The following is a 57,671-nucleotide window of genomic DNA, read 5'->3' as shown; positions in this document are numbered from 1 at the left end:
ATTCCGGATGATGAATCTCTGCCATAAAACGCCCACGGCGTACTTCGCCAAAGGCTTTCACGCGAGCGCCTGGCTGTAAGCTATTTTTCATGCCGGCATTAAAATTGAAAAAACGTAATGCGAGTTTGGATGTGCCATCGGAGAGGTAAACCATCAGCATGGGGCGACGCCCAAATTGTACTTCTGCGCTCTGAACTACGCCCTCGATGGTAGCATATTGCTCGGGACGCAGATCAACAATAGGCGTAATTCGAGTACGATCTTCGTAACGTAGAGGGAGATGAAAGAGAAGATCTTGCAGATTGAAAATGCCCAACTTACTTAATTTTTCTGCAATTGCAGCGCCGACACCGGAGATGGCGGTGAGTGGAATGGCATCTAATAATTGGGCGTGCATTATTGGTTGATATTACGTTCAATGTGAATCAGTTCAGGCATTTGCTTGATTTTACGGATAATATTTGCCAAATGTTTATTATCTTTTACCGTTAATAAGACGATGATTTGATATAAACGCCCCTCTTGCTCTTCTGTCCAAATGCTTTGAATATTGCTGTCCATGGAGGAGATCGTGGACATCAAATGCGGTAAAGTGCCTTGCTGATTGATCATCTCAATGCGCAATTCTGTCTCAAATTCAATTTGAGTATCACTTTTCTCCCAATCCACAGGCATATAATGTTTAGGGTTGTCTTTACGATCTTTGAGATTTGAGCAAGCTTCATGATGAATCACTAAACCTTTACCCGGACTCGCATAAGCAATAATCGGATCCCCCGGGACCGGATGGCAACACTGTGCAAAAGTAGTCAATAAGCCACCATTGGCAGTAATTTCTAATGGCGTCGCATTATTATCCGGATTACCATCCGTATCAATTTCGATCGATTCTCCCAACAAACGATGGGCAATCACCGTGCTCATTTGATTGCCCAAACCGATTTCCATAAAGACATCGTTCAGGCTGGTGAGTTTAAGATCCGCTAATACCTGCTGAATAAATTCCGGGTTAAGTTCTTCCGGTTTTAACGGATTTAAAGCGTGTGCCAATTGACGCTTGCCCGACTCAATTGCTTCATCACGGCGTAAATCTTTTAAGGCATGGCGGATACTGGAACGGGCTTTAGCGGTAACGACAAAATTTAACCAAGCCACATTTGGGCGTGCATTTGGTGAGGTTAAAATATCAATGGTCTGTCCAGACTCTAAAGGTTGGGATAATGGATACGGCTTGCGATCCACGTTTGCAGCTACACAATTTTTACCTATATCCGTGTGTACTGCGTAGGCAAAATCGACCGGTGTTGCGCCTTTCGGCAATTCAACAATGCGTCCTTTCGGTGTAAAAACATAAATTTCTTTCGGGAAGAATTCGGATTTTACACTTTCAATAAATTCAAACGAGTTTCCCGCACTTTGTTGCAGTTCCACCAAACTTTGCAGCCAACGTTGTGCACGAATTTGCGCTGGCGTACTGTCATTTCTTCCGCCTTGTTTATACGCCCAATGTGCTGCCACGCCCATTTCTGCCATTTGATCCATTTCTTCCGTGCGAATCTGCACTTCAACAGGCACACCATGTGGACCGATCATCGATGTATGTAAAGACTGATAGCCATTGGCTTTTGGCACAGCTATATAATCTTTAACCCGTCCCGGGCGTGGTTTATAAAGGCTGTGCATTTGTCCCAATACGCGATAGCAGGTATCCACGTTTTCCACAACAGTGCGGAATGCATAAATATCCATAATGGAATGAAATTGCTGATCTTTTAAACGCATTTTTTGGTAGATGGCATAGAGATGTTTCTCACGTCCAAATACGCGCGCTTGAATGCCCACATCGTCTAATCGACCTTTAATTTCGGCAGAAATACGCTCAATCATATCTTTACGATTGCCGCGTGCGATTTGCACAACCTTTTGCAGCACGGCATAACGTTGCGGATGCATGGCTTCAAAGCCAAGATCTTCCAATTCATTTTTAATATGTTCAATGCCTAAACGATGAGCAAGCGGGGCGTAAATTTCAAGGGTTTCTTTGGCGATACGACGACGTTTATCAGGACGCAATGCGCTAAGTGTGCGCATATTATGGGTACGGTCGGCAAGTTTAATAAGAACGACACGAATGTCCTTGGTCATTGCCAAGATCATTTTGCGGAAGTTCGCCACTTCCGCTTCTTGACGTGTTCTGAATTTGAGTTTGTCTAATTTAGAGACGCCTTCCACGATTTCCGCGACACTGGTGCCGAATTCGGCTTTCAATTGTTCTTCGGTATAAGGCGTATCTTCAATGACATCATGTAATAAAGCGGCCATGACGGCTTCATGATCTAATCGCATTTCAGCAATGATAGAAGCCACAGCAACAGGATGGGTGATATAGGGCTCACCACTGGAGCGTGCTTGCCCTTCGTGCGCATCGCGAGCAATCACAAATGCACGTTTAACTAATTCAATTTGTTCAGGCGGTAAATACCCCTGAATAATATGATGTAAACCTTCGAATAGATACAAAACACACCCGCCCAATTAAAAAACGTGGTTAATTTTGACCGCACTTTATTCGGATAATAAAGAAACAGCGTTCACTTCGGCTTTTTCAAGAGCCAAATGTTCCTGACGTTCTTGAGCATCTAAAATATCATTATTAATCAAGCCTTTTTCAATTTCACGCAAAGCGATTACGGTTGGTTTGTCATTGTCTTCCGGCACCAACGGTTCACGCGCGTGTAGCTGTAATTGTCTTGCACGACGAGCGGCGGTTAAAATTAAATCGAAACGGTTACCAATTTTTTCTACTGCATCTTGCACGGTGACACGAGCCATAAATTACTCCAGTTTGCTAAATCTAATATAAATCTAAAGGGCGGACATGATACTAAAACATGTTTTATTTATCCAGTAATTGATCGATCAGGCCTTGATTTTCTCGTTGCTGATGTGCCAAGGTTAATCGCTCTGCACGCAAGATTGCCTGTAAGTCAGCCTGCGCCTGCTCAAAATTGTCATTTACAATGACATAATCATATTCATTATAATGAGAAATTTCACTGATGGCTTTTGCCATTCTATCAGCAATCACTTCCGCACTGTCTTGTCCTCTTCCGATTAAACGATTTTCCAACTCATTTAGAGATGGAGGCAAAATAAAAATGCTTTTTACGTGAGGAACTTTTTTACGGATTTGTTGTGCTCCTTGCCAATCAATATCGAGAAACACATCAATGCCTTTCGCTAAATTTTCTTCAATGGCAAACAAAGAGGTACCGTAATAATTGCCACCAAACACCTTGGCATATTCTAAGAATGCGTTTTGTTCGATTAAATTTTCAAACTCATTATGTGAAACAAAATAATAATGCACACCTTCTTGCTCACCCGGGCGGGGGGAGCGGGTCGTATGCGATACGGAAACCATCATTTTATGGCTGTTGACACGTTTCAATAATGCACTAATTAATGAAGATTTGCCGGCACCACTCGGTGCAGAAATAATGTATAAATTGCCTTGTAACATATTATTCTCTCATCGATAATTTAGCTTATTATGCCTCTAACCCAATAAAAAATCAGCAAAAGTGCGGTCGTTTTTGACAAAATTTTTGAGACGACAGTCTTGTGTGTTTTTGAGAGGCACATTCTCAAATTCAAGAAAGTATGTTATAATCCCCCTCAAAATTGGTAGAGAGAAATCAAACCTCCATGCCTATTTAACCTTTTTGTTTAACTTAAAAATATAAGGTGAAAACTTATGGCTATTAAAATTGGTATCAATGGTTTCGGTCGTATCGGCCGTATCGTATTCCGTGCAGCACAACATCGTGATGACATCGAAGTGGTCGGTATCAACGACTTGATCGACGTTGAATACATGGCTTACATGTTAAAATATGATTCAACTCATGGTCGCTTTGATGGCACTGTTGAAGTAAAAGACGGCAACCTTGTGGTCAACGGCAAAACTATCCGCGTGACTTCTGAACGTGATCCAGCAAATCTTAACTGGGGCGCTATCGGTGTTGATGTTGCTGTTGAAGCAACCGGTTTATTCTTAACCGATGAAACGGCTCGTAAACACATCACTGCCGGTGCGAAAAAAGTCGTTTTAACCGGCCCATCTAAAGACAGCACGCCAATGTTCGTACGTGGTGTAAACTTTGATGCATACAAAGGTCAAGACATCGTTTCTAACGCGTCTTGTACAACGAACTGTTTAGCGCCATTAGCCAAAGTGATCAACGATAAATTCGGTATCAAAGACGGTTTAATGACCACTGTTCACGCAACCACAGCAACACAAAAAACCGTTGATGGTCCATCTGCAAAAGATTGGCGCGGTGGTCGTGGTGCTTCCCAAAACATCATCCCATCTTCTACCGGTGCTGCAAAAGCAGTAGGTAAAGTTATTCCGGCATTAAACGGTAAATTAACCGGTATGGCATTCCGTGTGCCTACACCAAACGTGTCTGTTGTTGACTTAACCGTTAACCTTGAAAAACCGGCAACTTACGCAGAAATTTGTGCGGAATTAAAACGTGCTTCAGAAAACGAAATGAAAGGCGTTTTAGGCTATACTGAAGATGCTGTAGTTTCTACTGACTTCAATGGTTGTTCACTCACTTCTGTGTTTGACGCTGCTGCAGGTATCGCATTAACCGACACCTTCGTGAAACTTGTTTCTTGGTATGACAACGAAACCGGTTATTCACACAAAGTATTAGACTTAGTTGCGCACGTCCACAACTACAAAGGCTAATTTTTTACACTCAACATAAAAATAGCTCCCCAGTGGGAGCTATTTTTTATGAATAACGTTCAAGTGCGGTCGTTTTTCAGTGTATTTTACAATGCCAGCACTAACACGCCGGAAAAAATTAGCCCTGCTCCAACAAGCAATTTAATACTAAGCGGTTCACCTAAAAGAGTCACCCCTAATACAATCGCAATTACCACGCTTAATTTATCAATAGGTGCAACCCAAGAGGCTGGCGCAAGTTGTAAAGCTCGATAATATAAAAGCCAAGAAAGCCCGGTAGCAATGCCGGACAACACAAGAAAAATTACTGGTTTAGCGGCAATATGTTGAGGTAACTGCCATTCATTTCGTATTGAAATAATTGCTATTACAACAAATAAAATTACTACAGTACGAATAAATGTGGCTAAATTACTGTTTAATCCTTCAACACCTAACTTTCCTAAAATCGCGGTTAACCCTGCAAAAAATGCGGAGCCTATCGCAAACCAAATCCAATTCATTTCAATCCTCTCATTTTTTCTTAATATTTTACCTATAATATAGTGTCTTTCTTTATATGCCAATTTTTCCTAATGATTCTTGTTAGTTTCTTCTAGATATTCATAATGCAAGAAATTTATTGAGTTATAGGTAATTGATATATTCTCAAATTACTGATTCAACAATATTAACAGCCATACATAAAATTGAAGTGTGGTGAAATTTAGCAGTGAATTAAAAATAGGTGCCATAGGCATTCGACAAAAGTTTACAACCTGTAATACAATGAAGGAAAATCAATAAACTGCAGTGGATTAACCATCCCTTAAATTTGTAATAAAGCAAAGAGAACCTACAGCATTGGATAAAAAATACGTTCCCGTATGGGTTTAAATTTTCAACTCTATCAGCAACATTTTATTTTGGTCAGATTTTCATCCATTTACCTATAATATTGATATCTTAAAACCACAAGCAAAATAAATTTATGGCTAATAAAATTAATATCCAAATTACCTACGCGTTCCCCGATCATCATTACCTAAAAACCTTTAGCGTCGATGAGGGTACGATGGTACAAACAGCGATTGTGCAATCCGGTATTTTGCAACAATTCAATGACATTGATTTACGCACCAATAAAATTGGTATTTTTAGCCGACCTGTGAAATTAAACGATCAATTAAAAGAGGGGGATCGCATTGAAATTTATCGTCCGCTTTTAGCTGATCCAAAAGAAATTCGGCGCAAACGTGCAGAAGAACAGGCCAAGAAAAAATAGCACAACACAAAGAAGGAATGTATATGAGCAAATTCTGCTTACCCAAAAATATTACCCCAGAAATTTTCTTACGTGATTACTGGCAAAAAAAACCACTTTTAATTCGTGGCGGATTGCCAGAAATTGTAGGTCAATTAGAACCTGATGACATTTTAGAACTTGCCCAAACAGAAGAAGTTGTCGCTCGTTTAATCAAGCAACATAGCGAAGATAATTGGGAATTGTTCACCAGTCCTTTATCCGAAGAAGACTTTACAAACATGCCGGAAAAATGGTCTGTTTTAGTCCAAAACTTGGAACAATGGTCACCACAACTTGGTAGTTTATGGAATAAATTCGGTTTTATTCCACAATGGCAGCGTGATGATATTATGGTGTCCTTTGCGCCACAAGGCGGATCCGTTGGGAAACATTACGATGAATACGATGTTTTCCTTGTGCAGGCTTACGGGCATCGCCGCTGGCAATTAGGTAAATGGTGCGAACCAACAACTGAATTTAAATCGAATCAACCTATTCGTATTTTTGATGATATGGGTGAATTAATTTTAGATGAAGTAATGGAGCCGGGAGATGTGCTTTATGTACCTTCCCGACTTTCCCATTACGGTGTGGCTCAAGATGATTGCTTAACTGTTTCTTTCGGCTTACGTTACCCAAACACGAGCGAATTAATTGACAACTTAGAACGTAACCTTTGTCACCCAAATCTAGACGTGAGTGAGCTGAATATCCCATTCCGTTTAACACCCGAAGTCCAAAATACCGGTAAACTCGACACAGCAACAGTACAGGAATTAAAACGCCAATTCTTGCAACAACTGTCTCAATCCAAACAATTTGATCAACTGTTCCAACATGCTTTGGCAACCACAGTAAGTCAAAGACGTTATGAACTACTAGACGTTGGTGAATTTACTGATCTTGATGATGTCGCCGAAATCTTTGAGCTAGGTGGAAAACTGCAACAAGATAACAACTGTAAATTAGTTTATACCGAAAACCCGTTGCGTATTTACGCCAACGGCGAATGGCTTGATGAGTTAAATCAGGCTGAGGCTGAAATACTGAAAAAATTAGCCGATGGCGAAAACGTTGATTACGCTTTCTTAACTCAATTGATTGAAAAAGACGGAGAGCTTTCTCTTCATGCGCTCTTTGACAGCATTTGTAACTGGCTGGATGACGGCTGGGCACTATTGCACGAGCACTAAAAAACAAGAAAGAGAATGAGCGATAATATTTATTCTGTCAGTCAGCTGAACCAATCTGTACGCTTGATGTTAGAAAATCAACTTGGGCAGGTTTGGCTTACCGGGGAAATTTCTAATTTTACCCAGCCGGTTTCCGGTCATTGGTACTTGAGTTTAAAAGACGAAAATGCCCAAGTGCGTTGCGCCATGTTCCGCATGAAAAATCTGCGCGTGAGCTTTCGTCCAACCAATGGCATGCAAGTGTTGGTGCGTGCTTCCGTCAGTTTGTATGAGCCACGCGGTGATTATCAACTGATTATCGAAAGCATGCACCTCGCCGGCGATGGCTTACTTATGCAGCAGTTTGAAGCACTAAAAGTAAAGCTCGCAGCAGAAGGATTATTCGCTCAGAATCAAAAAAAAAACCTACCGCACTTTAGCAAGGCGGTTGGAATTGTTACCTCTCAAACCGGTGCGGCGCTGCAAGATATCTTACATATTTTACAGCGTCGTGACCCAAGTCTGAAAGTCATCATTTATCCAACGGCGGTACAAGGTAAAGATGCGGCAACTGAAATTACGCAGATGATTCAACTTGCTAATCAACGGCAAGAAGTCGATGTGCTCATTGTTGGACGCGGTGGTGGCTCCTTAGAGGATTTATGGTGTTTCAACGAAGAAAAAGTGGCGCGCGCCATTTTCCATTCCGCCATTCCCATCATCAGTGCAGTAGGGCATGAAACTGATGTGACTATCGCTGATTTCGTTGCCGATTTACGTGCCCCGACGCCTTCCGCTGCAGCAGAGCTCGTCAGTCGCAACCAAGCAGAATTGATACAACAATTACAATATCGTCAGCAACGGATTGAAATTGCTTTAGATCGAATCTTTGCCGAGAAGAAGCAACAATTACAACACCTCTCCTTGCGTTTACAGCATCGTCATCCGCAATCACAGCTCCGCATTCAACAACAATTCATCACACAATTACGCCATCGTTTACAACAAAGCTTGTACCATCGTTGGCAAAAAACGGCGGAAAATCTGACCGCACTTTCTGCACGATTATATAAAAATCCGTTGCCACTATGGATACAACAGCACGAACAGCGAGTGGCGCAACTCAAAGTGCGGTTAAATTCTGAAATGAATTTGAAGCTGGGACTTCAGCAAAAGCAGCTAGCTCATTTATGTGGAAAATTAGACAGTTTAAGTCCATTGAAAGTGTTGGCGCGCGGTTACTCCATCACGCAAAACGCCAAGTATGGCACGATTAAATCGATTAATGAGGTCAAGATTGGGGAGCAAATAAGAACACGTTTGACTGATGGTGAAATCATCAGCCAAATCAGCCAAATCGAAAAAAAATAATTTATTGCTTTTTATGTTTTTCTAAAGAGCGGTGCAAAATACTGACGTTTTTGCCTTTATCTTGGAAATACTTGCCCAATTGTTCGGCAACATAGACGGAACGATGTTTACCACCGGTACAGCCAATCGCAATAGTCAAATAACTGCGGTTATTCTGCTCCAACATCGGCAACCAAGTTTCAATATAAGAGCGGGTTAAATAGATAAATTGATGTACTTCATTATGCTTTTCGAGAAATTCTATCACTGGCTGATCCAAACCCGTCATTGGTCGTAGTGCATGATTCCAATGGGGATTAGGTAAAAAACGGACATCAAAAACATAATCCGCATCCAACGGAATGCCGTATTTAAAACCAAAGGATTCCACCACAATTTTCAATTCCGTATCGGAATGCCCGCGCAAAAATTCGCGTAAACGCTCCGCCAATTCATGTGTGGACAATGATCCTGTATCAATGATGATATTTGCCTGTTGAATCAGTGGATCAAGATGTTTACTTTCTTCATCGATAGCGGCTTCCAGAGAAAGATCGTGCGTGGATAAGGGGTGCAAACGGCGAGAATCGCTATAACGTCGAACCAACGTCGTTTTATCAGCATCCAAGAAGATGATTTTAACGTTATGTTCTTGTTGAATATGCGCAATCGTCTTTTCCAATACCGCCGGTGACGTTGGCAAATTACGAATATCCAAACTAATCGCAACAGCGTGTTGATTAACAGAAAGAATATTGATTAATTGCGGGACCAAATCTAATGGCAAATTATCTACACAATAGTACCCCATGTCTTCTAAAGCTCTTAATGCAACGGATTTTCCACCACCGGAACGACCGCTAATAATGATAATTTCCATAATTCCCCTTTCTTTATTCTTCAGAACCGGATTCCGGTGCTAATGAAGTAAAATCTTCCTCATCAACCTCTATTTCTTCCGCCTCACATTGATCATAATGTGAAAAAACGCCCCAAATTTCATCAGCACTTTTTGCCGCCCTCAGTTGTTTACACAAAGATTTGTCCACTAAATTCTCAGCCAATGTTGGCAAATACTGAACGTAATCACCGCACATATTTTCCGGGATCAATACTGCGAAAATTAAATCAACTTCACGTTTATCTGAGGCTTCATAATCAATAGGGCTTTCTAATTGAATAAATACACCTATGGGTTTGCCATTATTAGGTAGGCGCCCTTTTGGCATTGCAACACCACCACCTAAACCGGAATTACCTAATTTCTCACGAGCAAACAAACAATCAAAGCAGCATTGCTCGCCATTTTCCATGTGTAATTGTTCTTCTACGATACGCGCAATGGACTCAAAAACCCGTTTTTTGCTGGAAGAAATCATTCCTTGACGAATGGTTTCCGGCGTTAATAACTCAGTAAATTTCATAGGTTACAGCTGGAAATCGGCGCCTAAATAAACGTCTTTAACCAATTTGTTATTCATAATTTCAGTAGGTGTACCGGTTGCAATCATCTTGCCTGAACTTACAATGTAAGCCCGCTCGCACACATCTAAGGTTTCACGTACGTTATGGTCGGTAATTAACACACCAAGACCACGATCGCGTAAATCTTTAATAATTTTCTTAATATCAATCACGGAAATTGGATCGACGCCGGCAAAAGGCTCATCCAACAAAATGAATTTTGGGTTGGCGGCTAAAGCACGCGCGATTTCTACGCGGCGACGTTCACCACCGGATAAAGATTGCCCCAAACTATCGCGAATATGTCCGATGTTAAATTCTTCAATCAGCTCATCTGCTTTTTCTTGGCGTTGAAGTGCGGTCAAATCTTTACGTATTTCCAATACCGCCATCAAATTTTCATACACACTTAAACGGCGAAAAATAGAGGCCTCTTGCGGCAAGTAACCAACGCCTTTTTGCGCACGGTTATGCATCGGCAACAAACTAATATCCTCATCATCGATGCGAATCTTACCTTGATCATGATTCACTAATCCCACCACCATATAGAAGGTAGTGGTTTTACCGGCACCATTCGGGCCTAATAAGCCAACGATTTCACCTGAATGTACCGTTAAACTGACATCAGAAACCACTTGGCGGTTTTTATAGCTTTTCGCTAAATTTTCAGCGTACAGAATCGCCATTTTTTGTCCTATTTGCCATTGACACGATTTAATTGGGTGGGAATCAATACCGTTTTTACACGTGCACCGGAATTCGCATTTGCTTTCAGTTGCTGATTAGCTACATCATAGGTAATAACACTACCGTTAATTTTGCTATCCAATTGTTTTAATTCTGCATCACCGGTCAATGTTAAAAATTCGGTACCGAGGTCATAAACCACTTTATTGGCTTTACCATCAACCGGTTTGCCGTCATCCATAATTTGATGAAAGGTCACCGGATTGCCAAACGCTTCCACTTTATCTTTTTGTTTAGAATTCTCTTCCGGACGGGTAATAACCACTTTGCTTGCATTGACAACAATGGAACCCTGTGTAATCACCACGTTATCCGTGAAAGTAACGACACGATTATTCATATCCAAAGATTGATTATCGGACACGATGTTAATCGGTTGATTGGTATCTTCTTTTAACGCCAAGGCGGAAAAAGACATAAAAACCAATGTAGAAGCAAGCACAATTTTACTGCTTATTAATTTCATAATGTGTTTTTACCTGTTCTTTTAAAGTGGCCACTTGTTGTTGTAAGTTGCCTGTCAATTTTAAACCTGTTGAACTAAAGTCCTGTCCGTTTAATTTCACCATGTTATCGGAAGTAATATCTTGCGTAGTTAAATTTACTACCGCACTTTCGGTTTCAATACGTTGTAAACGAGATTGTGCAGAAAGGCTTTGTGCTACGACATTACCTTCCAAATATAACATGTTGTTCTTCGTTAAAGTGGCTTTATTCGCACTTAACGCCCAACTTTCCGTGTCAGCACTCTCCGTGCCGGCACGCTGAATTTCAAGATCCAATAAACGCACTTTTGGATTCATAAAATTCGTATGCCCATCCGAGGTGTAATACTCTACTTTATCGGATGTGGCCAAATACTGTTTTTTGCCAGTCGGTGCATATACCACCGTATTCATTTTCTGCCCGACATATTCCGGTGCGTCTGCGGTCTTAACAAGCGCATTCAGCCCGTCATCTTCTTGATTCAAGCTATAAAACCAAGCTAATAATCCCAATGCGATTACCGCCAACGCAATATTCCAACGAATATTCATAACTCTATTTTAAGCCATAACAATTAATAATAGGGCGCAATAATAGCACAACTTTATTGAAAAAATCTAAAAGTGCGGTCAGATTTCAGCACGTTTTAATGGGAACATTTTCGCCAAAAAGAAGTCCAAGGCCGGGCATAAAGAGTGCGTAATTCTATTTGACATTCACGTGGATTTCATAGACTATCGCAACTCATTTTTTATTCACTCAAGGCGCTCAAGCCTTCTCATAATTAAGGTTTTATGAACGACGCTTTAATCGAAGTTAAACACCTGACGTTTAAACGTGGCGAACGTGTGATTTATCGCGATCTCAACTTGCGTGTACCACGCGGTAAAATCACAGCCATTATGGGCCCTTCCGGCATTGGTAAAACCACGTTATTAAAACTGATTGGTGGACAACTCATCCCTGATGAAGGTGAAATCCTGTTTGACGGGCAAGATATTTGCAAACTGTCTAACAGCGAACTTTATGAAGTGCGTAAACGCATGGGCATGCTATTCCAATCCGGTGCGTTATTTACCGATATTTCCACCTTCGATAATGTAGCCTTCGCCATTCGCGAACACACGAATCTACCGCCCTCATTAATTCGTCAAATGGTATTAATGAAATTAGAAGCGGTGGGATTACGTGGGGCTGCCGATTTAATGCCGTCCGAACTTTCCGGAGGGATGGCTCGACGAGCCGCGCTTGCCCGCGCGATTGCATTAGATCCCGATTTAATCATGTTCGATGAACCGTTCACCGGACAAGACCCAATTAGCATGGGCGTCATTATTAGTTTAATCAAACGCTTGAATGAGGCTTTAAACCTTACCTCCATCGTCGTTTCTCATGATGTGCAGGAACTTTTAAGCATTGCCGATTACGCCTACATCATTGCGGATAAACATGTGATTGCTGAAGGGACATCTGCTCAATTACTGGCAAGCCAAGATCCTCAAGTCACCCAATTCCTGCAAGGGCATGCTGATGGTCCTGTGCATTTTCATTATCCGGCACCGAATTACCTTGAGGAGCTATTCGAATGTTAGGAAATTTGATTTCAACGCTTGGCCGTCACGCCATTGATTTTGGACGAGCCCTTGGACGTGCCGGTTTTTTACTGTTTGGCGCATTAATTGGAAAACCGCAAATCCGAAAACATTTTCCTTTGTTTATCAAACAATTACATGTACTTGGTGTACAGTCTTTATTAATCATCATGCTTTCCGGTTTATTTATCGGCATGGTGCTTGGTTTACAAGGGTATGTGGTTTTGGTGGATTTCTCAGCGGAAACCAGTTTAGGGCAATTGGTCGCCTTATCCTTGCTTCGAGAATTAGGCCCGGTTGTGACCGCACTTTTATTCGCCGGGCGCGCAGGCTCTGCATTAACTGCTGAAATTGGTTTAATGAAAGCCACGGAACAATTATCCAGCTTGGAAATGATGGCAGTTGATCCGTTACGTCGCGTCATTGCGCCACGTTTTTGGGCAGGAATTATTGCCATGCCGATTCTTTCTATCATTTTTATCGCCATCGGTATTTGGGGCGGTTCTTTAGTCGGTGTCGATTGGAAAGGCGTGGATGCCGGCAGTTTCTGGTCCGTGATGCAAAGTTCAGTGACGTGGAGTCATGATATTTTAAACGGCACGATTAAAAGTATATTTTTCGCCATCGCGGTCGTTTGGATTGCGTTATTTAACGGCTACGATTGTATTCCAACCTCCGAAGGCATCAGCAAAGCTACGACCAGAACGGTAGTGCATGCTTCATTAGTCGTCCTCGGTTTAGACTTTGTGCTGACCGCCATTATGTTCGGCGCAAATTAATCTCTGTTTGTAAGGAAATCTTATGCGACAAACTATTAAATATGAATTTTGGGTGGGTTTATTTTTACTGCTTGGTATTGGCTCACTGATTTTTTTAGGGTTAAAAGTAGCTAATGTGCAAGGCTTCAGCGAAACCAAATCGTATCGTGTATATGCGACTTTTGATAATATCGGTGGTCTTAAAGTCCGCGCACCACTTAAAGTAGGTGGTGTTGTTGTGGGGCGTGTCTCCGAAATTGAATTGGATCCGCAAAGCTATTTGCCCAAAGTAACTATTGCTATCAACCAAGAATACAATAAGATCCCAGAAACCAGCTCGTTATCCATTAAAACAGCCGGTTTATTGGGTGAGCAATATATTGCCCTCAGCATTGGCTTTGATGATGGCGAAATTGCAATGTTGAAAGACGGCGATAAAATCATCGATACGAAGTCTGCCATGGTATTAGAAGATTTGATTGGTCAATTCTTATATGGCGATAAAGAGAAAAAAGAAGCTACCGAAACCTCGGAAGCGACGAATAAATAACGTGATAGGAGAAACTCTCAATGTTGAAAAATGTAAAATACTGGTTAGCAAAAACATTAGTTATTTTCACCGCACTTTTTGCTGTACAACAAGCCATGGCTGAAGATACGCCCTATGATTTAACGCAGAAAGTATCCAATAAGTTGTTTAATGACATCAAAAGCAGTCAACACAAAATTAAACAAGATCCAAACTATTTAAAAACTATCGTGCGTCAAGATTTAATGCCTTACGTTCATGTGAAATATGCCGGCTCTAAAATTTTGGGACAAAACTATCAAACCGTTACGCAAGAACAACGAGATCGTTATTTCGCTGTATTGGACAAATACATTGAACAGGTTTATGCCCAAGTATTAACCATGTATAGCGATCAAAGTATCCAAATCGGCAAAATGAAAGAAGAATCCGGTAGCCTTGCGATTGTGAATGTCAAAGTGGCACAGCCGAATAATCAACCACCGTTAAATGTCGATTTCTATTGGTATAAAAACAGTAAAACAGGACAATGGCAGGTGTATGACATGACCGCAGGCGGTGCGAGCATGGTAAATACCAAGCAACAAGAATGGAGCCCGATCATTCGCAAACAAGGATTGGATGCTCTCAGTGCACAACTCCAAAAAGCTGCTGATACGCCAATTACACTGAGCAAATAAGCCATGCAACAGACACAAAGTTTACGTTGGGCATCGCAAGTAAATAATGATAGAATGACGCTCCAATTATCAGGAGAGTTATCTCGTAACACGTTGTTGCCACTATGGCAGCAACGTGCTTCTTTTTTATTGGGAAAACCATCGGCAGAACAAAATATCTATTGGGACTTAAGCCAGGTTACTCGCATAGATTCTGCTGGTTTTGCTGTATTGTGTGACTTTTTACAACACAACCAAACCCGATTGCTTAAAGGTCGTGTACAAGTTTTACAGTACCCACCTTCAGAATTACTGACATTGGCAGATCTTTTCGGCCTATCCGATTGGCTTGCTCAATTTATCCCACAAGATGGAAATATTTAATGGAAACTCAAGAAATCGAAAGAATTTTAAAAGAAGCGCTTAATCTTGACGAAGTCTATGTGCAAGGTGAAAACGCACATTATGGTGTCATTGCTGTCAGTGATCAATTTGCAGGGCTCTCCAAAGTCAAACAACAGCAAATGATTTATGCTCCGCTTTTAGAGCACATTTCCAGTAATGAAATTCACGCGCTTTCTATCCGCACTTATACCGTTGAAAAATGGAAACGCGAACGCTTACTTAACCAACCTGCCTAATTTCCACAGGATATTCTCATGCAAAAATTTCGTGTTTATGGACAATCATGTTTGAAAGGCACCGTTGATATTTCAGGTGCTAAAAATGCCGCATTACCTATTCTTTTTGCTGCAATTCTGGCTACCGAACCTGTTACATTAACCAATGTACCGGATCTTAAAGACATTGAAACAACACTAAAAATCTTACGCCAATTAGGTGTTGAGATTGAGCGTAGCGCACAAGGTGTCGTACGTTTAGATGCTTCCAAAATCAATCATTTCATTGCGCCATACGAATTGGTAAAAACCATGCGTGCCTCAATTTGGGCGTTAGCGCCATTAGTTGCACGTTTCAATCAAGGCCAAGTGTCTTTGCCGGGTGGCTGTTCCATTGGTGCTCGTCCGGTAGATTTGCATATCAGTGGCTTGGAACGTCTTGGCGCCAAAATTGTACTTGAAGACGGCTATGTAAAAGCCTATGTCGATAGCCGTCTAATCGGGACTCGTATCGTGATGGAAAAAGTCAGCGTAGGCGCCACCCTTTCCATCATGATTGCCGCGACCTTAGCTAAAGGAACAACCGTTATTGAAAATGCTGCACGTGAACCGGAAATTGCCGATACGGCAGAATTCCTAAATAAGATGGGGGCAAAAATTAGCGGTGCAGGTTCAGACGCTATTACTATCGAAGGTGTAGAACGCTTAACCGGTTGTGAGCACAGCGTTGTGCCGGATCGTATTGAAACCGGAACATTTTTAGTCGCTGCAGCAATTTCTGGTGGACGTATCGTTTGTAAAAACACTAAAGCCAACACCTTAGATGCTGTGATCGATAAATTACGTGAAGCCGGTGCCCAAATTGATGTCACTGAAGATACAATCACTCTAGATATGCTTGGAAACCGTCCAAAAGCAGTCAATATTCGCACCGCACCTTATCCTGGTTTCCCAACGGATATGCAAGCGCAGTTCACCTTATTGAACATGGTGGCAAACGGCACGAGTATCATCACTGAAACTATTTTTGAAAATCGTTTCATGCACATTCCAGAATTGATTCGTATGGGAGGAAAAGCTGAAATTGAAGGGAATACGGCGATTTGCCACGGTGTTGCTCACTTGTCCGGTGCTGAAGTCATGGCAACCGATTTACGCGCCTCCATTAGCCTTGTCCTTGCGGGATGTATTGCCACAGGTGAAACTATCGTCGATCGTATCTATCACATCGATCGTGGTTATGAGCGTATTGAGGAAAAACTGCGTGGCTTAGGCGCGCGAATTGAGCGTTTCTCAGAAGAAAGTGAAGAAGCATAATTTCAGAACCTAAAAAAAGAAAGGCTTAAGTCTTCAAACTTAAGCCTTTCTTTTTTACACGATAAATTATCGAGTAGAAAGTTGGAAAATCATCGATTCTGCTTGGCAGCAAAATTCAAAGGTGGCTTTCAATTTAACGCCATTTTCCACCGCACTTATTTCGCTGCGAATGGTACAAGGCTCACTTTCTGCCGCGCGTGCTTTTTCAGTCAAATAGGCTAATGCTTCTTTTGCCTGATCTTCCGTGGCATACACCTGTTCAAAATCAATAGTACAATCAGAACCATCAATGACGGTGCCGACATCAACACAGCAACATACTTTAGCTTCTTCAGCTTGCCATTTTAATGAACTCATATTCTCTCCTTTATAAAATCAGTTGATATTTTCAACTAGTTTAGCAATTATTAAAATACAACACAAAATTTGACCGCACTTTTCTAGTTTGACTGGTCTGAACACTTTATAAAAATCGAAAAGAACGTTGCTCCCTCTCCCTGCCTTTTTTAGAATGACCAGCTTTTAAATAACAACCAATAAACATTGACCAGACGTCACCTTCGGGCGAGCGTAAAAAAGGGAATAAAATGACAACGAGCAAATTGACAAAAACACTCCTCTCTACACTTCTTTTCAGTGCGGCAACAGGTGCATCCGCTGCAGCATTCCAATTATCAGAGGTCTCCACATCCGGTTTAGGTCGCGCTTACGCAGGTGAAGCGGCAATGGCAGATAACGCCTCTGTAGTCGCCACTAACCCGGCATTAATGAGTCTCTTCAAACAAAAAGAATTTTCTGCAGGCGGTGTTTATGTAGACTCACGCATTCATATGTATGGTCCGGTAACGGCTACCACCGCAAGCGGATTAAAGCTTGCAACCGGAAACGCAAATGCAAATAGCGTTGTTCCAGGCGCCTTTATCCCTAATATGTATTTTGTTTCTCCAATAAATGACAAATTTGCTTTAGGCGCGGGAATGAATGTTAACTTTGGTTTAAAAAGTGAATACTCTCGTGACTACGATGCCGGCATTTTCGGTGGCGTAACCGATTTAACAACAATTAACTTAAACCTAAGCGGTTCATACAAAATCACCGATAATTTAACTGCCGGTCTAGGAATTAATGGTGTTTATGCCAAAGCTGAAGTTGAACGTACTGCAGGGATTGCCATTACCGGTGTTAAAAATATGCTCGCAGTCATGGGCGAAAGCAATGTAAGAAGCCGATTAAGTGGCGCAATTCAAGCTAAAAATCCAAATGTTTCACAAGCAGTAGCCGATGCTTTAGCCCAAAAAACCATCAATAACTTAAAAAGCTTAGATAAACAGGACGCCCTCGTACATTTAAAAGATAATGCTTGGGGATTTGGTTGGAATGCCGGTTTAGTGTATGAATTTAACCAAGATAACCGCCTTGGTTTAGCTTATCACTCCAAAATCGATATTGACTTTACCGATCGCAATGCACTTAGCTTACAACAACATCAAGGTGCATTAACGCCTTATGTCGCTGAAGGTAGCTTAACCTTAAAATTACCCGCCTACTGGGAATTCTCCGGTTTCCATCAACTAACCGATCACTGGGCGGTTCACTATAGCTATAAATATACGGAATGGAACCGTTTCAAAGAATTACGTGGTACATATCAAGATGGCTCCGGCTATGAAGCTTTTGCGAAGAAAGAAGAATACAAAAACAATTCTCGCTTTGCTGTTGGTACAACCTATAACTTCAGTGATGCGCTCACTTTACGTGCCGGTTTAGCATACGATCAAGCAGCAAGCAAAAAACATTTATCTGCGTCAATTCCTGACACAGATCGTATGTGGTATAGCTTAGGTGCAACCTATAAATTCACACCGGATTTATCTGTTGATGTAGGTTTTTCTCATTTACGTGGCAAGAAAAAACACTTTGTTGAAACACAAAATATTAAAGGCTTGCTCGTTGTTGAAGCCGATTACACCACAAAAGCCTCTGCCAACCTTTACGGTTTAAATCTTAATTACCGTTTCTAATCGGCATAAAAATTCCGCATAATATCAGCGTACTTCGGTACGCTTTTATTTTTGTAAAACAGAGAAAAATATGACCGCACTTTTTTACCGTTATTACCCCTCGCCTATCGGCAAATTGCTGATGCTTTCCGATGGCAAGTGTTTGACACATTTAGATTGTGAACTGGAACAATTTGCACCGAATCCCAAATGGCAGGAAAACAACGAGCTGCCTTTATTTGCACAAGTTTGCGAGGCGCTGGCTCGCTATTTTAACGGGGAACCGGAACGTTTTGATGACATTCCGCTAGCACCGCAAGGCACACCATTTCAGCAACGCATTTGGCAAGCTCTACGCCAAATCGGCCATGGCGAAACGACAAGTTATGGCGAGTTGGCCAAACGCATTGACAACCCCAATGCCGTGCGTGCGGTAGGCGGCGCCGTCGGGAGCAACCCGATCAGTATTATCATTCCTTGTCATCGAATTTTAGGCAAAGACGGAACGCTGACCGGATTTGGTGGTGGCTTAGTCGCTAAACGTTTTCTGCTCCAGCTGGAAAATATCCCTTATATTGATAAAGGAAAAGAAACCGTTAAACCTCGTTTTTTTAAGAAATATCACCAATGATCCCAAAAACGACTGAAGAACTTCTTTCACGCGCGCAAGCCATTGCCGGACTCAGTTTTGGCGAATTAGCGACACAACTCGGCATTCCTGTGCCACCAGATTTAAAACGCGATAAAGGCTGGGTAGGAATGTTACTCGAAACAGCGTTAGGCGCGACGGCAGGCAGCAAAGCCGAACAGGACTTTCGCCATTTGGGGATTGAATTAAAAACAATCCCCATTAACGCGCAAGGCTACCCTTTGGAAACCACGTTCGTGAGCCTTGCACCGCTCACTCAAAATCGCGGTGTGAATTGGCAAAATTCCCATGTGCGCCATAAGTTGTCCTGCGTGCTTTGGATTCCCATAGAAGGAAGCCGTTCTATTCCCTTGGCAGAACGACACATCGGTACGCCTATTCTCTGGCAACCTAGCGAACACCAAGAACGCCAACTACAACGAGACTGGGAAGAACTCATGGATTACATCGTGTTAGGTCAACTGGATAAAATTAATGCGCGTTTAGGCGAAGTCTTGCAACTTCGTCCCAAAGGCGCTAACAGTAAGTCGTTAACCAAAGGTATCGGCAAACATGGCGAAATTATCGATACGCTTCCACTGGGCTTTTATTTGCGTAAAGCATTTACCCACGAAATTCTGCAACAATTTGTACAGCAACACACTTAGCCTCTTTTCATTTCATCGTCAACGCTATATGATCGCGCACCCATTTATACTTTAAGGAAGCATTATGTTTGAATGGTTATTCAGCCCTGAGGCGTTAGTCGCCTTATTTACCCTTACCGCACTGGAAATTGTGTTGGGTATCGACAATATTATTTTGATCAGCATTCTAGTTGCCAAATTACCGGAAAAACAACGTCAACCGGGGCGTATTATCGGCTTAAGCCTTGCCATGGGCACTCGAATTTTACTCCTATTGACCCTTTCTTGGATGATGCACCTGACAGAGCCTCTGTTTGAGCTCTTTGGTAAAGGTGTTTCGGGACGAGATTTAATTCTATTTTTCGGCGGTTTGTTCTTAATCGTTAAAAGTACTAATGAAATTCGTGAAGCGATGACACCGCACACGGAAGAAGAACACCATGAAATCAGCAAAAAAGTGAGTTTTATCGGTGTGTTAATTCAAATTGCCTTGCTTGATATCGTGTTCTCACTGGATTCGGTCATTACCGCCGTGGGCATGGTCAATCAAATTGGCATTATGGTCAGCGCCATTATTATTGCCGTGGGTATGATGATGTTTGCCGCGAAACCAATCGGTGAGTTTGTCGAAAGCCACCCGACCTTCAAAATTCTGGCTCTCGCCTTTTTGATTCTGATCGGTATTACGTTAATTATCGAAAGTTTCGGTTTCCATGTACCGAAAGCTTATATTTACTTCGCTATGGGCTTTTCTATCTTTGTAGAAGTATTGAATACAAAAATGCGTAAACGCTTAGGCATGGAATGCTAAAGTCTCTAAGTGCGGTTAAAAATTCATTTGTTTTTCTAACCGCACTTTTAAGCAAAAATAAAGGCGGTATCAAACCGCCTTTATTTTTTACGCTATTAGTAATACATTTCAAATTCTACCGGATGTGGCGTCATGTTCAAACGTTCAACTTCCTTGCGTTTTATGCCAATGAAGGCTTGAATGAAATCTTTTGTGAAAACATTGCCTTGTGTTAAGAATTCAAAATCTTTTTCTAAGGCGTTTAATGCTTCTTCTAATGAACTTGCGACAGCAGGAATATCTTTTAATTCTTCCGGTGGCAAATCATAGAGGTTTTTGTCCATGGCATCGCCCGGATGAATTTTGTTCACTACGCCATCTAAGCCCGCCATTAATAATGCGGCAAACGCTAAATACGGGTTAGCCAACGGATCTGGGAAGCGAGCTTCCACACGAATGGCTTTCGGACTAGTCACAGCCGGAATACGAATGGACGCCGAACGATTGCTTGCGGAATACGCCAATAACACCGGCGCTTCAAAGCCCGGCACCAAACGTTTATAAGAGTTGGTGCTTGGGTTGGTAAAGGCATTTAACGCTTTTGCGTGTTTGATGATACCGCCGATGTAATAAAGTGCGGTCTCTGAAAGGCCTGCATATTTATCCCCTTGGAAAATATTTTTGCCGTCTTTGCTCAAGGACATATTACAGTGCATGCCAGAACCATTATCACCGGTAATCGGTTTCGGCATGAAACAGGCGGTTTTACCATATTCCTTTGCCACATTACGTACGATGTATTTATAAATTTGAGTTTCATCCGCTTTCAACGTTAACGTATTGAACTTGGTCGCAATTTCATTTTGACCGGCCGTGGCGACTTCATGATGGTGCGCTTCAATCACCAAGCCCATTTCTTCCATTAACAAACACATCTCGGAACGAATATCATGTGCCGTATCAATCGGTGCCACCGCGCAATAGCCGCCTTTTTTCAGCGGACGATAGGCATTGTTGCCGTTTTCATAACACTTGTTGGTGTTCCATGCGGCTTCAACATCATCCACGTGGTAAGCATTGCCGTTCATTGACACGTCAAAACGCACATCATCAAAGAGGAAAAATTCCGGTTCCGGCCCGAAAAAGACGTGATCTGCCACACCGGTGGAACGCATATAATTTTCCGCGCGAAGTGCGATTGAACGCGGGTCACGATCATAGCTTTGCATGGTGGTCGGTTCAAAAATGCTACAACGGAGGGATAAAGTTGGAATCTGTGCAAACGGATCGACAACGGCTGTTTCGGCAATCGGCATTAAAAGCATATCTGCTTTATTGATGGCCTTCCAACCTTCCACAGAAGAGCCGTCAAACATTTTGCCGTCTTCAAATAAATCCTCGTCAACCAAATTCACAGGCAAAGAAACACCATGTTCTTTGCCTTGAATATCGGTAAAACGAAGCAACACAAATTTGATGTCATTTTCTTCAATGAGTTTAAACACATTGTCAATCGCGTTAGACATACTAGTAAATCCTCTAAGACGTGGGTTAATTAAGATAAAAAGGGAAAAAGAATGCGCATAAAAATAGCATATTCTGCCTCAATTTCATAAAAGTATTTCATACATTCAGTTGAATTTTCTTCATTAAATCCCTTTTTTATTTTTCATAAAGTCACGTCTTTTATTGTGTAAATTTTCTCCTATTTACGCATAGCAGCCTCTCATAAAAAGTTGTATAATCTGCGCCTTTCGCATTTTTGGCAGTAAAAGTGCAGTCAGAAAATTACCTATTTTTTATTATTAGCTTAGGCTTAAGAATTCTCAATGACAGATCAAATAGACATTAACAAATTGCGCAATATCGCAATCATTGCCCACGTTGACCACGGCAAAACAACTTTAGTGGATAAATTATTACAACAATCCGGCACATTGGAAGCCTCTCGTAGCGGTGATACCGATGAGCGCGTGATGGATTCCAACGATTTAGAAAAAGAGCGCGGCATTACTATTTTAGCGAAAAATACCGCCATTAATTGGAACGGCTACCGCATTAATATTGTGGATACTCCGGGACACGCAGACTTCGGTGGTGAAGTTGAACGCGTACTCTCCATGGTGGATTCCGTATTATTGGTGGTGGATGCCTTTGACGGTCCAATGCCACAAACCCGTTTTGTGACGCAAAAAGCCTTTGCTCATGGCTTAAAACCAATCGTGGTCATTAACAAAGTTGACCGCCCCGGTGCACGCCCTGATTGGGTGGTCGATCAAGTGTTCGATTTATTCGTTAATCTTGGTGCTACCGATGAACAGTTAGATTTCCCGATTATTTACGCGTCCGCCTTAAATGGCGTAGCTGGTCTAGATCACGAAGATTTAGCCGCCGACATGACCCCGTTATTTGAAGCCATTGTTGAACATGTTGAACCTCCAAAAGTGGAACTTGATGCACCGTTCCAAATGCAAATCTCCCAACTTGACTACAACAATTATGTGGGCGTTATCGGTATTGGTCGTATTAAACGTGGTACAGTAAAACCAAACCAAAGTGTGACAATCATCGACAGTTTCGGTAAAACCCGCACCGGTAAAATCGGACAAGTATTAGGCCACCTTGGATTACAACGCTATGAAGAAGACATTGCCAGCGCAGGCGATATCGTGGCGATTACCGGTCTTGGTGAACTCAATATTTCCGATACCATTTGCGATATCAATAACGTGGAAGCCTTACCGGCATTAAGCGTTGATGAGCCTACTGTGACCATGTTCTTCTGCGTAAACACCTCACCATTCTGCGGTAAAGAAGGTAAATATGTGACATCTCGTCAGATTTTAGAGCGCTTAAACAAAGAGCTTGTGCATAACGTCGCATTGCGCGTAGAAGAAACCCCAAACCCGGATGAATTCCGTGTTTCCGGTCGTGGTGAATTGCATTTATCCGTGTTAATCGAAAATATGCGTCGCGAAGGCTACGAATTAGCCGTATCCCGCCCAAAAGTTATCTTCAAACAAGTTGACGGACACAAACAAGAGCCGTTTGAGCAAGTTACCATCGACATTGAAGAACAACACCAAGGCGCGGTAATGGAAGCCTTAGGTATCCGCAAAGGTGAAGTAAAAGACATGGTGCCGGACGGTAAAGGGCGTACGCGTTTAGAATATGTGATCCCAAGCCGTGGCTTAATCGGTTTCCGTAATGAATTCATGACCATGACATCAGGAACCGGTCTGCTTTACTCCAGTTTTAGTCATTATGACGATGTAAAACCGGGCGAAATCGGTCAGCGTAAAAATGGTGTATTAATTTCCAACGCGACAGGTAAAGCCTTGGCTTATGCGTTATGGGGCTTGCAAGAACGTGGCAAACTGATGATCGATCACGGTACCGAAGTTTACGAAGGTCAAATCATCGGTATTCATAGCCGTTCTAATGACTTAACCGTGAACTGCTTGCAAGGGAAGAAACTCACCAATATGCGTGCTTCCGGTAAAGATGATGCCATTGCGTTAACTACACCAATCAAATTCAGCCTTGAACAAGCCATCGAATTTATTGATGATGACGAATTGGTGGAAATCACTCCGCAATCTATCCGCATCCGTAAAAAATTATTAACGGAAACGGATCGTAAACGTGCCAATAGAACAACAACCAGCACGAGCACACATTAATTCGTTTAAAATCTAAAAAGTGCGGTGCGTTTTTCAAAAGTTTTGCAAAACGCACCGCACTTTTATATGTACCCCCCCTAAATTTTCTCATATAAAAACGTACAAGCATTATTAAATCGATATCTAAGGTCTTTATGAAAAAATTATTAAAACCACTTTGTCGCACGCTTACAGCCTCCTCTATTGCTCTGGCATTACATCCGTCCGCCTTTGCTGCCATTGTACGCAGCGATGTGGATTATCAAATCTTCCGTGATTTCGCCGAAAACAAAGGTAAATTCCATGTCGGCGCAACGAATGTGGAAATCCGGGATAAAAACGGCAATGCGTTGGGTACCCTTTTACCGAATTTACCGATGATCGACTTTAGCCCTGTTGATGTGCAAATGCGTGTCGCGACTCTCGTTGATCCGCAGTATGTCGTGAGCGTAAAACATAACAGCGGTTACAAAAATGTTCGCTTTGGTATAAAAACCGGTCATAGCGACATTCCTGATGACACTTACAGATTAGTGGACAGAAATAATGACGGTCCTCCAGATATTTGGTGGAAATATGATCGTCGCCATGAAGACTATCATTCTCCTCGCTTACACCGTTTTGTCACTGAAGTTGTTCCAATGCCAACAACAACGGCAGGAACGGATCCGAATACTTACATGGATACAGCCCGTTTCCCTTATATGCTCAGAGTCGGGGCAGGAACACAATTCCGTGAAAGCGCAGATAAAAACCGTGAAGAATTACAAGGTGCTTATAACTACGCCATCGGTGGACAATCCTATGACTTACAGCCTAAAAAACAGGGATTCCTCGATTTATACGGCAATTTATTTGATAAACCGCTTACCAACTATGCTGTTCCAGGAGACAGCGGCTCACCAATTTTTACATTTGATAAACAACAAAATAAATGGGTCTTTTTAGGGACTTATACCTATTGGGGTGGGTATAAAAACACCACTTGGCAGGAATACATTATTTATCGCAATGATTTTAATCAACAGCGATATGCTGAAGATATTGCGGGTCAAATTTCTGCAGATAACAATGAAGAGTTCATTTGGGAAGCAGCAGATAAAACCAGTACGATTCGTAGTACAAGAAATAACAATAAAACCTTAGTCGTTGATTTAATTGATGCCTCTTTAAAAACAGCAGAAGAACAACTTAACTATGGTAAAACCGCTTATTTAAACGGGAATAATGGTTTATTAAAACTTAAAGGCGATATTAATCAAGGCGCTGGCGGGCTTTATTTTAACGGGGATTATACAGTCAGCGGACAAAGTACAAATACCGCATGGACAGGTGCAGGAATATCCGTTGGTGAGGGAAAACAAGTTAATTGGCAAATTCGCAATAACGACATTTTATCTAAAATTGGTCGCGGTACATTGCATGTTAATGGAACCGGAAAAAATGACGGAAAAATCAGCGTTGGTGACGGTACCGTTATTTTAAACCAACAAGCAGATGAAAATGGCAATAAACAGGCATTTAAAGAAGTCGGTATTGTGAGTGGTCGTTCAACGGTTATTTTAAATGATGCCGAACAAGTTAATCCGGATCGTATCTATTTTGGTTTCCGTGGCGGTCGTTTAGATCTTAACGGGAATAACTTAACATTTAAACGAATTCGCAATGTTGATGAAGGTGCAATGATTGTCAATCATAATGAGAATCAAGCATCAACGCTTACTCTGACAGGCCAAAACTTATTTTTCCCGGAACAAGTGAAGATTCGTGAAGTTCAGAATTCAAACCGCCCCGCAGGAGATCACTTATATCATTGGCAAAATGGCTGTGAAAATCGTTACTTTGTTTCTAAACACGGCAATATGAAAGCCTCATTCCCTTGTAAGCCGGATCAAGGCAGTACAGACGATTGGGAAATCGTAGCAACGGATCGTGAAGAAGCAATTAATATTGTTACCCAAAGGGAAACACAACGACCAGATGCAACGATTAATGCTTTTGATGGCTATTTAGGTGAAACAAATGCCTCTCTCCATAACGGAAAATTAAACGTTAATATCAATGCCGTAAACAACCAGTCCACTTTCCTGTTTACCGGCGGTAGTCAGCTTAACGGAGACGTCACATTAAATCAGGGTATTGCGCTATTCTCCGGCAGACCTGTTCCTCATGCCAATGATTATTTAAATGGTAACAAAGGGAAAGATGTCGTCTTTGATGATGAATGGATTAACCGCACTTTTAATGCCAACAGCATTAATGTAAACAATAATTCTGTCTTTTATAGTAGCCGTAACGTTGCCCAAGTTAATGCCAACTTCAATGCAAGCCAAAATGGTCAAATACATTTAGGCTATAAAAACAATGATCCTGTTTGTATTCGCTCTGATTACACAGGAAAAGTCACTTGTAGCAATGAGGTCATTTCAACCAAAGCATTGGATAGCTTTACAGCAACCGAAATCCGTGGCAATACGCAACTCACTGACAATGCTCAACTTATTTTAGGTAAAGCTCATTTATTCGGGACGATTAACGGCATCGGAAACAGCCAAGTAAGACTGACAGAAAATACGAATTGGACACTGACCGGTGATAGCCAAACTGCACGCTTAAATTTAGAAAAAAGCCATATTTTCTTAAATAACCATGCAAATCCCACAGTCTATAATCACTTAACAATTAATGAATTAAGCGGCGAAGGAGAATTTCATTATACTTCTGCACTTACAAATCAACGCGGCGATAAAGTTACTGTAACCCATCAGGCAAGCGGTAATTTTGTACTAGATGTTAAAGATAGCGGTGGTGAAGCTAAATATGAAAAACTTGATTTACTGGATGCGTCTAAAGCAACCAGAGATCCGGCATTAAAAGTATCATTAGCCAGAAATCATGTAGATCTTGGTGCCTACGTTTATAGTTTGATTGAACAAGATGGTATTTTCCGACTCTACAATGCCAAGTTAGAAAACGAAAAAATTGAAGCAGAACGTATCGCCAAAGAAAAAGAAGCGGCTCGTTTAGCTGAAGAAGCACGTCAACGTGAATTGGCGCGCTTAGAAGCAGAGCGTATTGCCAAAGAGAAAGAGGAACAAGACCGTCTTGAAGCAGAGCGCATCGCGAAAGAAAAAGAGGCAGCTCGTTTAGCCGAAGAGGCTCGCCAACGTGAATTGGCTCGCTTAGAAGCAGAGCGTATTGCCAAAGAGAAAGAGGAACAAGCACGTCTTGAAGCAGAACGCATCGCGAAACAAAAAGAAGCGGCTCGTTTAGCTGAAGAAGGACGTCAACGTGAATTGGCGCGCTTAGAGGCAGAGCGTATTGCCAAAGAGAAAGAGGAACAAGCCCGTCTCGAAGCAGAACGCATCGCCAAAGAGAAAGAAGCGACTCGTTTAGCCGAAGAAGCACGTCAACGTGAATTGGCGCGCTTAGAGGCAGAACGTATTGCTAAAGAGAAAGAGGAACAAGCACGCCTCGAAGCAGAGCGCATCGCGAAAGAAAAAGAAACGGCTCGTTTAGCTGAAGAAGCACGTCAACGTGAATTAGCGCGCTTAGAAGCGGAGCGTATCGCTAAAGAGAAAGAGGAACAAGCCCGTCTCGAAGCTGAACGCATCGCCAAAGAAAAAGAAGCGGCTCGTTTAGCTGAAGAAGCACGTCAACGTGAATTAGCGCGATTAGAAGCAGAGCGTATCGCGAAAGAAAAAGAGGCTGCTCGCTTAGCCGAAGAGGCTCGTCAACATAATGCAACAAAACCTGTGACATACAAACAAAAAGATATTATCAGTGCGAATACCAATGCTGTCCTATCTGATACAGCGATGTTGACCGCACTTAATCTTCAGTTAGCTTCACGTTTAGATCGAACAATTTTGACTCAACGTTCTGGCATGTGGCTTTCTTATAACAACAGTAATCATAAATATCATTCAGATGATTACAAAAACTTCCACAGTAAAAGTAATCAGGTTGCATTAGGTGCAGAAACACCAGAAATGACGAATGGTGTTGTATTAGGGGCGATGGTAACCCACGCACAAACCAATAATGAGTTTTCATCATTAAATGGTAAAAACACCCTCTCCTTAGCAACCCTGTATGCAAAACAGCAAATCGATCGATTTAGTTGGGCTATTGATACAAGCTACGGTTGGTCGCGCAGCAAAATTGACGGCGAACATAAATTTGATCGCAATATCGTAAATGTTGGTCTTAATATGGCTTATGACGTTATGATAAATGGTCTGCAAATTACACCAATGCTAGGAGTTCGTTATCACCAATTCAGCTCAAGTGAAGGCGAATTAAACGGCGTTATTGTGAAAAACCCGGCAATCAAATTACCGACCTACCATACCGGTGTAAAAGTAGGTTACCACTTTAACGTCAATGGCTTGGAAATTACACCAGAGATCTCGAGTTACTATGTTTCAACGGGAAATAAATCTTATAGCCAACGTATTAATGGACAAGAGTTTGAGCAAACATTTGGGCACTACACTTACCATGAAGCAAACATCAGTTTTGGTTATAAACCTTGGAAAGTCTCAATGTATGCTGGCAATAGCCGAGGTAAAAACAAAGAGAAACAGAACCAATTTGGTGTAAAACTCAACTATAGTTGGTAAAAATACCTAAAAAAACGACCGCACTTTAATCTGTCCCAAAACGTGGACAGATATTAAATATTGAGCTCTGTCCTGCACAGAGCTCAAATTGTTTAATCTGAGTTTAATACATACCTCGTTATGATAACGAATATAGCCATGTATTTACCTGCTCTAATTCGTCAATATTATTTGTAACCGAGGATTTTTGTCATGAAGCTTTGTAAATTTATGATAATGCTTCTTTTCGGCATCCAAAAAATTGCCATATTCCAACGGCAATGAAGGTGGCGGCGAGGTAAACTGTGAGATAGTCAAAGGCATGCGCGAGACGGAGGGAGACAAAGCCTGCTAGGTAGGCGCCGAAGAGGGCGACAGAGAATTGCAATGCGCTGTCGAGCGTGGCGTAAGTTTGATTGGATTTATCCATAATCATGGCGAGCAAGCACGGCACCAGCAACGCGTATGTGATGCTTAACAATAAAATCGGCGCGGCGATAAGATAAGGAAAATCCGTGCCGACATATTCAAATAAAATAAATAAGCAGAAGGCAAAGATTTGGCTAAATAATACCCATTGGGTGACAGAAACCCGAGAATATTTTTTGAGTAATAGACCACTTAGCGGCGCAAAGGCGATAGCACAAAGGGGTTCGAATACGGAAAGTAATAGCCCAATGTGTTGGCTGCTCCAGCCCAAGGCATTTAGACGCGGAATGAAACTACTGACCACCATGCCGCTGGGAATAAACACAAATAACAATAAAATCAACCAACGAAATGAAATGTGCGGTTGTTGCCAAAAGTGGAAAAACCGTGTGAATAAAAAATGCAATGGCGGATTTTGCGATTCAGCCGTAACTGTAGGTTCTGAATATAGGCTGATTTGTAGGAGCAGCAGTAGCGCAAAAACACTGATTAAATCCACCGCACTTTGCCAGCCGTAATGATGATAAATCAGTAACACCAAACCGCCGCCAAGCATTTTACCCACTCGTCCTGCGATCACCTGAATGACACCGCCAAAGCCACGTTGCTCAAAAGGCAGGATGGCACAGGTTAATCCTAGCGTTGCACAACCGAAAAATAGACTGCTTAGGTTCAATAGCACACACGCCACCATAAGCAGCGTAAAATCCCGTTGCGGTTGGATGAAATTCAACATGAATAGGGCAATAAAAATGATTAGCGAGGAAAGGCATAGCCAGCCGCGAAATTGCCCGATACGCTTGAGACGATAGCGTTCAATTAACGGTGAAACGATGAATTTCGCCATTTCCATTCCACCAAGCAAATAGAACCAACTAAGCTGTTTAAGATCGAACCCCATCTCTTTTAACATGGTGATGAGGCCAATCATATAAAACGCCACTACGCAAAATTTAAAGCCGGCAGTCGTGGCAAGGATCGCCCAATCTTGTTTAGTGAGTGATGTTGCCTTGTTGGCATTGCCAAAACGCTGCATAACGTCCTTTTTGTTCTAAGAGTGTTTGATGCGTGCCTTGTTCGGCAATGCTGCCGTTTTCCAACACATAAATGCAATGCGCGCCCACAATGGTGGAAAATCGGTGAGCGATAATCAACACGGTTTTGTCTTTAACCAGCTGATCCAGCGCTTTTTGCACTGCAAGCTCATTGCGGGTATCCAACGATGCTGTCGGTTCATCTAAAATGAGAATCGGTGCGTCTTTTAAAATCGCGCGGGCAATCGCAAGTCGTTGCTTTTCACCGCCGGAAAAATTACTCCCAATTTCATTAACTTGCGTTTGATAGCCTTGTGGTAATGCCTGAATAAAATCATGACATTGGGCAAGTTTGCAGGCGTGAATCACCTCTTCATCGGTGGCATTGGGTTTTGCCATTCGGATGTTATTTAATACGCTGTCTTGGAATAAATACACGTCTTGAAACACCACAGAAATTAAGCGCATGAGCTGTTCTTGGCTAACATCCCGAATATCGATACCGCCGATCGTAATTCGCCCTGATTGCGGATCAGCATAACGCAACAACAAGCGGAGTAATGTTGTTTTACCACAACCGCTGGTGCCCACAAAAGCATTGAGGCTATTAGGTTTTATGTCCAGATTAATGTCGTTTAGGATGGTTTTTTCGGCATTGTAACCAAAGCGGACATGCTCATAGCGAATGCGATAATCGGTGGGTAATCTGCTGCCATGATTTTCCGCCAATTCAGGCAATGCCATCAGTTTTTCAAATTTTTCACAGCTGATCACAAAAATTTCTAAGAGTGAAGACATTTGCACAAAGAAGTTCAATACATCTGAAATTCGCGCAATTAAAATCAGCACTGTGGCTAACAATACCCAATGAGCGCTACCGGAAATCACCCAAAATGTGCCAACAATTAATACCGCAATCAGGCTGAATTGAATGCTTGAGGTAATAATCAAATTCGGGCGTTCGCCTTTTTTAGTGCCGATGCGTTGAATGTTGGCGACATCTTCAATCACACGGTTGAAAATATGTTGTTTGTTTTCAGTTTGCCCTGTTGATTTCAGAATTTCCAAACCTTGCACAAACTCAATAGTTTCGCCTTTAAGTCGCTGATTAGCTTCTGCCAAAATACTGAATCCACGACGGAAAGCTTTTCTCCGCCATAAATAAAGTGGCACGATAAGCGGGAAAATAATGAAGATCAGCAGCCCAAAGCGGTAATCAAAGAAACAAAGACAAAGGGCGGCAGACACCGGTGTTACGATGCCGTAAATTAGAATACTAATTAAACTGAATGCGTAATTTGTGGCTTCATTAATACTTTGGATGGCAACGGCACTGAGTTCGCCTGCACGAAATCCACTGAGGACGGCAAGAGATACGCGGCGAAGTTTTTCGCCCAGTTGACGTCTTAATTGATATGTCGCCAAAAATGAATCACCTTTGGTGTCATAATATTCCGCCCAAATACGGAAAAGGAGGCTGGCGATTAAAAGCACGCCACACAAAACACTCCAAAAAATGACCGCACTTTGTCCTGCTTCAGTTTGTTCTAATGCCAAAAGCAGCGGATACAGCAAGCCGATAGCCACGCCGAATAAGGTTGCAGACAGTGCCGCAAAAGCGAGACAGCGTAAGAATGCGCTTTGTTGCTGTTGGGCGGCGGCAAATAAGGCGTGATAAGTTTGCCACAGGCTTTTTACACGTTGAGTTTCAGGATTAAAGTAAGATTGCATAACATTCTCTAATGTATCGTCCAAGATTTTGCCTGTTGATATTCCGCCCAAAGGGTTTGATAGGCAACATTGGTTTGCAACAAGACTTGGTGATTGCCTTGAGCGATGATTTTGCCGTTCTCTAAATAAATAATTTGATCGGCTTGGGTAATGCTAGACAGGCGATGCGCCACCATGATCACTGTTTTATTTTGCATCAGCGCATGAAATGCCTGCATTAAATCCGCCTCGTTTTTTGCATCGGAAAAAGCCGTGGGTTCGTCTAGCAATAAAATCGGGCGATTTTGTAAAAAGGCGCGGGCTATACTGATACGTTGTTTTTGTCCGCCTGACAATAATTGTCCGCGTTCCCCCACTTTTGTTTGATATTGCTCCGGCAAAGTCATAATAAAGTCGTGAATGCGGGCTTGTTTGGCGGCATTGATAATGGCTTCTTCCGTCACATTTTCTATGCCGTAAGCGATGTTTTCGGCAATAGAGCAAGAAAATAAGAAGTTATCCTGAAATACGACCGAACAATATTTCATGAGTTGATCCTGTTCCATATGACGAATATCTGCACCACCTAAGGTGATTTTTCCGCTATCGACATCCCAAAAGCGCAACAGCAAATTGAGTAAGGTGGTTTTGCCGGAGCCTGAAGTGCCAATAATGGCAGTAAAACTATTTTGCGGTACGCTGAAATCGATATTTTTCAGCGTCGCTTTGTCGGCATCATAGCTGAAATTGACCTGTTCAAATTGAACCGCATACCCCTTTGGCGTTTGTAGCGGTAAAAGTGCGGTGGCATTTTCCAACGTTTTTATTTCGTTAATGCGTTCAATGGCGGCACGGGAGCGTTCCAACAAATGAAACAGCCCCATGTAAGGATGCATGGTTTCAATTAACCCGGCGGCTAATACTAAAAAGCCAAAGGTGGAAAGCAGCACAAGCAAGTGTAAATACACGCCTAACACGATCAAAAACAGCATGATCGGCATTGGCGTAAAGAGCGAACGGGCAAGACGTGTTGGCGCGCCTACTTTGGCTAAAAAAGCGAAGATGACCTGATTAAAATTTTCCAATGCGGTGCTAAAACGGCTGTACGAACTTTGTCCCGCATCAAAGGTACGAATCGTGCTCATGCCTTGAATATATTCAATAATCGCGCTATTGATTCGGCTCACGGCAGCACCGTAATCACGATAATTCAAGCGGCTTTTTTGCATTAAACGTTGCAGAATCGTAAACAACACGACAAGGAAAATCACCACAGCCAATGCCATTTGCCAATTTAACCAAAACAATGCCGCCAACACGAAAATCGGTGTGGAATAAGCCTCCGCTTTAAGGGGGGGCGCATCGGCAACAAAGGTGTGCAATTCGTTTACGTCATCGCACAGCACTTTGGTTAAACCGCCTGAACCGATTTCATTGACTTTGCCTAACGATAATTGACTGATTTTTTTCGCAAGCTGTTGGCGTAGCATTTTTTCCAATTCAAAGGCCGCATAATGAGATTTGTCGTGCGCTTTAATTTTGCAAGTGTAATACAAAATGGAAATGGCAAGCAGCGCAAAAATCTGCCAATAAGGAAATGTAAGAGATTGGCTGACGGTGAACACAATGTGGATCATCAAAAGCCAAATCCCGATTTTTAAGCCTTGTGCGAAGGTTGCCAACCACATTGAGGCGCGTAATTGCGCGGCAACTGGTTGGCAAATTTGTTGGTGCTGCTTACTCATTGCTTAGAATCTTAACTCGGTAGAAAGCCCAATTTGGCGTTCCGGCTGACGGGTAATGTCGCCAGAGCGCGGTACGAGTAAGATATCTTTGCGTGAGTTAAGCACGTTGTCGGCATAAAGCGTGATTCTGGCATGCTTAAAGTCGTACGCTAAATAAACATCAAGTTGGTCATAATGCCCTACTTTACCATTGGCTAAGTTGTCGGCAGTGGAATAATAACTGCTGTTGTAGCTGTAATTGGTGCCAATTTCTAGGTGGTCAAGAAGACGATAATTGGCCCCCACTTTTCCGCTGAAACTCGGTGCGCGAGCAAGTTTATTCCCTTCAATGCCGCTGTTTGGATAATGTTTAATATCGGTTTTTAACATCCCGATGCCCGCATTGAGTGCCAGTTTCTCCGTGGCCTGCCATTCGGTATTGATTTCCGCACCATAGGTAACGACTTTATCGGCATTGCGGATCACGATGGAATTTGGACCAAGGGTGAACGGTAACTGCATGTCTTTGTAGTCGTTATAGAATAGGTTGCTGTTAATGCGTAAGCGTTTATCTGCGGATGTCCAACGATGATAAAGTTCGTAGTTCCAGACATATTCCGCGTCATATTCATAGCTGGTGTATGGGACACCGAAGGTCACACCGGCACCACCCGGATTGTAACCTTTGCCTACTTTAAAGCCTAAGCGTTGATCATCGTTAATCTTCCATGCAATATCTGCTTTTGGCAGGAAGACATTGTATTTTTTATCCCGGTTGATGGAAAACATCGCACTTTTGCCTTTACGCTGATGATGTTCCTGTTCATAGCGAGCAGAAAGCGTTAATTCAAACGGAATATCCGGCGTAAAGGTAATTTCACCAAAGGCCGCCTTGGTTTTCGTTTTATCATTAAAATTTGTTGTAATCGGCGTGCGAGCAATGCGTCCGTTAAGCATCGTAACACTTTCATCTTGTTTCGCATTGAAATAGAACAAACCGAATAAACCACGGTATTTTTCGCTTTCGTATTTTACAATGGGTTCAATTTGGAATTCATTGCCATCAACGCGAGCCGGAACACCTCGACGATTTGGCGGCAATGCGGTGTTGAATGGCGAAGTCGTTTTTCTATCGTGAATAAAGTGGGTATAAACCAATTTATTTTCCCATTTCCAATGCTCTGAGAGTTGATAGCCAATGTCCCAAATGGTGCTGGCAGAGCGAGTTTGGAATACCGGGCGTTCCGGCGTGTAACGTGGTGAATTAGGTTGTAATTCCGTTTCACTTTGTGGCGCTCTTGCGTTTAAATGATTGAACGTTAAACGGCTATAGAGATCCGGCAAGGCAGACGGCGTCCACAGTAATTTGGCGCGGGTATTGGTGGCTTTAAACCAACGTGGGTTACCGACGGGATCATAATGCGGTAAATCCACAGCCGTTTCTCGTTGTTGATGATCTACGCTTAAACGAAACGCTAATTCGTCTTTCACCACAGGGCCTGAAATCAGGGCTGCTGTTTGCGCCAATCGATGATTCCCCATATTCAATTTCGCAGCGCCTTCCCATTCTTGCGTTGGGTCATTGCTGGTCATGACCACCGCACCGGCAATGGCGTTACGCCCTTGGGCATAGCTTTGCGCCCCACGATAGATTTCTACCTGTTTCATATCCCAGAGGGATTTTGTACCGAATGCCAATTCGTTATAGCTGGAGGTTCTACCGTCAATTTGCATATTCAAACGTGGGCGTGAACCGGCAAAAAATGCCACCGCACCTACTGCTGGACCGGATCCGTCAACGCCACGCACAGTAGGTAAGTCATTGCCCAAGCCGGTGTCTAAAATATTCACATCGCGTTTTAATAATTGGGTCGCAGACAGTAAATTAGTTTCTCGTTTGAATTGATCACCAGTTACCACAGTTGTGCTTGAACCAGTCGAAGATTGACTACGTTCAAATTTTTCACCAGTGACAGTGATTTCGTCTAGTACCGAGGTTTGTTTACTTTCTTCGGCATGAATAGAAAAAGAATAGGCACTCATCAGGCAAAGGCTGATGAAGCTGAGTCGTGGGGATAACTTGTTCATGGATTCTCCTGTGCTTCATTTTTAAAGTTTACACTTTTTGCATTAAATAATTAATAATGTAAACCTAGCACAATAACAACACGAAAGTAAATAAGAACCTTTCTCAAATTTGTCATTTGACAATTAAAGGCTTTCAGTTATGTTATTTCCCCTTAAGGAGCGAACCATGAAAAAAGATATTTTTTTGAAACAGGTTGCCACTGAACTGTTTTATCAACAAGGCTGGAGATTAACCTCTGTCGCAGAAATTTGTCGGGCGGCGGGGGTGAGTCGAGTGACGTTTTATAAATATTTCCCCACCAAGCAAGATTTAGTGAAATGTATTTTTGAAGAACAAAAAAATAATATGCGGCGGGAATTTGACAGACTGTTAGCCACAGAAGCAGATTTAGCCACAGTGATTCAGCAGATTCTGGCGATGCAGCAAGAATCCATGGCCACGCTGTATTCCACCGCCGTATTACATGATTTAAATCATGATCAAGATGAAACCTTACAGGCTTTTTTTCGGCAAATGGCACAGGAAAAATATCTCTATATGCACTATTTTTTCAGCACGTTACAACAACGCAAAAGCGTACGTGATGATTTTCCTGTGATTTTAATTGATGTATTGATTCAAAAAATGGATGAAATGATTCATTCTTCGGTCTTACAACAACATTATGCCGGCAAAGAACAGCAACTCTTTAAAGATGTGTTACAGCTTTTTATGCATGGCATTGCTTATCAGAAAAATTCGGCCTGATTTCTTGAGTAAAAAAAGGTCAAAAACGGACCGCACTTTGGGGATATAGATCACTTTCATGCGGTCGTTTTATTTTAACGTTATAAAAAATCACTTTTTCAAATAATCCAACACTACCTGATGATGATCTGTGGTTTTAAATTTATCAAAAACATGCGCAATTTTACCGTTTTCATCAATAAGAAAACTGATTCGGTGAATACCATCAAAAGTGCGTCCCATAAATTTCTTTTCCCCCCATACGCCAAATTGCTCGGCGACTTGATGATCTTCGTCTGATAACAACGTGAAATTCAGCGCTTTCTTTTCGATAAACTGCGCTAATTTTTTCGGGGCATCGGGACTGATTCCTAAAATCACTACGCCCAAGTTTTCCAATTCCGATTTGCTATCCCGTAAACCGCAGGCTTGTGTCGTGCAGCCGGGGGTTAACGCTTTTGGGTAAAAATAAACCAACACTTTTTTACCTTTAAACTGTTCCAAAGAAACTAATTCGCCATTTTGATTCAGTAAAGAAAAGTGCGGTGCATTTTCGCCGACTTTTAATGTATTCATTTAAAAATCCTCTTAAAAAATAAAAAATTTCTTGCAAATTCAGGGTATTTTAGCGATCTTAAACAACTATTAGCAAGCAAACACAACTCTTTTTTCCGGCAATGTAATTTGTTATTTAAACCGGAATACAATAACAAAAAATGGAGGCTTTTATGTCAAATCATCCTTTATTTCAGGGAAGCATCGTTGCATTAGTGACACCAATGGATAGCCATGGCGAAGTGGATTTTGAAAATTTGAAAAAGCTGGTTGAATTTCACATTAATGCCGGCACGGATGCGATTGTTTCTGTTGGGACAACCGGTGAATCCGCCACCCTCAGCATTGATGAAAATGTAAAAGCCATCTTAAAGACCGTTGAGTTTGCCGCCGGCAGAATCCCGGTTATTGCCGGTACCGGCGCCAATGCCACCAGTGAAGCCATTACCATGACAAAATTATTAAATAATAGTGGTATTTCCGGTTGTTTATCTGTTGTACCTTATTACAACAAACCGACGCAAGAAGGCATGTATCAACACTTTAAAGCCATTGCAGAATGCACCGATATTCCGCAAATTTTGTATAACGTACCGGGACGTACCGGAAGTGATTTACAACCGGAAACTGTTGGCCGTTTAGCTAAAATCAAAAATATCGTGGGTATTAAAGAAGCCACGGGTGATATTTCCCGTGTGCAAAAAATCAAACAACTTGCCGGCGATGATTTCATTGTATTAAGTGGCGATGATGCAACCAGTTTGGAAGCAATGAAACTGGGTGCCGAAGGGGTTATTTCCGTCACCAATAATGTTGCACCTGCGGACATGGCACAAATGTGTCATTTAGCTCGCGAAGGTAAATTTGAAGAGGCTGAAAAAATAAATCAACGTTTAATGCCGCTACATAAAAATCTCTTTATCGAATCTAACCCTATTCCAGTGAAATGGGCCTGCTATAAACTCGGGCTCATTCAAGAGCCGACTCTTCGATTGCCTCTCACCGTACTCAGTGAAAAAGCACAACCGTCTGTATTAGAAGCCCTAAAACTTGCCGGACTACTTTAAATTGATATCGGGATCTATAACATAGATCCCGAACTTTTCCCGTTCTCTTCTGTCGAAAGCAGACTTTCTCACTCTTGATTACACGCCAAAAGGATATGTTATGAAAAAATGGTTACTCACTGCAGCAATGGTTGCCCTATTAAGTGCCTGTTCTGCCAGCAATGAAAGTAAACAACAAGCGGGCGATAACTACCAAAAATCAAATCCTGAATTGCCATCTTTCGCTCCACTCGCCAGTGGCGGTGTCAATTTACCGACACAAAGCGCGGAATATCAATTGCCTCAAGTCAAAATTGCGAAAACAGAAAACGTGGATATTCGACCTCCATCAATTCCGTTAGCCATTATCAACGGTTCCATCACCCAATTTGATGGTGAACGTGCATTAATTGTTTATGAATCCAATAAAAAACAGGTGTATAACCTAAAACAAATTGAACGTTTACTGAAAGAACAAGAGATAGGTTATCACAAAGAAGGTAAAAAATTAGTGACTGATTGGACTGAGACCGGACGCGTGGATGACTTAAAAAATACCCAAATACGCTATCAAATTGAAGAAGTAAATACCCGCCAAGCCAATGCATTAATGGTTTCAGTGCTACAAATGAAACGCGATGACACTGTTTTCACACCAAGTTTTGCGGATAAACAACGTTATGCTTCTGACCGATTAAATCAATTCGTTGGAGAGCTTAACAGCACTTATCAAAAGCAACAGCAAGAACTAAGAGGAGTACAATCCTCACCAATTCAGTCCGCCATTGCAACAGATTCTAATGGTCGTACTGCATTAGTTTTGAATGCGCCATTCGAAAAAGCATGGCACCGTTTAGCTTCTGCATTACCAACATTAGGCTTTGAAATTACCGAAGAACAAGGCGCGCGTGGTATTCGTGAATTGGCTTATAAACCTTTATCTCAAGAAGAATGGTTGCGAATCGGTACACAATTCCCTGAATTAGAAAAAGGGGATTACCAAATGCAACTTGCTGCCGCCGGCAGACAAAGTGCGGTTGTTATTTCAGATGAAAAGAAAACCGCACTTTCCGGAAAACAAGCACACATTATTTATCAAGCGTTACAAAACGTCTTAGCAAGATAATTAACCAGCTCACACAAAACGCCACATTCAATTGAATGTGGCGTTTTGATTTCCTTTAAAATCAAAAAACACGGTCAAAAACGACCGCACTTTTGTGAACATCATACTCGCTTGCCAAAAATTGCTGTGCCGACGCGCACCATCGTAGAGCCACATTTAATAGCGGTTTGCATATCATCGGTCATGCCCATGGATAACGTGTCAATTTGGGCATGGGGCAACGCCTGTTGCAAACGTTCAAACAAGGTTCGCATTTGACGAAACGTTTGTTCCTGTTGCACCACATCATCGGTAGGTTCGGGAATCGCCATTAAACCGCGTAAACGTAAGTGCGGTAGATTTTCTACGTGTTTTGCTAAAGGCAAAATATCATCGGGTTGTACGCCGGATTTACTGGTTTCATTGCTGATATTCACTTGAATTAACACATTTAATGGTGCCTTGTGCGGTGGGCGTTGTTCATTTAAGCGGTCAGCGATTTTTGCACGCTCAAGGGTTTGCATCCAGTCAAAATATTCCGCCACTAAGCGGGTTTTGTTAGATTGTAATGGTCCAATAAAATGCCATTCCAATTCAATCTGCTGTTGTTGGCAAAATTGAATCTTTTCAACGCCCTCTTGCACATAGTTTTCTCCAAAGACCGTTTGGCCTGCTTCGTATGCGGTTAAAATAGCCTCAATCGGTTTCGTTTTAGAAACAGCAAGTAATTTGACCGCACTTGGCGTTTTGAACCGGCATTCGCATTGTTGTATCTGCGCCCGAATATGAGCAAGATTTTGCGCAATCATAAGGTTTCCTTCTTATCAAAATAGCGATTTATTTTACACCAACTAAAAAAGTTAGAAAATAATGCAAAATTCTCCGAATTCCGTTTGACAAGGATATGAAATTTCGGTATTTCTATATCTAATTTTTCACCATGCAAAATAAATTATGTGTCAAATTAACCGCACTATTATTATGTCAACCACCATGATTACCATTACGATGATTAATGGGGCGGGCTAGTGCGTTAAGAATAAGATTCATCAACCCGCTTCCTCTATAAAGCGGGTTTTTTTATGCAAACATTTTTATATATCATACTCAGGAGAATATCATGCGTGTATTAAAATTTGGCGGCACATCACTCGCCAATCCGGAACGGTTTTTGCAGGCTGCCGAGCTTATCGAGAAAGCCCATTTAGAGGAGCAAGCGGCAGGCGTGCTATCGGCACCGGCCAAAATCACCAATCATCTTGTTGCCCTTTCCGAAAAAGCCAGCTTAAATCAACCTACCGATTCCCATTTCAACGAAGCATTAGATATTTTCTATACCATCATCAACGGCCTACACGCCAAAAATAATAACTTTGACCTTGCCGGTACCAAACAAATTATTGATCAAGAATTCCAACAAATCGCCTCTTTATTAGCACAAATCCGGCAAGCCGGTAAAGTAGAAGATGCGGTGAAAGCCACCATTGATTGCCGCGGTGAAAAACTCTCTATTGCAATGATGAAAGCTTGGTTTGAAGCCAATGGATATAGCGTACACGTTGTTGACCCGGTTAAACAATTATTGGCTCAAGGCAGTTATTTGGAATCTTCTGTGGATATTGAAGCGTCCACCAAACGCGTGAATGCAGGCGCCATCGCCAAAGAGAAAGTTGTGTTAATGGCAGGCTTTACTGCCGGCAATGATAAAGGTGAATTGGTCTTGTTAGGCCGTAATGGTTCCGACTACTCCGCTGCCTGTTTGGCAGCCTGTTTAGGCGCCAGCGTCTGTGAAATTTGGACAGATGTTGACGGCGTTTATACTTGCGACCCTCGTTTAGTATTGGATGCGCGTTTGTTGCCAAGCCTGTCTTATCGCGAAGCCATGGAGCTTTCCTACTTTGGTGCAAAAGTGATTCATCCACGTACTATCGGTCCGTTGGTACGTCCGAATATTCCATGTTTAATTAAAAATACCGGCAATCCAAGTGCACCCGGTTCTGTTATCGCCGGTGATATTAAATCCGAAGGCTTGCAGGTCAAAGGCATTACGAACTTAGATAACGTTGCCATGTTCAACGTTTCCGGTCCGGGGATGCAAGGCATGGTTGGCATGGCATCACGCGTATTCTCTGCCATGTCTAACGCCAATGTATCGGTTATTTTAATCACTCAATCTTCTTCCGAATACAGCATCAGTTTCTGTGTGCCGGTAAAATCTTTGGAGATTGCACTCAAAGCATTAGAAACGGAATTTGAGCAAGAATTAAAAGCCCACCAATTAGATCCTATCGAAACGATTAAAGATCTTTCCATCATTTCAGTAGTGGGTGATGGAATGCGCCAAGCCAAAGGCATTGCCGCACGTTTCTTCTCTGCCTTAGCCCAAGCCAATATCAGTATTAATGCCATTGCACAAGGCTCTTCCGAGCGTTCTATTTCTGCTGTGGTTGCTCAAAATAAAGCGATTGAAGCGGTAAAAGCAACGCATCAAGCTTTATTTAATAACAAAAAAATCGTAGAAGTCTTTCTCGTGGGCGTTGGCGGTGTTGGCGGTGAATTAATCGAGCAAATCAAACATCAGAAAGAGTATTTAGCCAAAAAAGACATTGAAATTCGTGTCTGCGCCTTAGCCAATTCCAATAAAATGTTATTAAACGAGAATGGCTTAAACTTAGACAATTGGCAAAAAGACTTGGAAAATGCCACCCAACCGTCTGATTTTGATGTGTTGTTGTCTTTCATTAAGTTACATCATGTTGTGAATCCGGTCTTTGTGGATTGCACATCGGCAGAATCCTTGGCGAGTTTATATGAACGTGCCTTGGCGGAAGGTTTCCATGTGGTTACGCCAAACAAAAAAGCGAATACTCGCGCCTTGGATTATTATCACAAACTGCGCGATTTAGCCCATAAAAACCAGCGTAAGTTTTTATACGAAACCAACGTAGGTGCAGGTTTACCGGTTATTGAGAACTTACAAAACTTATTAGCCGCCGGTGATGAAGTGGAACGTTTTGACGGGATTTTATCCGGTTCCCTTTCTTTTATTTTCGGCAAATTGGAAGAAGATTTAACGCTTTCCCAAGCGACCGCACTTGCTCGTGAAAAAGGCTTCACCGAACCGGATCCACGCGATGACTTATCCGGTCAAGATGTTGCCCGCAAATTGTTAATTCTTGCTCGCGAAAGTGGTTTAGAACTGGAATTGTCTGATGTGGAAGTGGAAGGCGTGTTGCCGAAAGGTTTTGCTGAAGGGAAATCTACCGAAGAATTCATGGCGATGTTGCCACAACTTGATAATGACTTTGCGGCTCGGGTTGAAAATGCCAAAGCGGAAGAAAAAGTCTTACGTTACGTTGGGCAAATTGAAAATGGCAAATGCAAAGTCTCTATTGTTGCCGTGGGCAAAGATGATCCGCTATACAAGGTAAAAAACGGTGAGAATGCTCTAGCGTTTTACACCCGTTACTACCAACCGATTCCGCTATTATTACGCGGTTACGGTGCAGGCAATGCCGTCACTGCGGCAGGCATTTTTGCCGATATTTTAAGAACCTTAAAGCACTAAACGGAGAATGTTATGCTAAGAATCTATGCACCGGCCTCCAGTGCCAATATTAGCGTTGGTTTCGATACCTTAGGTGCGGCAATTTCCCCGATTAACGGTTCATTATTAGGCGATGTGGTGCAAATCGAACCTATCGCCGCCGGCTTTGAGTTAGAAAGTGCGGGTTATTTTGTGCGTAAATTACCAAAGGAGCCGCAAAAAAATATCGTTTATCAAGCCTATGTGTTATTTAGCGAACAGCTCAAATTGCGTAACACAAAAGTCAAACCCTTGCGTTTAACGCTAGAGAAAAACATGCCTATCGGTTCAGGCTTAGGATCCAGCGCCTGCTCTATTGTTGCCGCCTTGGTCGCGCTGAATAAATTCCATGACGAACCGTTTTCTAAAATGGAATTGTTAGAAATGATGGGCGAGTTGGAAGGACGCATTTCCGGCTCCATTCATTACGATAATGTGGCGCCTTGCTACTTGGGCGGTGTGCAATTTATGGTGCAATCACTCGGCAACATTTGCCAAACTCTGCCGTTTTTTGGCCATTGGTATTGGGTCTTGGCGTATCCGGGGATTGAAGTGTCCACTGCGGAAGCTCGTGCGATTTTACCGAAAAGTTATACGCGTCAAGATGTGATTGCACATGGTCGCCATCTGGGTGGTTTCGTGCACGCTTGCCACACGCAGCAGGAAAATTTAGCTGCCATGATGATGAAAGATGTCATTGCCGAACCTTATCGCGAAGCCTTGTTACCTAACTTTGCTGAGGTCAAACAAGCGACACGCGATTTAGGTGCGTTAGCCACCGGGATTTCAGGCTCCGGCCCGACGATCTTTTCCATCGCACCGGATTTACATATTGCCGGTAAACTTGCCACTTATCTTGAAAATCATTATTTACAAAACAACGAAGGCTTTGTGCACATTTGCAAAGTCGATAATGCCGGCGCAAGAGAGCTTGATTAAAACACCGGAAAAAATCACCGCACTTTTATCTTAAAAGTGCCAAACGAAAAAACAGGTTTCACATGAATTTATACAACATCAAACACCCCGAAGAACAGGTCAATTTTGCCCAAGCCGTACGCCAAGGGTTAGGCAAAGATCAGGGCTTGTTTTTCCCTGAAAACATACCGCACTTAAGCAATATCGATGAGCTATTGGCATTGCCGCTGGTTGAGCGCAGTCAAAAAATCCTTGGCGCACTAATCGGCGATGAAATCCCGCAAGCACAGCTTGAACAAATGGTGCGCAACGCCTTCACTTTCCCGGCACCGGTTGCCAAAGTGGAAGACAATATTTATGCATTAGAATTGTTCCATGGCCCGACCCTTGCCTTTAAAGACTTCGGCGGACGCTTCATGGCGCAAGCCCTTGCGACCGTACGCGGTGACGGCAAAATCACGATTTTAACCGCGACATCCGGGGATACCGGTGCAGCAGTTGCTCATGCATTCTATAGTTTAGAAAATATCGATGTAGTGATTTTATACCCGAAAGGTAAAATCAGCCCATTGCAAGAAAAATTATTCTGTACCCTTGGCGGCAATATTCGCACCATCGCGATCAATGCCGATTTCGATGCTTGCCAAGCCTTAGTCAAACAAGCCTTTGATGATGCAGAACTACGCCAAGCCATTGGTTTAAACTCGGCGAACTCCATCAATATCAGCCGTTTATTGGCGCAAGTGTGCTATTACTTTGAAGCAGCGGCACAATTATCCAAAGAACAACGTGAAAACTTGGTGGTTTCCGTGCCAAGCGGCAACTTCGGCAACCTCACTGCCGGATTAATCGCCAAAACCCTCGGCTTACCAATTAAACGTTTTATCGCCGCCACCAATGCTAATGACACCGTGCCGCGTTACTTGCACAGCGGAAACTGGTCACCGAATGTGACCGTTGCCACCCTTTCCAACGCGATGGACGTTTCCCGCCCGAACAACTGGCCACGTGTGGAAGAATTGTTCAAACGCAACGGCTGGGCATTAAATGCGTTACACGCTGCTGCGATTTCCGATGCGCAAACAGAAGACACCTTACGCGCTATGCATCAACTGGGTTATTTGTGTGAACCACATGGTGCCGTGGCCTATGAGGTGTTAAAACAGGATTTACAAGCAGGCGAAACCGGCTTATTCCTGTGCACTGCACATCCGGCAAAATTTAAAGAATCCGTCGAGCGCATTCTGGATTTAACACTGCCGTTACCGGAAGCCTTGGATAAACACAACAAACTGCCGTTATTATCCGATGAAATGGAAAATGATTTTGCGCAGTTAAGAGCCTATTTATTGAAATAATACAAAAAAGTGCGGTGCCAAAACGCAACGGATTTTTTGACCGCACTTTTCTTATCTTATCACGATGACAACGCTAATCGCTTGGGGAAACATTAACACCGTTTTCCCTTTTCACGAAATCCCCACGGCATTTGTTCCGGCAAACTTGTTGACTTTAAGCCACGATACCCCGCGTGTAAAACAACGTTGGCAATGTCGCCGTTTAGCCCATTTTTTGCTATGGCAATTACTCAAAATGGCAGAAAAACCGACCGCACTTTTAGGACAAATTTCCCGTACAGAAAGCGGGCGACCGCAATTCCCCTCTTCTGAGCTCGATTTTAATATCAGCCATTCCGGTGATTGGGTGGCAGTGATTTTACATATCAGTCCACCAGGCGAAAAAAGTGCGGTAGGCATCGATATTGAATCACCTAGCAAAGTTCGCCCTTATTTAGCCCTATTGGAACACTTTGCAAGCACCGAAGAAATCCACTGGTTTCAGCAGCAAACTAATCCAACATCTGCTTTTTACCGCATTTGGTGCCTACGCGAAGCCGTACTGAAATCGCAAGGCGTAGGTATCGCAAAATTATCGGAAGTCACACATCAGCCCGAAACCTTACAAATTTTCTCTGCCCATTGTCCCCGTGGACAATTGTTTTTTACGGATGAACTGCCTTTTTATCTTGCCTTTTTTGTTAACCAAGAAAGCTCAATATTGCCTCATTTTTTAGCATGGGATGGTACGCATCTTCAAGCGCAAAGGCTTGTACATAAAATTCACTATAGCGTAAATAACTAACCCTTTAAAATTGATAGACTTTTCTATTAATCGTTAGACTTAACACGTGATTTTGTTTAGACTTGCAACAATTTTTTGACAAATGGAGAAAGTAATGTCTTTAAATGGTTCAGATCAAGATCCTTGGAGCAAACCAAAGCAAAACGGGCAATCCTCAGGAAATCAGGGTTCCGATAAAAACGAAGGCCAATCCAACTGGGATCGTTCTTCCAGCTCACAAAAAAAGAATGAACAATCACCACCGGATTTAGAAGAGATTTTCAATAACTTATTGAAAAAACTTGGCGGTAAAGGGGCTAAAAACAATCATTCCGGTAAATCTAACCTGCCTTCCGGCTTAGGTAAATTATTACCAATTGCAATTGTAGCCGGTGTGATAATATGGGGTGCCAGTGGTTTCTATACCATCAAAGAAGCAGAACGTGGCGTCGTTCTACGTTTAGGACAATTCCATTCTATTCAACAACCCGGCTTAAACTGGAAACCGACTTTTATTGATCGTGTGATTCCGGTCAACGTTGAGCGTGTGCTTGAATTAAGAACACAAGGTTCCATGCTCACCCAAGATGAAAACATGGTGAAAGTGGAAATGACCGTGCAGTATCGCATCCAAAATCCTGAAAAATACCTGTTTAGCGCAATCAATGCCAATGACAGCTTAAATCAGGCTACCGATAGTGCATTACGATATGTCATCGGCCACATGACAATGAACGATATTTTGACGACAGGTCGTTCTGTCGTACGTGAAAACACGTGGAAAGCGTTAAATCAAATTATTGAACCATATGATATGGGTTTAGAAGTGATTGATGTGAACTTCCAATCTGCGCGTCCGCCGGAAGAAGTCAAAGAAGCCTTTGATGATGCGATTAAAGCGCAAGAAGACGAACAACGTTATATTCGTGAAGCAGAAGCCTATGCACGTGAGAAAGAGCCGATTGCTCGTGGTAATGCACAACGCATTTTAGAAGAAGCGACAGCCTATAAAGATCGCGTAGTGTTAGATGCTAAAGGGGAAGTCGAACGTTTCCAACCGCTCTTACCTGAGTTTAAAGCGGCACCAACAGTATTCCGTGAACGCTTATATATTCAATCCATGGAAAAAGTCATGGCAAATACACCAAAAGTGATGTTAGATTCTTCCAATGGAAATAACTTAACCGTATTACCTTTAGAACAATTGTTAAAAGGTAAAAAGTCCACTGGCTCGAACGGTAGTGCTAATGTAAGTGAATCCAATGAAACACAACAAAGTGCGGTAACTTCTGCGCCTGTTTCACGCACGCATGAGCAAACAGCACCACTTAGACCAATGGAATCGCGTACCGACAATGGTCGCCAAGGGAGAATTAACTAATGCGTAAATTTTTATTACCTGTCATTTTCGTGGTTATCGCGGTGCTTTATTCCAGCATGGTGGTTGTCAGTGAAGGTACGCGTGGCATTATGTTACGCTTTGGCAAAGTACAACGTGACGCCGATAATAAAGTGGCCATGTATACACCGGGATTACATTTCAAAATTCCATTTATTGATAATTTGAAAGCGTTAGATGCCCGTATTCAAACCTTAGACGGACAAGCGGATCGTTTTGTCACCGTAGAGAAAAAAGACCTTTTGGTGGATTCCTATGTGAAATGGCGTATTAACGATTTCGGTCGTTTCTTTACTACTACCGGTGGTGGCGACTACGCACAAGCAGCCAATTTATTACGCCGTAAAGTTAACGATCGTTTGCGTTCTGAAATCGGTTCCCGCACCATTAAAGACATCGTTTCAGGTACACGTGGTGAACTCATGGCCGGGGCTAAAAATGCGCTCAATAGTGGACAAGACAGCACTGCTGAATTGGGAATTGAAGTGCTAGACGTGCGTATCAAGCAAATTAACTTGCCGGATGAAGTGTCTTCTTCTATTTACCAACGTATGCGTGCCGAACGTGATGCAGTTGCTCGCGAACACCGTTCACAAGGTAAAGAAAAAGCCGCATTTATTCAGGCGGATGTTGATCGTAAAGTGACGTTAATCATTGCCAACGCAGAAAAAACAGCGCAAGAATTACGCGGTGAGGGCGATGCTACCGCAGCGAAAATCTTCGCTGATGCCTTTGGTAAAGAACCGGAATTTTATAGCTTCATTCGTAGTCTTAAAGCCTATGAAAGCAGCTTCTCTAATTCTGATAACTTGTTGATTTTAAAACCAGACAGCGATTTCTTCCGTTTTATGCAATCTCCAAGTAAGTAAGTTTCTAACATGAAAAAGGGTATCTTAAGATACCCTTTTTTGTTGCCTAACAAAATCTCATGGTGATATTTACAAGGCAAAAAAATACCCCGATTTTCATCGAGGTATTTAACTAAAAAACACTTAAAAGATTAACCGAACTTCGCGGAGAATCATTAAGCTTGTGGATTCATGATCTCATCGAAGGTTGCCGCTTTTTCAGTGACTTGCGCTTTCGCTAACACCGCTTCAACAGCTTGTTCTTCTAATACGACGTTACGAATGTTATTCATTAATTCGTTGTTTTTGCTGTAGTATGCAACCACGTCTGCCGGTTGTTCGTAAGCCGACGCAATATCCTCAATCATGGCTTTCACACGTTCTTCATCTGCTTTTAATTCATTTGAAGCAATCACTTGGGAAAGTAATAAACCTACTAACACACGACGTTTAGCTTGTTCTTCAAACAATTCACGTGGTAATTGTGCAGCTTGTTGTGCATTACCGCCAAAGCGTTGTGCCGCTTGTTGACGCAATACCTCAATTTCTTGTTCAACCGCAGAACTTGGTACATCAATTTGATTTTGTTCGACTAAACCGTCAATGACTTGGGTTTTCACGCGAGTCACTAATGCATTTTTCAACTCACGTTGCATATTTTTACGAATTTCATTGCGTAAATCTGCAACAGATTTGGTGTTCGGACCAAATTTCGCAACAAACTCATCGGTTAATTCAGGTAACACCATGAGTTCGACTTTCTTCAACGTAATGTCAAATTTCGCTGCTTTACCTTTTAAGTTTTCAGCGTGATATTCTGCCGGGAAAGTGACATCAATAGTGAATTTTTCACCGGCTTTGTGGCCAACGATGCCCTCTTCAAAGCCCGGGATCATGCGACCTTGACCCATGAATAAAACGAAGTCTTCAGCTTTACCGCCTTCAAACGCTTCACCGTCAACAGAACCCACGAAGTCAATCGTTACGCGATCTTCTGCTTTTGCTGCGTCTTGGCTTTCAGTCCAAGTAGCTTGTTGTTTGCGTAGCACTTCAACCATCTTGTCAATATCGGCTTCAGAGATTTCAACAACCGGTTTTTCTACTTTGATATTTTCCAAACCTTTTAATTCAACTTCAGGATACACTTCAAAAGTAGCGCTGAATTTTAAGTCTTTACCGTCTTCAAATTGTTCAACGGTGAAACTTGGGCGGCCTGCGAGATTGATTTTATTTTCGATAACCGCTTGGAAGAAATGGTTTTGTAATAAATCGCCTAAAATATCTTGACGAACAGAAGCGCCGAAACGTTTTTCAATAATGTGTGGCGGGACTTTACCTTTACGGAAGCCGTCAATACGCGCATTTTTAGCAACGCGTTTTAATTCTTCGCGGATAGCCTGAACAACAGTTTCAGCCGGAACGGTGATGGTTACACGACGCTCTAAACCTTGAGTCGTTTCAATATTTAATGACATTATGATGTTACCTCAAATTGATGCACTCGGCGAATGCTCACACCGAACACGTTATTAATAGAAAATAAGACAATGAATTATAACGAGACAAAGGCTTTCCGTCGAGGAAATGCACGATAAAAGCGCATAATCGATTAAAAAACACTCGATTTATCTATGCCAAATTAACCACGAGGATGATAGCGTTCGTGTAACCGTTTTAAGCGCTCTTTTGCTACATGTGTATAAATCTGTGTCGTGGATAAATCGCTATGTCCTAACAACATTTGCACCACACGCAAATCCGCTCCGTGATTCACCAAATGCGTGGCAAAGGCATGGCGCAAAACGTGAGGTGACAACATATTAGTATCAATTTCCGCCAACACCGCATAATGCTTGATCCGGTGCCAAAACGTTTGACGTGTCATTTGCGTGCCGCGACGACTTGGAAATAACACATCAGAACTTTGTCCATCCAATAAAATCGGGCGGGCAAACAGCATAAATTGTTTCACCCAATGGGTTGCCTCCTCTCCCATCGGCACAATACGCTCTTTATTCCCTTTACCGATGACCCGCACGACGCCTTGATTTAAATTGATGCTATCGGTATGTAATGAAACTAATTCCGTCACCCGCAATCCCGTGGCATACAACAACTCCAACATTGCCTTATCGCGTAGTTCAATCGGCTGCTCCAAACGTTGCACATTCAACAAATCCGTGACTTGTTGTTCGGTTAAATACTTCGGTAAACGGCTGGGTAATTTAGGCGAACTCAGCACTGCACTGGGATCATCGGTGCGGTATTTTTCTTGATACAAATATTGGAAAAGTTTTCGAATAGCACTCAATAATCGCGCCGTGCTGGTGGCTTTATAGCCCTGTTCTACCCGCTCACCAAGAAAGGTCTGAAGATCGACCGAATCTAAACCGAGCAGTGACAGTTTGCGCTCACCAAGCCAATCACAAAGTGCAGTGAGATCCAAGCGATAAGATTGCACGGTATTGGGCGACAAGCCTTTGCCTATCCATAATTCATTCAAAAATAAATCGAGCAAAGTAAGATCATTCATGTTTAGCCCCGATGCAGTAAAAAGGCTTCCACTTTACGTGGCGTCACGACAAAAGCCAGCGCTGCAATGATGGCCATTAAGACAAAGGTCATTGAGGGGGAATATGGGTAAATCACACCGCTCAATGCAGTCAAAATCGCCACCATGGCGCTGTTTGAAATACCGTTATACAACGCTTGTAATTTAGAAATGTGCGACTGCGGTTGCGTGGTGATATAACGCACCATGCCGTAATGCGCCACCGCGTATGTTAAGCTGTGAAGTAATTGCAAAAGCCCGATGAGCCAAATCTCACTTGTGGCGGCAAGTCCCATCCAACGTACAATACACGCCAAGGTCGCCAAATGAAAAAGGGTGCTGACCTTCCAGTTTTGCAGTAAACGGCGAGAAAAGAAAAACAGCAAAATTTCAGCAATCACACCTAAGCCCCATAGCAAGCTGGTTTGCGAAACCGAAATCCCAAGACTTGTCCAATACAACACACTATAAACATAATAGGCGGCATGTGAGCCCTGAATTAAAGAGGAAGCCAACAAAATTCGCAAGGTTGTGTTGTTTTTTAATAAATCCCAATAACCTACATTCGTGGTTGCCTGTTCCGAGAGTTCATCTTGCGGGGGAATTGTGGGTGTTACGCACTGCATCACCGAATACGCTAATAAAAGTGCGGTCAAAATCCAGACAATATTTTGCTCACCGAAAAAGCTAATCACATTGCCAAATAAGGTTACGCCAACCACAAAGGCAAGGGAGCCAATGAGCCGAGCCTTACCGTAATCCAACTGAATTTGCCGCTGCCAAGTGGTTGCCAAGGAATCCGTAATCGGCATACCTGCCGCGTTGACCATAGCAAATAACCCAATGGCAGAAAACAGCAGCCAAAAATTCTCCGCAACAACACTCAACCCGGCCATAATCAACGCGCCGGCAAGCGCCAACACACGCAAAGAATTGATCAACTGTGAAGCGCGTTTAATTAAACCGGAAAAAAACAAACCGCCGACAAAGCGAAAGACATAAGCACTTGCCAACACCATGCCGATCAGTTCTTCGCCATACTGTTGTGATTTCAACCAAACCGGGAAAAACGGCACGAATACACCATAGGCGCAGTAATAACCGAAAAAGCTCAAGGCGAGCCAAGTAAAAGGACGAACAAGCATTAGAATAAGGTTTCCATTTCTTTAGAACGTGCGACACAAGCTTGCATGGCTTGTTGTACGATGCCATTAAATTGATGTTGATCTAACACATTCAGCGCCGCTGCGGTAGTGCCACCTTTGGACGTTACATTTTGGCGCAATGTCGATAAATCTACCTGCGGATTTTCTACCACCATTTTAGCCGAGCCTAACATTGCCTGTTGCACCAATTCTCGCGCGTTTTCAGCGGATAACCCCATTTCAATTAAGCCTTGTTGCATGGCTTCTAAAAATTGGAAGAAATACGCCGGACTACTGCCGGAAGCCGCTGTGACGGCATGCATCTGTTCTTCCGACGCCACCCAAAGGGTTTTGCCTACGGCGGACAACAAATCCTGCGCAAAAGTGCGGTCGTTTTCTGAGGTATTTTTTGCCGCAAATAATCCTGCCATGCCCTCGCCCACTAAGGCCGGCGTATTTGGCATCACACGCACAACAGCGTGAGCGGTTGGCAAAAGCGCAATTAATCTTGCCACGGAAATGCCTGCCGCAATCGAAATCAGTAATTTATCGGAAAAATCCACCGCACTTAAAGGGGAACATACTTCGGCTAATACTTGCGGTTTGACGGCCAACAATACAACCTCTGCTTGTGCGACGGCAGCGACATTATCCGTTGAGGTGCGTACCCCTTTTTGCGCAAATAAAGCACGTTTTTCTTCATTCGGATCGCACACAATAATTTTATCAGCAGGATAAGCTTGTTTTAGTAAGCCGAACACGATGGCTTGTGCCATATTGCCGCCACCGATAAAACACACCAATTTATGTTGCATATTTCACCTTTAAGTAAGTTACAATAGCGCACATTTTACCTGATTAAGCATAAGGATCTACCATGTTTTGGTTCAAAAACGCCATGATTTACCGTCTGACTAAATCCCTTGATTGGTCGGCACAAACCCTCTCCACCGCCCTTGGAAACAATCAATATCACCCTTGCCATCAATCAGAACAAAGCAAATTTGGTTGGTCTGAACCGCTCAAAGGCAGTGAACTTTTATATTTTGCCGTCGGAAAACAGATTTTATTGTTGGCCCAAAAAGAAGAGAAAATTTTACCCTCTCATGTGGTGAAACGCGAATTGGACTCACGTGTGGAAAAACTTGAACAGGCGGAAAATCGCAAACTGAAAAAAGTAGAAAAACAAACCTTAAAAGACGATGTGATTGCGACCTTATTGCCGCGCGCATTCAGTAAATATCAACAAACCGCCATTTGTATTGATGCGGAAAATAATTTAATTTATGTAGATGCAGCCTCTGCGAAACGTGCAGAAGAGGTGCTGGCGCTGTTACGCAAATCCTTAGGATCTCTGCCGGTGGTGCCGCTTACTTTCGCCAATGATCCGGCACTTATCATGCAAAACTGGATCGCCCAGGAAAATACACCGGAATGGCTCGTACCGTTGGAAGAGGCGGAATTACGCGATAGCCAAACGAACGGTGTCATTCGTTGCAAACAACAAGCGTTAGATAGTGAAGATATTCTTTCCTTGGTTCATTCTAAATTCGTCACCAAACTGGCACTGGAATGGGAAGAGCGTCTGTCATTTGTATTAAACGAAGATTGCAGCCTAAAGCGGTTAAAATTTGCTGATCAAATTCGAGAGAAAAATGACGATATTTTGAAAGAGGACTATGCTCAACGCTTTGATGCCGATTTTGTATTAATGACCGGTATTTTGAGTCAACTCACAGAAAATCTATTGCACGACTTCGGCGGAGAAAAAGAGCGGTTATAATTCACAGAGAATTAACTCGCTGATTGCAGAAATAACAGAATAAAAAAGGGCTATTTAAACTAGCCCTTTATTTTTATTGAACGACTTCTGCCGTGTAATTTAACTTATGAATCGCGTTAATTAACTGTTCGTCGGTCACTTTAGGATCTTCTACCACAGTAACCATGCCATCTTTAATAGAGGCTTTGGTGGAAATCACGCCGTCAATATTACGCAATTCTTTGTTCACCAAATAAGCACAAAGCTGGCAATTCATTTCTTTCACTTTCAAGACAATTTTCTTTTCTGCTTGTACGGGTGCTTCTTCTGCGTACGCAAAAGACAGGGCAAATAAAGAGAGCAAAAGTGCGGTGCATAATTTTTTCATTTTTTCGTTCCTAATCAGTTAACGCTAATATCCACGGTAAAACCGTTGGGTAGGTTAAGAAAAACAGCATGATGATAAACACAATCCAATACAACACAATGAGCTTTTTACGGGAAATGTATTTGCTGCAAATGATTTTTTTAGAAAACATTAACAACCAAAAGCCGTAAGCAAAAGCACACAATGACACAATAAGCATCGGGATGCGTAAATAATCATACTCACCAAAACCAATCAGCCAGGTAGATGACACACCAAAGAGCAAATAAATCAACGGTGCGATACAGCACAAGGTGGAAGCCACCGCAGCACTCAACGCGGTGGCAATCGCAACCCAAAAAGATTTATTGGAGTTTTTTGGAGACGTAGTCATATTTAAATGTTTTCGGATCAAAGGAATCTAGCGGATCGCCACCCACTTCAGCATACGGATAGCCAAAGTTGTTGATTGGTGCCAATTCCGGTTGTGGATATAACTCGAAGTCGCGTGCGTGATTAAAGCCGACCCAGTTGGCTTCCCAGTTACCGAATAAATATTTCGCGACCGCTTGAGTGTCTTTATCTTCCACGGCTTTTTTCTCTGCTAAACGCATTTTTGCCACATCAGCAGAATCTACCGGCACCCAACCGAAGCCGGCAAGATAAAATTCTGCACGACAGTGTTGACCACCACTCACATTCGCCACGCCATGTTCATCTGCGCTGCCGAATGCACCTTTGGAATATTTCCCCATTTTCTCCGCCGCACCTAAACGAATGCCGAAAATTTCACGGGCTGGAATTCCCGCGGCTCGAGCAAGTGCAACAAAAACAGAGTTAATGTCAGTACATTTGCCTTTTAAGACACCAGTGGTTAAGATTTTTTCCACATCGCCATCACCGCAACCTAAAACGGAATTATCCCGTTCCATGTTAGCCACAATCCATTGATGAATTAATTCTGCCTTTTTCAGCGGATTGGTTTCAGAACCTACGATTTTATCCGCAAATTGTTTCACAATACCGTCAATTTTAATGTGTTGTGTTGGTTTTAAATATTCTTGTACATCGACGGAATACTGAATGTCTTTCGGTGGTGTGTAGTGTTCCAACGCACCTTTTACCATCGGCTCACGATCTTTAGTTTCAATCACCATAGTGACTTTCAAATCACGTTTTTGCGCCTCTTTATCCCAAGTCACAAACAAGGTTTTTGCGCCGTATTTATTGTTTTCTGTCACATAGGCATCCAAATAATTGCCTTCAAAGTGAAGGGATTTAACCTGTTGATATTCGCCGTTAAATGGCAACGGCACCCACAAATTTGCCTGTCCTTGCGAACCTTTCGGCGCAATTAAGTCGTAAGTTTGAGTGAATTCATACAGATGAGAATCGGTATTATAATTAGGTAGAGAGGTATTGGCGTAAGCCATTGCGCTGCAAGAAAGCACTGCAGTTGCGATAAGATGCTTCATCCAGAAGACTCCTTAAATTAGATTGGAAGTTAAACTTAACATAAATCCACCGAAGTGAATGTGAACTATACTAATGAATTTCAGGAGGAAGCTCAATGCAAACTTAGATTATTTTTAAAAGGAGAAACTGAGATGAAAATTTATCCGCAATTAAAAATTCAAACGTATTGAGGCATTCTAGTTGCAGTGGCAACATTCAAAACATTATTTTTTGCGACCGCACTTTAGAGGGCACAACGTCATTCTTTTGATTTTGCCGCAATTCCTTGCGCACAGGCATAGGCAGAACTCCATGCCCACTGGAAATTGTAACCGCCAAGCCAGCCGGCCACATCTAATACCTCGCCGATAAAATACAAGCCTTGCACTTTGTTGCTTTCCATGGTTTTGGAGGAAATGTCATGAGTATCCACGCCACCCATGGTCACTTCTGCAGTACGATAGCCTTCCGTGCCATTCGGCACAAACTGCCAGTGGTGGATTAAATTCACCAAATTTTCTAACCGCACTTTGCTTAATTGGGCAATGGCTTCGTCTTGTATAAAACCTTTTTCAAGCCATAACTCCACTAATTTTTTAGGTAATAAACGGCTTAATACGGTTTTTAACTGTAATTTCGGTGAAGATTGGCGCAGTTCGTTTAAATGATGACGAATATCGTTATAAGGCAATAAATCAAGATGAATGCTTTCACCCGGTTGCCAATAGTTGGAAATTTGCAGAATGGCAGGCCCGGATAAACCGCGATGAGTAAACAGCATTTGGTGGGTAAAGGTTTTGTGTTGATTGGTCGCGGCGACATCTAAGGAAATACCGGATAACGTCGCATAAAACTTATCGCATTCGCGCCAAGTAAAAGGCACTAAACTCGCCCGAGGCGCAATCACGCGAATGCCGAATTGCTCGGCGATTTGATAACCCAAAGGCGTTGCACCCAAGCCCGGCATAGACAAACCGCCGGTGGCAACAACTAAATGCGTGCAATGCAAGGTTTCTCCGTTTGCCACGACAGAAAATCCGTTTTCCGTTTTTGCCACAGCAGAAATGCTTTGCCGTAAGGCAATCTCCACGCCGTATTTTTGACATTCCGCCAGTAGCATATTGACGATATCTTCTGCCCCGTTATCACAAAACAGCTGGCCGAGCTCTTTTTCGTGATAAGGAATGCCATACTCCGCCACTAAACCGATAAAATCCCATTGGGTAAAGCGTTTTAAGGCGGATTTTACAAAATGGGGATTTTGACTGAGATAACGACCCGAAGAAAGCTCCATATTGGTGAAATTACAAAAACCACCGCCGGACATTAAAATTTTTCGACCTGCTTTCTTGCCGTTATCTAAAATTCTGACTTTGCCACCGCACTTTGCCAGTTGTACTGCACAAAACAAGCCTGCCGCTCCGGCACCAATAACGAGCGTTTCAATGGCATGCTGGCTCACTGCAACTCTCCCTTCTGCATGAAATCAACCATTTTCATTTTCTGAATGGTGGCGCGACGATCCACTGCAGAATTGCCGGAATCCAAAATTTGCTGCCAATAATCAAGTGAGGTGGAATAATCGCGCGTTTTAAACGCCTCTGCTGCCAACAACGATAAGGCAGAAACTTCTTTTGGATCTTGTGCTAACGCCTCATCCAAGAATTGTTGAACTTGTGGTGTAATCTGTTGATTCGCTTGAAGATATAATGCTGTCGCCATCAGCCCTCGCGTAGTCGGCTTACGACCATCAATTTTTTCAGCATTGCCATAACAAACCAGAGCGCTGTCGAAATCATTATTCTGCATATACGCATCACCCAACTTCACCCAGTTTTCTGCACTATTCGGATCTTGGCGTAATTTATCCTGAATTTTACCGATAATCGCCTCGGTTTTATTTTCTTCCGTCGTTTCAAGTTGCTGATTATGTTGTGCGATTTGTTCCTGCTCACCTTGCTGTACGCGAGAAAAGCGTTCCAAAGAAAAATAATACGTAAAAGGAATGGCAAGCAATAAAGCAAAA

54 protein-coding genes (2 of these 54 cut by a window edge) are annotated in these 57,671 nt (G+C 42.5%); 27 read left to right on the top strand and 27 right to left on the bottom strand.

What is annotated here, in order from left to right:
* The 4 genes from recG to gmk all read right to left on the bottom strand — a co-directional run.
* Positions 1-397: the beginning of an ATP-dependent DNA helicase RecG gene (gene recG, locus ACO5E4_RS05530; RefSeq protein WP_485862346.1), read on the bottom strand. The gene continues 1,685 nt to the left of window position 1, outside the view; the window shows 397 of its 2,082 coding nt (coding positions 1-397); the start codon lies at positions 395-397; its stop codon lies off the left edge, out of view.
* Positions 397-2,520, bottom strand: coding sequence for a bifunctional GTP diphosphokinase/guanosine-3',5'-bis pyrophosphate 3'-pyrophosphohydrolase (spoT, locus tag ACO5E4_RS05525; RefSeq protein ID WP_454906133.1), 2,124 nt, complete (start codon positions 2,518-2,520; stop codon positions 397-399). The genes recG and spoT overlap by 1 nt, the downstream gene beginning before the upstream one ends.
* 45 nt (positions 2,521-2,565) lie before the next feature.
* Complete coding sequence (rpoZ, locus tag ACO5E4_RS05520) at positions 2,566-2,832, bottom strand: DNA-directed RNA polymerase subunit omega (protein ID WP_454906135.1); 267 nt, start codon at positions 2,830-2,832, stop codon at positions 2,566-2,568.
* A gap of 64 nt (positions 2,833-2,896) precedes the next feature.
* The gene (gmk, locus tag ACO5E4_RS05515) at positions 2,897-3,523 is read right to left on the bottom strand and encodes a guanylate kinase (protein WP_485862345.1); all 627 of its coding nucleotides are present in this window, start codon (positions 3,521-3,523) and stop codon (positions 2,897-2,899) included.
* 234 nt (positions 3,524-3,757) lie between these two features.
* Here gmk and gap point away from each other — a divergent pair, with 234 nt between their 5' ends.
* On the top strand, positions 3,758-4,762 hold the full coding sequence (gene gap / locus ACO5E4_RS05510) for a type I glyceraldehyde-3-phosphate dehydrogenase (protein ID WP_021615630.1): 1,005 nt from the start codon (positions 3,758-3,760) through the stop codon (positions 4,760-4,762).
* An 86-nt stretch (positions 4,763-4,848) separates the two neighbouring features.
* Here the strand turns inward: gap and ACO5E4_RS05505 are convergent, their stop codons facing one another.
* The gene (locus tag ACO5E4_RS05505; RefSeq protein ID WP_485862350.1) at positions 4,849-5,265 is read right to left on the bottom strand and encodes an EamA family transporter; all 417 of its coding nucleotides are present in this window, start codon (positions 5,263-5,265) and stop codon (positions 4,849-4,851) included.
* 467 nt (positions 5,266-5,732) lie between these two features.
* Here ACO5E4_RS05505 and ACO5E4_RS05500 point away from each other — a divergent pair, with 467 nt between their 5' ends.
* From ACO5E4_RS05500 to xseA, 3 genes are read left to right on the top strand one after another with little or no spacing between them, the layout of a single operon-like run.
* Complete coding sequence (locus ACO5E4_RS05500; protein ID WP_006717277.1) at positions 5,733-6,026, top strand: RnfH family protein; 294 nt, start codon at positions 5,733-5,735, stop codon at positions 6,024-6,026.
* Positions 6,027-6,049: 23 nt separating this feature from the next.
* Complete coding sequence (locus tag ACO5E4_RS05495) at positions 6,050-7,240, top strand: ribosomal protein uL16 3-hydroxylase (protein WP_485862344.1); 1,191 nt, start codon at positions 6,050-6,052, stop codon at positions 7,238-7,240.
* 15 nt (positions 7,241-7,255) lie between these two features.
* The gene (gene xseA / locus ACO5E4_RS05490; RefSeq protein WP_485862343.1) at positions 7,256-8,590 is read left to right on the top strand and encodes an exodeoxyribonuclease VII large subunit; all 1,335 of its coding nucleotides are present in this window, start codon (positions 7,256-7,258) and stop codon (positions 8,588-8,590) included.
* A 1-nt stretch (position 8,591) separates the two neighbouring features.
* Here the strand turns inward: xseA and rapZ are convergent, their stop codons facing one another.
* From rapZ to lptC, 5 genes are read right to left on the bottom strand one after another with little or no spacing between them, the layout of a single operon-like run.
* Positions 8,592-9,449 (bottom strand): RNase adapter RapZ, encoded by an 858-nt coding sequence (gene rapZ, locus ACO5E4_RS05485; RefSeq protein ID WP_485862342.1) that lies wholly within the window; start codon positions 9,447-9,449, stop codon positions 8,592-8,594.
* A 13-nt stretch (positions 9,450-9,462) separates the two neighbouring features.
* Positions 9,463-9,993: a PTS IIA-like nitrogen regulatory protein PtsN gene (gene ptsN, locus ACO5E4_RS05480; protein WP_454905177.1), complete on the bottom strand. Its 531-nt coding sequence runs from the start codon at positions 9,991-9,993 to the stop codon at positions 9,463-9,465.
* A gap of 3 nt (positions 9,994-9,996) precedes the next feature.
* Positions 9,997-10,722 (bottom strand): LPS export ABC transporter ATP-binding protein, encoded by a 726-nt coding sequence (gene lptB / locus ACO5E4_RS05475; protein ID WP_006717267.1) that lies wholly within the window; start codon positions 10,720-10,722, stop codon positions 9,997-9,999.
* Positions 10,723-10,730: 8 nt separating this feature from the next.
* Positions 10,731-11,249, bottom strand: a complete 519-nt coding sequence (gene lptA, locus ACO5E4_RS05470) for a lipopolysaccharide transport periplasmic protein LptA (protein WP_485862341.1) — start codon at positions 11,247-11,249, stop codon at positions 10,731-10,733.
* A complete protein-coding gene (lptC, locus tag ACO5E4_RS05465) occupies positions 11,230-11,820 on the bottom strand; it encodes an LPS export ABC transporter periplasmic protein LptC (RefSeq protein ID WP_485862340.1) in 591 nt (196 codons plus the stop codon). The genes lptA and lptC overlap by 20 nt, the downstream gene beginning before the upstream one ends.
* A gap of 243 nt (positions 11,821-12,063) precedes the next feature.
* Here lptC and mlaF point away from each other — a divergent pair, with 243 nt between their 5' ends.
* The 7 genes from mlaF to murA are packed head-to-tail and all read left to right on the top strand — an operon-like array spanning position 12,064 to position 16,744.
* Entirely contained in the window at positions 12,064-12,861 is a 798-nt protein-coding gene (mlaF, locus tag ACO5E4_RS05460; RefSeq protein WP_314956222.1) for a phospholipid ABC transporter ATP-binding protein MlaF, read from the top strand.
* On the top strand, positions 12,855-13,640 hold the full coding sequence (gene mlaE, locus ACO5E4_RS05455) for a lipid asymmetry maintenance ABC transporter permease subunit MlaE (protein ID WP_314956225.1): 786 nt from the start codon (positions 12,855-12,857) through the stop codon (positions 13,638-13,640). Before mlaF ends, mlaE begins: the two co-directional genes overlap by 7 nt.
* A gap of 22 nt (positions 13,641-13,662) precedes the next feature.
* Entirely contained in the window at positions 13,663-14,169 is a 507-nt protein-coding gene (gene mlaD, locus ACO5E4_RS05450) for an outer membrane lipid asymmetry maintenance protein MlaD (protein WP_485862339.1), read from the top strand.
* Positions 14,170-14,189: 20 nt separating this feature from the next.
* The gene (gene mlaC, locus ACO5E4_RS05445; RefSeq protein WP_314956230.1) at positions 14,190-14,828 is read left to right on the top strand and encodes a phospholipid-binding protein MlaC; all 639 of its coding nucleotides are present in this window, start codon (positions 14,190-14,192) and stop codon (positions 14,826-14,828) included.
* A 3-nt stretch (positions 14,829-14,831) separates the two neighbouring features.
* Complete coding sequence (locus tag ACO5E4_RS05440) at positions 14,832-15,191, top strand: STAS domain-containing protein (protein ID WP_485862338.1); 360 nt, start codon at positions 14,832-14,834, stop codon at positions 15,189-15,191.
* Positions 15,191-15,448 carry a BolA family protein gene (locus ACO5E4_RS05435; RefSeq protein WP_454905188.1) on the top strand — a complete coding sequence of 86 codons (258 nt, stop codon included), beginning with the start codon at positions 15,191-15,193 and terminating at the stop codon, positions 15,446-15,448. The genes ACO5E4_RS05440 and ACO5E4_RS05435 overlap by 1 nt, the downstream gene beginning before the upstream one ends.
* Positions 15,449-15,466: 18 nt before the next feature.
* Positions 15,467-16,744 (top strand): UDP-N-acetylglucosamine 1-carboxyvinyltransferase, encoded by a 1,278-nt coding sequence (gene murA, locus ACO5E4_RS05430; RefSeq protein ID WP_485862337.1) that lies wholly within the window; start codon positions 15,467-15,469, stop codon positions 16,742-16,744.
* A gap of 66 nt (positions 16,745-16,810) precedes the next feature.
* On the opposite strand, the gene ACO5E4_RS05425 is transcribed toward murA, so the two are convergent.
* Positions 16,811-17,101, bottom strand: coding sequence for a YfcZ/YiiS family protein (locus tag ACO5E4_RS05425; RefSeq protein WP_485862336.1), 291 nt, complete (start codon positions 17,099-17,101; stop codon positions 16,811-16,813).
* Positions 17,102-17,331: 230 nt separating this feature from the next.
* On the opposite strand from ACO5E4_RS05425, the gene ACO5E4_RS05420 reads away from it, so the two are divergent.
* From ACO5E4_RS05420 to ACO5E4_RS05405, 4 genes are all read left to right on the top strand, one after another.
* Positions 17,332-18,765 (top strand): outer membrane protein transport protein, encoded by a 1,434-nt coding sequence (locus ACO5E4_RS05420; RefSeq protein ID WP_485862335.1) that lies wholly within the window; start codon positions 17,332-17,334, stop codon positions 18,763-18,765.
* A 70-nt stretch (positions 18,766-18,835) separates the two neighbouring features.
* A complete protein-coding gene (locus tag ACO5E4_RS05415; RefSeq protein ID WP_485862334.1) occupies positions 18,836-19,375 on the top strand; it encodes a methylated-DNA--[protein]-cysteine S-methyltransferase in 540 nt (179 codons plus the stop codon).
* Positions 19,372-20,040 carry a DNA mismatch repair endonuclease MutH gene (gene mutH, locus ACO5E4_RS05410; RefSeq protein ID WP_314956247.1) on the top strand — a complete coding sequence of 223 codons (669 nt, stop codon included), beginning with the start codon at positions 19,372-19,374 and terminating at the stop codon, positions 20,038-20,040. Before ACO5E4_RS05415 ends, mutH begins: the two co-directional genes overlap by 4 nt.
* 64 nt (positions 20,041-20,104) lie before the next feature.
* Positions 20,105-20,830, top strand: coding sequence for a TerC family protein (locus ACO5E4_RS05405; protein ID WP_454905198.1), 726 nt, complete (start codon positions 20,105-20,107; stop codon positions 20,828-20,830).
* Positions 20,831-20,925: 95 nt separating this feature from the next.
* On the opposite strand, the gene glnA is transcribed toward ACO5E4_RS05405, so the two are convergent.
* Positions 20,926-22,335 carry a glutamate--ammonia ligase gene (gene glnA, locus ACO5E4_RS05400; protein WP_485862333.1) on the bottom strand — a complete coding sequence of 470 codons (1,410 nt, stop codon included), beginning with the start codon at positions 22,333-22,335 and terminating at the stop codon, positions 20,926-20,928.
* Between the two features lie 303 nt (positions 22,336-22,638).
* Here glnA and typA point away from each other — a divergent pair, with 303 nt between their 5' ends.
* Both typA and ACO5E4_RS05390 read left to right on the top strand, forming a co-directional pair.
* Positions 22,639-24,492: a translational GTPase TypA gene (typA, locus tag ACO5E4_RS05395; RefSeq protein WP_485862332.1), complete on the top strand. Its 1,854-nt coding sequence runs from the start codon at positions 22,639-22,641 to the stop codon at positions 24,490-24,492.
* Between the two features lie 134 nt (positions 24,493-24,626).
* On the top strand, positions 24,627-29,096 hold the full coding sequence (locus ACO5E4_RS05390) for a S6 family peptidase (RefSeq protein WP_485862331.1): 4,470 nt from the start codon (positions 24,627-24,629) through the stop codon (positions 29,094-29,096).
* 208 nt (positions 29,097-29,304) lie between these two features.
* On the opposite strand, the gene ACO5E4_RS05385 is transcribed toward ACO5E4_RS05390, so the two are convergent.
* Genes ACO5E4_RS05385 through ACO5E4_RS05370 form a run of 4 tightly spaced genes read right to left on the bottom strand, consistent with a single transcriptional unit; the run spans position 29,305 to position 36,060 of the window.
* Positions 29,305-30,540 (bottom strand): MFS transporter, encoded by a 1,236-nt coding sequence (locus ACO5E4_RS05385; protein WP_485862330.1) that lies wholly within the window; start codon positions 30,538-30,540, stop codon positions 29,305-29,307.
* The gene (locus ACO5E4_RS05380; protein WP_485862329.1) at positions 30,497-32,293 is read right to left on the bottom strand and encodes an ABC transporter ATP-binding protein; all 1,797 of its coding nucleotides are present in this window, start codon (positions 32,291-32,293) and stop codon (positions 30,497-30,499) included. Before ACO5E4_RS05380 ends, ACO5E4_RS05385 begins: the two co-directional genes overlap by 44 nt.
* Complete coding sequence (locus ACO5E4_RS05375; RefSeq protein WP_485862328.1) at positions 32,278-33,993, bottom strand: ABC transporter ATP-binding protein; 1,716 nt, start codon at positions 33,991-33,993, stop codon at positions 32,278-32,280. Before ACO5E4_RS05375 ends, ACO5E4_RS05380 begins: the two co-directional genes overlap by 16 nt.
* Before the next feature lie 3 nt (positions 33,994-33,996).
* Entirely contained in the window at positions 33,997-36,060 is a 2,064-nt protein-coding gene (locus ACO5E4_RS05370; protein WP_485862327.1) for a TonB-dependent receptor, read from the bottom strand.
* Positions 36,061-36,226: 166 nt separating this feature from the next.
* Here ACO5E4_RS05370 and ACO5E4_RS05365 point away from each other — a divergent pair, with 166 nt between their 5' ends.
* On the top strand, positions 36,227-36,808 hold the full coding sequence (locus ACO5E4_RS05365; RefSeq protein WP_311351421.1) for a TetR/AcrR family transcriptional regulator: 582 nt from the start codon (positions 36,227-36,229) through the stop codon (positions 36,806-36,808).
* Positions 36,809-36,898: 90 nt separating this feature from the next.
* Here ACO5E4_RS05365 and bcp read toward each other — a convergent pair whose 3' ends face one another.
* Entirely contained in the window at positions 36,899-37,363 is a 465-nt protein-coding gene (bcp, locus tag ACO5E4_RS05360) for a thioredoxin-dependent thiol peroxidase (protein WP_485862326.1), read from the bottom strand.
* 152 nt (positions 37,364-37,515) lie between these two features.
* Between bcp and dapA the strand changes: the two genes are divergently transcribed.
* Together dapA and bamC are read left to right on the top strand one after the other, a co-directional pair.
* Complete coding sequence (gene dapA / locus ACO5E4_RS05355; protein WP_485862325.1) at positions 37,516-38,409, top strand: 4-hydroxy-tetrahydrodipicolinate synthase; 894 nt, start codon at positions 37,516-37,518, stop codon at positions 38,407-38,409.
* 100 nt (positions 38,410-38,509) lie between these two features.
* Positions 38,510-39,514 carry an outer membrane protein assembly factor BamC gene (gene bamC, locus ACO5E4_RS05350; RefSeq protein WP_485862324.1) on the top strand — a complete coding sequence of 335 codons (1,005 nt, stop codon included), beginning with the start codon at positions 38,510-38,512 and terminating at the stop codon, positions 39,512-39,514.
* 101 nt (positions 39,515-39,615) lie between these two features.
* On the opposite strand, the gene ACO5E4_RS05345 is transcribed toward bamC, so the two are convergent.
* On the bottom strand, positions 39,616-40,302 hold the full coding sequence (locus tag ACO5E4_RS05345) for a YggS family pyridoxal phosphate-dependent enzyme (protein WP_485862323.1): 687 nt from the start codon (positions 40,300-40,302) through the stop codon (positions 39,616-39,618).
* 311 nt (positions 40,303-40,613) lie between these two features.
* Between ACO5E4_RS05345 and thrA the strand changes: the two genes are divergently transcribed.
* From thrA to hflC, 6 genes are all read left to right on the top strand, one after another.
* A complete protein-coding gene (gene thrA / locus ACO5E4_RS05340) occupies positions 40,614-43,061 on the top strand; it encodes a bifunctional aspartate kinase/homoserine dehydrogenase I (protein ID WP_485862322.1) in 2,448 nt (815 codons plus the stop codon).
* A gap of 12 nt (positions 43,062-43,073) precedes the next feature.
* Complete coding sequence (thrB, locus tag ACO5E4_RS05335; protein WP_485862321.1) at positions 43,074-44,018, top strand: homoserine kinase; 945 nt, start codon at positions 43,074-43,076, stop codon at positions 44,016-44,018.
* Between the two features lie 62 nt (positions 44,019-44,080).
* On the top strand, positions 44,081-45,355 hold the full coding sequence (gene thrC / locus ACO5E4_RS05330; RefSeq protein WP_485862320.1) for a threonine synthase: 1,275 nt from the start codon (positions 44,081-44,083) through the stop codon (positions 45,353-45,355).
* A gap of 64 nt (positions 45,356-45,419) precedes the next feature.
* On the top strand, positions 45,420-46,139 hold the full coding sequence (locus ACO5E4_RS05325) for a 4'-phosphopantetheinyl transferase family protein (protein ID WP_485862319.1): 720 nt from the start codon (positions 45,420-45,422) through the stop codon (positions 46,137-46,139).
* Between the two features lie 94 nt (positions 46,140-46,233).
* Entirely contained in the window at positions 46,234-47,499 is a 1,266-nt protein-coding gene (gene hflK, locus ACO5E4_RS05320) for an FtsH protease activity modulator HflK (RefSeq protein ID WP_485862318.1), read from the top strand.
* Positions 47,499-48,386 (top strand): protease modulator HflC, encoded by an 888-nt coding sequence (gene hflC / locus ACO5E4_RS05315; protein ID WP_485862317.1) that lies wholly within the window; start codon positions 47,499-47,501, stop codon positions 48,384-48,386. Before hflK ends, hflC begins: the two co-directional genes overlap by 1 nt.
* A gap of 155 nt (positions 48,387-48,541) precedes the next feature.
* Here the strand turns inward: hflC and tig are convergent, their stop codons facing one another.
* The 4 genes from tig to proC form a co-directional block, all read right to left on the bottom strand.
* Positions 48,542-49,840: a trigger factor gene (gene tig / locus ACO5E4_RS05310; RefSeq protein WP_485862316.1), complete on the bottom strand. Its 1,299-nt coding sequence runs from the start codon at positions 49,838-49,840 to the stop codon at positions 48,542-48,544.
* Positions 49,841-50,004: 164 nt separating this feature from the next.
* Positions 50,005-50,898, bottom strand: a complete 894-nt coding sequence (gene xerD / locus ACO5E4_RS05305) for a site-specific tyrosine recombinase XerD (RefSeq protein ID WP_290521240.1) — start codon at positions 50,896-50,898, stop codon at positions 50,005-50,007.
* A 2-nt stretch (positions 50,899-50,900) separates the two neighbouring features.
* Positions 50,901-52,061 (bottom strand): 3-phenylpropionate MFS transporter, encoded by a 1,161-nt coding sequence (locus tag ACO5E4_RS05300; protein WP_485862315.1) that lies wholly within the window; start codon positions 52,059-52,061, stop codon positions 50,901-50,903.
* Entirely contained in the window at positions 52,061-52,876 is an 816-nt protein-coding gene (gene proC, locus ACO5E4_RS05295) for a pyrroline-5-carboxylate reductase (RefSeq protein WP_485862314.1), read from the bottom strand. Before proC ends, ACO5E4_RS05300 begins: the two co-directional genes overlap by 1 nt.
* A 62-nt stretch (positions 52,877-52,938) precedes the next feature.
* Between proC and rdgC the strand changes: the two genes are divergently transcribed.
* A complete protein-coding gene (rdgC, locus tag ACO5E4_RS05290) occupies positions 52,939-53,844 on the top strand; it encodes a recombination-associated protein RdgC (protein WP_485862313.1) in 906 nt (301 codons plus the stop codon).
* A gap of 73 nt (positions 53,845-53,917) precedes the next feature.
* Here the strand turns inward: rdgC and ACO5E4_RS05285 are convergent, their stop codons facing one another.
* The 5 genes from ACO5E4_RS05285 to nrfF all read right to left on the bottom strand — a co-directional run.
* The gene (locus ACO5E4_RS05285) at positions 53,918-54,211 is read right to left on the bottom strand and encodes a heavy-metal-associated domain-containing protein (protein WP_485862312.1); all 294 of its coding nucleotides are present in this window, start codon (positions 54,209-54,211) and stop codon (positions 53,918-53,920) included.
* A 10-nt stretch (positions 54,212-54,221) separates the two neighbouring features.
* A complete protein-coding gene (locus ACO5E4_RS05280; RefSeq protein ID WP_485862311.1) occupies positions 54,222-54,584 on the bottom strand; it encodes a mercuric transporter MerT family protein in 363 nt (120 codons plus the stop codon).
* Positions 54,556-55,665 carry a transglutaminase-like domain-containing protein gene (locus ACO5E4_RS05275; protein ID WP_485862310.1) on the bottom strand — a complete coding sequence of 370 codons (1,110 nt, stop codon included), beginning with the start codon at positions 55,663-55,665 and terminating at the stop codon, positions 54,556-54,558. The genes ACO5E4_RS05280 and ACO5E4_RS05275 overlap by 29 nt, the downstream gene beginning before the upstream one ends.
* Positions 55,666-55,904: 239 nt before the next feature.
* On the bottom strand, positions 55,905-57,107 hold the full coding sequence (locus ACO5E4_RS05270; RefSeq protein ID WP_485862309.1) for a BaiN/RdsA family NAD(P)/FAD-dependent oxidoreductase: 1,203 nt from the start codon (positions 57,105-57,107) through the stop codon (positions 55,905-55,907).
* On the bottom strand, positions 57,104-57,671 hold the 3' portion of the coding sequence (gene nrfF / locus ACO5E4_RS05265; RefSeq protein ID WP_485862308.1) for a heme lyase NrfEFG subunit NrfF. 482 nt of this gene lie beyond the right edge of the window; 568 of the gene's 1,050 nt are visible here — the last part of the coding sequence; its start codon lies off the right edge, out of view; it ends in the stop codon at positions 57,104-57,106. The genes ACO5E4_RS05270 and nrfF overlap by 4 nt, the downstream gene beginning before the upstream one ends.

This window comes from Aggregatibacter sp., from assembly GCF_057314075.1.
Note: the sequence above shows the minus strand (reverse complement) of the source record. Positions and strands in the feature narration are given on the sequence as shown.

Excerpts from the sequence above, each read along its gene's own strand:
- rpoZ (WP_454906135.1), bottom strand. The coding sequence starts at position 2,832 with ATGGCTCGTGTCACCGTGCAAGATGCAGTAGAAAAAATTGGTAACCGT.
- gmk (WP_485862345.1), bottom strand. The coding sequence starts at position 3,523 with ATGTTACAAGGCAATTTATACATTATTTCTGCACCGAGTGGTGCCGGC.
- gap (WP_021615630.1), top strand. The coding sequence starts at position 3,758 with ATGGCTATTAAAATTGGTATCAATGGTTTCGGTCGTATCGGCCGTATC.
- ACO5E4_RS05505 (WP_485862350.1), bottom strand. The coding sequence starts at position 5,265 with ATGAATTGGATTTGGTTTGCGATAGGCTCCGCATTTTTTGCAGGGTTA.
- ACO5E4_RS05500 (WP_006717277.1), top strand. The coding sequence starts at position 5,733 with ATGGCTAATAAAATTAATATCCAAATTACCTACGCGTTCCCCGATCAT.
- ACO5E4_RS05495 (WP_485862344.1), top strand. The coding sequence starts at position 6,050 with ATGAGCAAATTCTGCTTACCCAAAAATATTACCCCAGAAATTTTCTTA.
- xseA (WP_485862343.1), top strand. The coding sequence starts at position 7,256 with ATGAGCGATAATATTTATTCTGTCAGTCAGCTGAACCAATCTGTACGC.
- rapZ (WP_485862342.1), bottom strand. The coding sequence starts at position 9,449 with ATGGAAATTATCATTATTAGCGGTCGTTCCGGTGGTGGAAAATCCGTT.
- ptsN (WP_454905177.1), bottom strand. The coding sequence starts at position 9,993 with ATGAAATTTACTGAGTTATTAACGCCGGAAACCATTCGTCAAGGAATG.
- lptB (WP_006717267.1), bottom strand. The coding sequence starts at position 10,722 with ATGGCGATTCTGTACGCTGAAAATTTAGCGAAAAGCTATAAAAACCGC.
- lptA (WP_485862341.1), bottom strand. The coding sequence starts at position 11,249 with ATGAAATTAATAAGCAGTAAAATTGTGCTTGCTTCTACATTGGTTTTT.
- lptC (WP_485862340.1), bottom strand. The coding sequence starts at position 11,820 with ATGAATATTCGTTGGAATATTGCGTTGGCGGTAATCGCATTGGGATTA.
- mlaF (WP_314956222.1), top strand. The coding sequence starts at position 12,064 with ATGAACGACGCTTTAATCGAAGTTAAACACCTGACGTTTAAACGTGGC.
- mlaE (WP_314956225.1), top strand. The coding sequence starts at position 12,855 with ATGTTAGGAAATTTGATTTCAACGCTTGGCCGTCACGCCATTGATTTT.
- mlaD (WP_485862339.1), top strand. The coding sequence starts at position 13,663 with ATGCGACAAACTATTAAATATGAATTTTGGGTGGGTTTATTTTTACTG.
- mlaC (WP_314956230.1), top strand. The coding sequence starts at position 14,190 with ATGTTGAAAAATGTAAAATACTGGTTAGCAAAAACATTAGTTATTTTC.
- ACO5E4_RS05440 (WP_485862338.1), top strand. The coding sequence starts at position 14,832 with ATGCAACAGACACAAAGTTTACGTTGGGCATCGCAAGTAAATAATGAT.
- ACO5E4_RS05435 (WP_454905188.1), top strand. The coding sequence starts at position 15,191 with ATGGAAACTCAAGAAATCGAAAGAATTTTAAAAGAAGCGCTTAATCTT.
- murA (WP_485862337.1), top strand. The coding sequence starts at position 15,467 with ATGCAAAAATTTCGTGTTTATGGACAATCATGTTTGAAAGGCACCGTT.
- ACO5E4_RS05425 (WP_485862336.1), bottom strand. The coding sequence starts at position 17,101 with ATGAGTTCATTAAAATGGCAAGCTGAAGAAGCTAAAGTATGTTGCTGT.
- ACO5E4_RS05420 (WP_485862335.1), top strand. The coding sequence starts at position 17,332 with ATGACAACGAGCAAATTGACAAAAACACTCCTCTCTACACTTCTTTTC.
- ACO5E4_RS05415 (WP_485862334.1), top strand. The coding sequence starts at position 18,836 with ATGACCGCACTTTTTTACCGTTATTACCCCTCGCCTATCGGCAAATTG.
- mutH (WP_314956247.1), top strand. The coding sequence starts at position 19,372 with ATGATCCCAAAAACGACTGAAGAACTTCTTTCACGCGCGCAAGCCATT.
- ACO5E4_RS05405 (WP_454905198.1), top strand. The coding sequence starts at position 20,105 with ATGTTTGAATGGTTATTCAGCCCTGAGGCGTTAGTCGCCTTATTTACC.
- glnA (WP_485862333.1), bottom strand. The coding sequence starts at position 22,335 with ATGTCTAACGCGATTGACAATGTGTTTAAACTCATTGAAGAAAATGAC.
- typA (WP_485862332.1), top strand. The coding sequence starts at position 22,639 with ATGACAGATCAAATAGACATTAACAAATTGCGCAATATCGCAATCATT.
- ACO5E4_RS05390 (WP_485862331.1), top strand. The coding sequence starts at position 24,627 with ATGAAAAAATTATTAAAACCACTTTGTCGCACGCTTACAGCCTCCTCT.
- ACO5E4_RS05385 (WP_485862330.1), bottom strand. The coding sequence starts at position 30,540 with ATGCAGCGTTTTGGCAATGCCAACAAGGCAACATCACTCACTAAACAA.
- ACO5E4_RS05375 (WP_485862328.1), bottom strand. The coding sequence starts at position 33,993 with ATGAGTAAGCAGCACCAACAAATTTGCCAACCAGTTGCCGCGCAATTA.
- ACO5E4_RS05370 (WP_485862327.1), bottom strand. The coding sequence starts at position 36,060 with ATGAACAAGTTATCCCCACGACTCAGCTTCATCAGCCTTTGCCTGATG.
- ACO5E4_RS05365 (WP_311351421.1), top strand. The coding sequence starts at position 36,227 with ATGAAAAAAGATATTTTTTTGAAACAGGTTGCCACTGAACTGTTTTAT.
- bcp (WP_485862326.1), bottom strand. The coding sequence starts at position 37,363 with ATGAATACATTAAAAGTCGGCGAAAATGCACCGCACTTTTCTTTACTG.
- dapA (WP_485862325.1), top strand. The coding sequence starts at position 37,516 with ATGTCAAATCATCCTTTATTTCAGGGAAGCATCGTTGCATTAGTGACA.
- bamC (WP_485862324.1), top strand. The coding sequence starts at position 38,510 with ATGAAAAAATGGTTACTCACTGCAGCAATGGTTGCCCTATTAAGTGCC.
- ACO5E4_RS05345 (WP_485862323.1), bottom strand. The coding sequence starts at position 40,302 with ATGATTGCGCAAAATCTTGCTCATATTCGGGCGCAGATACAACAATGC.
- thrA (WP_485862322.1), top strand. The coding sequence starts at position 40,614 with ATGCGTGTATTAAAATTTGGCGGCACATCACTCGCCAATCCGGAACGG.
- thrB (WP_485862321.1), top strand. The coding sequence starts at position 43,074 with ATGCTAAGAATCTATGCACCGGCCTCCAGTGCCAATATTAGCGTTGGT.
- thrC (WP_485862320.1), top strand. The coding sequence starts at position 44,081 with ATGAATTTATACAACATCAAACACCCCGAAGAACAGGTCAATTTTGCC.
- ACO5E4_RS05325 (WP_485862319.1), top strand. The coding sequence starts at position 45,420 with ATGACAACGCTAATCGCTTGGGGAAACATTAACACCGTTTTCCCTTTT.
- hflK (WP_485862318.1), top strand. The coding sequence starts at position 46,234 with ATGTCTTTAAATGGTTCAGATCAAGATCCTTGGAGCAAACCAAAGCAA.
- hflC (WP_485862317.1), top strand. The coding sequence starts at position 47,499 with ATGCGTAAATTTTTATTACCTGTCATTTTCGTGGTTATCGCGGTGCTT.
- tig (WP_485862316.1), bottom strand. The coding sequence starts at position 49,840 with ATGTCATTAAATATTGAAACGACTCAAGGTTTAGAGCGTCGTGTAACC.
- xerD (WP_290521240.1), bottom strand. The coding sequence starts at position 50,898 with ATGAATGATCTTACTTTGCTCGATTTATTTTTGAATGAATTATGGATA.
- ACO5E4_RS05300 (WP_485862315.1), bottom strand. The coding sequence starts at position 52,061 with ATGCTTGTTCGTCCTTTTACTTGGCTCGCCTTGAGCTTTTTCGGTTAT.
- proC (WP_485862314.1), bottom strand. The coding sequence starts at position 52,876 with ATGCAACATAAATTGGTGTGTTTTATCGGTGGCGGCAATATGGCACAA.
- rdgC (WP_485862313.1), top strand. The coding sequence starts at position 52,939 with ATGTTTTGGTTCAAAAACGCCATGATTTACCGTCTGACTAAATCCCTT.
- ACO5E4_RS05285 (WP_485862312.1), bottom strand. The coding sequence starts at position 54,211 with ATGAAAAAATTATGCACCGCACTTTTGCTCTCTTTATTTGCCCTGTCT.
- ACO5E4_RS05280 (WP_485862311.1), bottom strand. The coding sequence starts at position 54,584 with ATGACTACGTCTCCAAAAAACTCCAATAAATCTTTTTGGGTTGCGATT.
- ACO5E4_RS05275 (WP_485862310.1), bottom strand. The coding sequence starts at position 55,665 with ATGAAGCATCTTATCGCAACTGCAGTGCTTTCTTGCAGCGCAATGGCT.